The organism is Streptomyces sp. NPDC029836, assembly GCF_055574495.1.
In genome coordinates, this window is record NZ_JBVHZI010000002.1 from 391,499 (window position 1) to 447,800 (window position 56,302).

At 72.2% G+C, this 56,302-nt stretch carries 51 protein-coding genes (2 of these 51 cut by a window edge); 25 read left to right on the top strand and 26 right to left on the bottom strand.

The genetic code is table 11. From position 1 onward, the window contains the following. A protein-coding gene (locus ACZ4XJ_RS07585) for a hypothetical protein (protein WP_468495608.1) crosses the window boundary here: on the top strand, positions 1 to 910 show its 3' portion. It extends 569 nt beyond the left edge of the window; the window shows 910 of its 1,479 coding nt (coding positions 570-1,479); its start codon lies off the left edge, out of view; its stop codon occupies positions 908 to 910. Between the two features lie 103 nt (positions 911 to 1,013). On the opposite strand, the gene erpA is transcribed toward ACZ4XJ_RS07585, so the two are convergent. Beyond that, positions 1,014 to 1,370, bottom strand: coding sequence for an iron-sulfur cluster insertion protein ErpA (erpA, locus tag ACZ4XJ_RS07590; RefSeq protein ID WP_008738845.1), 357 nt, complete (start codon positions 1,368 to 1,370; stop codon positions 1,014 to 1,016). A 324-nt stretch (positions 1,371 to 1,694) separates the two neighbouring features. Between erpA and nadA the strand changes: the two genes are divergently transcribed. Beyond that, positions 1,695 to 2,882: a quinolinate synthase NadA gene (gene nadA / locus ACZ4XJ_RS07595; protein WP_362879773.1), complete on the top strand. Its 1,188-nt coding sequence runs from the start codon at positions 1,695 to 1,697 to the stop codon at positions 2,880 to 2,882. A gap of 215 nt (positions 2,883 to 3,097) precedes the next feature. Here the strand turns inward: nadA and ACZ4XJ_RS07600 are convergent, their stop codons facing one another. The 3 genes from ACZ4XJ_RS07600 to ACZ4XJ_RS07610 form a co-directional block, all read right to left on the bottom strand. Continuing rightward, positions 3,098 to 6,229: an efflux RND transporter permease subunit gene (locus ACZ4XJ_RS07600; RefSeq protein ID WP_468495609.1), complete on the bottom strand. Its 3,132-nt coding sequence runs from the start codon at positions 6,227 to 6,229 to the stop codon at positions 3,098 to 3,100. Positions 6,230 to 6,408: 179 nt separating this feature from the next. Next, positions 6,409 to 7,128 (bottom strand): response regulator transcription factor, encoded by a 720-nt coding sequence (locus ACZ4XJ_RS07605; RefSeq protein ID WP_362877263.1) that lies wholly within the window; start codon positions 7,126 to 7,128, stop codon positions 6,409 to 6,411. 66 nt (positions 7,129 to 7,194) lie between these two features. Continuing rightward, a complete protein-coding gene (locus ACZ4XJ_RS07610; RefSeq protein WP_468495610.1) occupies positions 7,195 to 8,016 on the bottom strand; it encodes an adenosylcobinamide-GDP ribazoletransferase in 822 nt (273 codons plus the stop codon). 85 nt (positions 8,017 to 8,101) lie between these two features. Between ACZ4XJ_RS07610 and ACZ4XJ_RS07615 the strand changes: the two genes are divergently transcribed. Next, complete coding sequence (locus tag ACZ4XJ_RS07615; RefSeq protein WP_362877261.1) at positions 8,102 to 8,875, top strand: hypothetical protein; 774 nt, start codon at positions 8,102 to 8,104, stop codon at positions 8,873 to 8,875. A gap of 105 nt (positions 8,876 to 8,980) precedes the next feature. Here the strand turns inward: ACZ4XJ_RS07615 and pspAA are convergent, their stop codons facing one another. Then, complete coding sequence (gene pspAA, locus ACZ4XJ_RS07620) at positions 8,981 to 9,259, bottom strand: PspA-associated protein PspAA (protein ID WP_362877260.1); 279 nt, start codon at positions 9,257 to 9,259, stop codon at positions 8,981 to 8,983. Positions 9,260 to 9,272: 13 nt separating this feature from the next. Next, on the bottom strand, positions 9,273 to 10,067 hold the full coding sequence (locus ACZ4XJ_RS07625) for a PspA/IM30 family protein (RefSeq protein ID WP_362877259.1): 795 nt from the start codon (positions 10,065 to 10,067) through the stop codon (positions 9,273 to 9,275). 283 nt (positions 10,068 to 10,350) lie between these two features. Between ACZ4XJ_RS07625 and ACZ4XJ_RS07630 the strand changes: the two genes are divergently transcribed. Next, complete coding sequence (locus ACZ4XJ_RS07630; protein WP_384000788.1) at positions 10,351 to 10,959, top strand: DUF3043 domain-containing protein; 609 nt, start codon at positions 10,351 to 10,353, stop codon at positions 10,957 to 10,959. A 92-nt stretch (positions 10,960 to 11,051) separates the two neighbouring features. Then, entirely contained in the window at positions 11,052 to 11,786 is a 735-nt protein-coding gene (locus ACZ4XJ_RS07635; RefSeq protein WP_362877274.1) for a class I SAM-dependent methyltransferase, read from the top strand. A 59-nt stretch (positions 11,787 to 11,845) separates the two neighbouring features. On the opposite strand, the gene ACZ4XJ_RS07640 is transcribed toward ACZ4XJ_RS07635, so the two are convergent. Continuing rightward, complete coding sequence (locus tag ACZ4XJ_RS07640; protein WP_362877257.1) at positions 11,846 to 12,058, bottom strand: hypothetical protein; 213 nt, start codon at positions 12,056 to 12,058, stop codon at positions 11,846 to 11,848. A 94-nt stretch (positions 12,059 to 12,152) separates the two neighbouring features. Here ACZ4XJ_RS07640 and ACZ4XJ_RS07645 point away from each other — a divergent pair, with 94 nt between their 5' ends. The 5 genes from ACZ4XJ_RS07645 to ACZ4XJ_RS07665 all read left to right on the top strand — a co-directional run bounded on the left by ACZ4XJ_RS07645 (position 12,153) and on the right by ACZ4XJ_RS07665 (position 18,467). Continuing rightward, the gene (locus ACZ4XJ_RS07645) at positions 12,153 to 13,358 is read left to right on the top strand and encodes a bifunctional adenosylcobinamide kinase/adenosylcobinamide-phosphate guanylyltransferase (RefSeq protein WP_362877256.1); all 1,206 of its coding nucleotides are present in this window, start codon (positions 12,153 to 12,155) and stop codon (positions 13,356 to 13,358) included. A gap of 106 nt (positions 13,359 to 13,464) precedes the next feature. Next, on the top strand, positions 13,465 to 14,529 hold the full coding sequence (cobT, locus tag ACZ4XJ_RS07650; protein WP_468495611.1) for a nicotinate-nucleotide--dimethylbenzimidazole phosphoribosyltransferase: 1,065 nt from the start codon (positions 13,465 to 13,467) through the stop codon (positions 14,527 to 14,529). Positions 14,530 to 14,609: 80 nt separating this feature from the next. Further along, positions 14,610 to 16,493 (top strand): phosphatidylglycerol lysyltransferase domain-containing protein, encoded by a 1,884-nt coding sequence (locus ACZ4XJ_RS07655; RefSeq protein ID WP_362877254.1) that lies wholly within the window; start codon positions 14,610 to 14,612, stop codon positions 16,491 to 16,493. After that, the gene (locus ACZ4XJ_RS07660; RefSeq protein WP_468495612.1) at positions 16,490 to 17,212 is read left to right on the top strand and encodes a hypothetical protein; all 723 of its coding nucleotides are present in this window, start codon (positions 16,490 to 16,492) and stop codon (positions 17,210 to 17,212) included. Before ACZ4XJ_RS07655 ends, ACZ4XJ_RS07660 begins: the two co-directional genes overlap by 4 nt. A gap of 37 nt (positions 17,213 to 17,249) precedes the next feature. After that, positions 17,250 to 18,467 (top strand): sensor histidine kinase, encoded by a 1,218-nt coding sequence (locus ACZ4XJ_RS07665; protein WP_362877252.1) that lies wholly within the window; start codon positions 17,250 to 17,252, stop codon positions 18,465 to 18,467. An 85-nt stretch (positions 18,468 to 18,552) separates the two neighbouring features. Here ACZ4XJ_RS07665 and ACZ4XJ_RS07670 read toward each other — a convergent pair whose 3' ends face one another. The 5 genes from ACZ4XJ_RS07670 to ACZ4XJ_RS07690 all read right to left on the bottom strand — a co-directional run bounded on the left by ACZ4XJ_RS07670 (position 18,553) and on the right by ACZ4XJ_RS07690 (position 25,318). Continuing rightward, positions 18,553 to 19,359: an endo alpha-1,4 polygalactosaminidase gene (locus tag ACZ4XJ_RS07670; protein WP_468495613.1), complete on the bottom strand. Its 807-nt coding sequence runs from the start codon at positions 19,357 to 19,359 to the stop codon at positions 18,553 to 18,555. Further along, positions 19,356 to 20,006, bottom strand: a complete 651-nt coding sequence (locus tag ACZ4XJ_RS07675; RefSeq protein WP_362877273.1) for a spherulation-specific family 4 protein — start codon at positions 20,004 to 20,006, stop codon at positions 19,356 to 19,358. The genes ACZ4XJ_RS07670 and ACZ4XJ_RS07675 overlap by 4 nt, the downstream gene beginning before the upstream one ends. Positions 20,007 to 20,068: 62 nt before the next feature. Further along, positions 20,069 to 21,664 (bottom strand): hypothetical protein, encoded by a 1,596-nt coding sequence (locus ACZ4XJ_RS07680; RefSeq protein WP_468495614.1) that lies wholly within the window; start codon positions 21,662 to 21,664, stop codon positions 20,069 to 20,071. Continuing rightward, entirely contained in the window at positions 21,661 to 23,175 is a 1,515-nt protein-coding gene (pelF, locus tag ACZ4XJ_RS07685) for a GT4 family glycosyltransferase PelF (protein ID WP_468495615.1), read from the bottom strand. Before pelF ends, ACZ4XJ_RS07680 begins: the two co-directional genes overlap by 4 nt. Positions 23,176 to 23,287: 112 nt before the next feature. Further along, positions 23,288 to 25,318 carry a hypothetical protein gene (locus ACZ4XJ_RS07690; protein ID WP_468495616.1) on the bottom strand — a complete coding sequence of 677 codons (2,031 nt, stop codon included), beginning with the start codon at positions 25,316 to 25,318 and terminating at the stop codon, positions 23,288 to 23,290. A gap of 358 nt (positions 25,319 to 25,676) precedes the next feature. On the opposite strand from ACZ4XJ_RS07690, the gene ACZ4XJ_RS07695 reads away from it, so the two are divergent. From ACZ4XJ_RS07695 to ACZ4XJ_RS07720, 6 genes are all read left to right on the top strand, one after another. Next, the gene (locus ACZ4XJ_RS07695; RefSeq protein WP_362877247.1) at positions 25,677 to 27,206 is read left to right on the top strand and encodes a leucyl aminopeptidase; all 1,530 of its coding nucleotides are present in this window, start codon (positions 25,677 to 25,679) and stop codon (positions 27,204 to 27,206) included. A 310-nt stretch (positions 27,207 to 27,516) separates the two neighbouring features. Further along, on the top strand, positions 27,517 to 28,905 hold the full coding sequence (lpdA, locus tag ACZ4XJ_RS07700) for a dihydrolipoyl dehydrogenase (RefSeq protein ID WP_362877246.1): 1,389 nt from the start codon (positions 27,517 to 27,519) through the stop codon (positions 28,903 to 28,905). A gap of 54 nt (positions 28,906 to 28,959) precedes the next feature. Next, complete coding sequence (gene sucB, locus ACZ4XJ_RS07705) at positions 28,960 to 30,756, top strand: 2-oxoglutarate dehydrogenase, E2 component, dihydrolipoamide succinyltransferase (protein ID WP_468495617.1); 1,797 nt, start codon at positions 28,960 to 28,962, stop codon at positions 30,754 to 30,756. Positions 30,757 to 30,938: 182 nt separating this feature from the next. After that, the gene (locus tag ACZ4XJ_RS07710) at positions 30,939 to 31,562 is read left to right on the top strand and encodes a GntR family transcriptional regulator (protein ID WP_356883254.1); all 624 of its coding nucleotides are present in this window, start codon (positions 30,939 to 30,941) and stop codon (positions 31,560 to 31,562) included. A gap of 315 nt (positions 31,563 to 31,877) precedes the next feature. Then, positions 31,878 to 34,562 (top strand): pyruvate dehydrogenase (acetyl-transferring), homodimeric type, encoded by a 2,685-nt coding sequence (aceE, locus tag ACZ4XJ_RS07715; RefSeq protein WP_468495618.1) that lies wholly within the window; start codon positions 31,878 to 31,880, stop codon positions 34,560 to 34,562. A gap of 168 nt (positions 34,563 to 34,730) precedes the next feature. Further along, on the top strand, positions 34,731 to 35,249 hold the full coding sequence (locus ACZ4XJ_RS07720) for a DUF4240 domain-containing protein (RefSeq protein WP_362877243.1): 519 nt from the start codon (positions 34,731 to 34,733) through the stop codon (positions 35,247 to 35,249). A gap of 60 nt (positions 35,250 to 35,309) precedes the next feature. On the opposite strand, the gene ACZ4XJ_RS07725 is transcribed toward ACZ4XJ_RS07720, so the two are convergent. Further along, positions 35,310 to 36,080 (bottom strand): SDR family NAD(P)-dependent oxidoreductase, encoded by a 771-nt coding sequence (locus ACZ4XJ_RS07725; RefSeq protein WP_362877242.1) that lies wholly within the window; start codon positions 36,078 to 36,080, stop codon positions 35,310 to 35,312. Between the two features lie 86 nt (positions 36,081 to 36,166). Between ACZ4XJ_RS07725 and ACZ4XJ_RS07730 the strand changes: the two genes are divergently transcribed. Next, on the top strand, positions 36,167 to 36,838 hold the full coding sequence (locus ACZ4XJ_RS07730) for a TetR/AcrR family transcriptional regulator (protein ID WP_468495619.1): 672 nt from the start codon (positions 36,167 to 36,169) through the stop codon (positions 36,836 to 36,838). A 127-nt stretch (positions 36,839 to 36,965) separates the two neighbouring features. On the opposite strand, the gene ACZ4XJ_RS07735 is transcribed toward ACZ4XJ_RS07730, so the two are convergent. Next, the gene (locus ACZ4XJ_RS07735; protein WP_362877240.1) at positions 36,966 to 37,361 is read right to left on the bottom strand and encodes a hypothetical protein; all 396 of its coding nucleotides are present in this window, start codon (positions 37,359 to 37,361) and stop codon (positions 36,966 to 36,968) included. Between the two features lie 162 nt (positions 37,362 to 37,523). Continuing rightward, positions 37,524 to 38,933 carry a type I glutamate--ammonia ligase gene (gene glnA / locus ACZ4XJ_RS07740; RefSeq protein ID WP_326591219.1) on the bottom strand — a complete coding sequence of 470 codons (1,410 nt, stop codon included), beginning with the start codon at positions 38,931 to 38,933 and terminating at the stop codon, positions 37,524 to 37,526. Between the two features lie 185 nt (positions 38,934 to 39,118). Here glnA and ACZ4XJ_RS07745 point away from each other — a divergent pair, with 185 nt between their 5' ends. Beyond that, the gene (locus ACZ4XJ_RS07745) at positions 39,119 to 39,586 is read left to right on the top strand and encodes an RDD family protein (protein ID WP_362877239.1); all 468 of its coding nucleotides are present in this window, start codon (positions 39,119 to 39,121) and stop codon (positions 39,584 to 39,586) included. Positions 39,587 to 39,752: 166 nt separating this feature from the next. On the opposite strand, the gene ACZ4XJ_RS07750 is transcribed toward ACZ4XJ_RS07745, so the two are convergent. The 5 genes from ACZ4XJ_RS07750 to ACZ4XJ_RS07770 form a co-directional block, all read right to left on the bottom strand. Continuing rightward, entirely contained in the window at positions 39,753 to 40,451 is a 699-nt protein-coding gene (locus tag ACZ4XJ_RS07750; RefSeq protein WP_468495620.1) for a DUF4191 domain-containing protein, read from the bottom strand. 10 nt (positions 40,452 to 40,461) lie between these two features. Further along, complete coding sequence (locus ACZ4XJ_RS07755; protein WP_384004719.1) at positions 40,462 to 40,659, bottom strand: SCO2195 family GlnR-regulated protein; 198 nt, start codon at positions 40,657 to 40,659, stop codon at positions 40,462 to 40,464. A 420-nt stretch (positions 40,660 to 41,079) separates the two neighbouring features. Beyond that, entirely contained in the window at positions 41,080 to 42,033 is a 954-nt protein-coding gene (gene lipA, locus ACZ4XJ_RS07760) for a lipoyl synthase (RefSeq protein ID WP_362877236.1), read from the bottom strand. A gap of 110 nt (positions 42,034 to 42,143) precedes the next feature. Next, positions 42,144 to 42,941, bottom strand: a complete 798-nt coding sequence (lipB, locus tag ACZ4XJ_RS07765) for a lipoyl(octanoyl) transferase LipB (protein ID WP_362877235.1) — start codon at positions 42,939 to 42,941, stop codon at positions 42,144 to 42,146. Between the two features lie 171 nt (positions 42,942 to 43,112). After that, complete coding sequence (locus ACZ4XJ_RS07770; protein WP_468495621.1) at positions 43,113 to 43,409, bottom strand: hypothetical protein; 297 nt, start codon at positions 43,407 to 43,409, stop codon at positions 43,113 to 43,115. Between the two features lie 173 nt (positions 43,410 to 43,582). Here ACZ4XJ_RS07770 and ACZ4XJ_RS07775 point away from each other — a divergent pair, with 173 nt between their 5' ends. Beyond that, positions 43,583 to 45,022: a tetratricopeptide repeat protein gene (locus tag ACZ4XJ_RS07775; RefSeq protein ID WP_362877234.1), complete on the top strand. Its 1,440-nt coding sequence runs from the start codon at positions 43,583 to 43,585 to the stop codon at positions 45,020 to 45,022. Positions 45,023 to 45,160: 138 nt separating this feature from the next. Here the strand turns inward: ACZ4XJ_RS07775 and ACZ4XJ_RS07780 are convergent, their stop codons facing one another. The 3 genes from ACZ4XJ_RS07780 to ACZ4XJ_RS07790 all read right to left on the bottom strand — a co-directional run bounded on the left by ACZ4XJ_RS07780 (position 45,161) and on the right by ACZ4XJ_RS07790 (position 48,357). Beyond that, entirely contained in the window at positions 45,161 to 46,447 is a 1,287-nt protein-coding gene (locus tag ACZ4XJ_RS07780; RefSeq protein ID WP_362877233.1) for an NAD(P)/FAD-dependent oxidoreductase, read from the bottom strand. Positions 46,448 to 46,656: 209 nt separating this feature from the next. Further along, positions 46,657 to 47,547, bottom strand: coding sequence for a TIGR01777 family oxidoreductase (locus ACZ4XJ_RS07785; protein ID WP_468495622.1), 891 nt, complete (start codon positions 47,545 to 47,547; stop codon positions 46,657 to 46,659). 123 nt (positions 47,548 to 47,670) lie between these two features. Further along, positions 47,671 to 48,357: a VIT1/CCC1 transporter family protein gene (locus tag ACZ4XJ_RS07790; protein WP_362877231.1), complete on the bottom strand. Its 687-nt coding sequence runs from the start codon at positions 48,355 to 48,357 to the stop codon at positions 47,671 to 47,673. Between the two features lie 106 nt (positions 48,358 to 48,463). On the opposite strand from ACZ4XJ_RS07790, the gene ACZ4XJ_RS07795 reads away from it, so the two are divergent. Both ACZ4XJ_RS07795 and ACZ4XJ_RS07800 read left to right on the top strand, forming a co-directional pair. After that, on the top strand, positions 48,464 to 49,552 hold the full coding sequence (locus ACZ4XJ_RS07795; protein WP_468495935.1) for a PP2C family protein-serine/threonine phosphatase: 1,089 nt from the start codon (positions 48,464 to 48,466) through the stop codon (positions 49,550 to 49,552). 163 nt (positions 49,553 to 49,715) lie between these two features. After that, a complete protein-coding gene (locus tag ACZ4XJ_RS07800; protein ID WP_362877229.1) occupies positions 49,716 to 50,069 on the top strand; it encodes a hypothetical protein in 354 nt (117 codons plus the stop codon). Here ACZ4XJ_RS07800 and ACZ4XJ_RS07805 read toward each other — a convergent pair. Further along, positions 50,064 to 50,318 carry a hypothetical protein gene (locus ACZ4XJ_RS07805; protein ID WP_362877228.1) on the bottom strand — a complete coding sequence of 85 codons (255 nt, stop codon included), beginning with the start codon at positions 50,316 to 50,318 and terminating at the stop codon, positions 50,064 to 50,066. The genes ACZ4XJ_RS07800 and ACZ4XJ_RS07805 overlap by 6 nt on opposite strands. A 107-nt stretch (positions 50,319 to 50,425) precedes the next feature. On the opposite strand from ACZ4XJ_RS07805, the gene ACZ4XJ_RS07810 reads away from it, so the two are divergent. Next, positions 50,426 to 50,797, top strand: a complete 372-nt coding sequence (locus ACZ4XJ_RS07810; RefSeq protein ID WP_468495623.1) for an ArsC/Spx/MgsR family protein — start codon at positions 50,426 to 50,428, stop codon at positions 50,795 to 50,797. A gap of 1,156 nt (positions 50,798 to 51,953) precedes the next feature. Here the strand turns inward: ACZ4XJ_RS07810 and ACZ4XJ_RS07815 are convergent. Further along, positions 51,954 to 52,829, bottom strand: coding sequence for a Gfo/Idh/MocA family protein (locus tag ACZ4XJ_RS07815; protein ID WP_468495936.1), 876 nt, complete (start codon positions 52,827 to 52,829; stop codon positions 51,954 to 51,956). 278 nt (positions 52,830 to 53,107) lie between these two features. On the opposite strand from ACZ4XJ_RS07815, the gene glnII reads away from it, so the two are divergent. From glnII to ACZ4XJ_RS07830, 3 genes are all read left to right on the top strand, one after another. Beyond that, the gene (gene glnII, locus ACZ4XJ_RS07820) at positions 53,108 to 54,127 is read left to right on the top strand and encodes a glutamine synthetase (RefSeq protein ID WP_362877226.1); all 1,020 of its coding nucleotides are present in this window, start codon (positions 53,108 to 53,110) and stop codon (positions 54,125 to 54,127) included. A 117-nt stretch (positions 54,128 to 54,244) separates the two neighbouring features. Further along, positions 54,245 to 55,186 (top strand): DUF6891 domain-containing protein, encoded by a 942-nt coding sequence (locus ACZ4XJ_RS07825; protein ID WP_468495624.1) that lies wholly within the window; start codon positions 54,245 to 54,247, stop codon positions 55,184 to 55,186. A gap of 349 nt (positions 55,187 to 55,535) precedes the next feature. Further along, complete coding sequence (locus ACZ4XJ_RS07830) at positions 55,536 to 56,120, top strand: winged helix-turn-helix domain-containing protein (RefSeq protein ID WP_362877224.1); 585 nt, start codon at positions 55,536 to 55,538, stop codon at positions 56,118 to 56,120. A 178-nt stretch (positions 56,121 to 56,298) separates the two neighbouring features. On the opposite strand, the gene ACZ4XJ_RS07835 is transcribed toward ACZ4XJ_RS07830, so the two are convergent. Continuing rightward, positions 56,299 to 56,302, bottom strand: the end of a protein-coding gene (locus tag ACZ4XJ_RS07835) for a PepSY-associated TM helix domain-containing protein (protein WP_468495625.1). The gene runs 1,442 nt beyond the window's last position; the window shows 4 of its 1,446 coding nt (coding positions 1,443-1,446); its start codon lies beyond the right edge, outside the window; the stop codon is at positions 56,299 to 56,301.

Consider the following 56,302-nt stretch of genomic DNA (forward strand, 5'->3'; position numbering starts at 1 on the left):
GACCCTGCCGCGGGGCGGGGCGGACTCCCCCGTCGCGCCGGGTGGCGGAGCGGGCACGCCGGTGTCCGAGGAGGCGGCCAGGGCCGCCGCGGCGCCGGTGCTCGCGTCCGCGGGTCAGGGTGACGCCAAGGTGGACGCCCGGCTCGTCCAGGGCGCGGTCCGGGTGGTGAGCGCCGACCCGGTGGTGGGCGGCCTGGCCACCCAGGGCTGGTCCAGCAAGGTGAGCGTGGGCGCGGACTCCCGCGTGGTGGCCGGCAGCGGTGAGCTGAAGGCCCCGGTCCGGTCCGGGGAGCGGCCCGTGGTCGGCGCCGTCGAGGCACTGGCGCGGCTCAACGCCCGCAACACCGGCGACGGCACGGGACCGAACCCGAGCGGCTGCGCGACCTCGGTCCCGCTGACCCCGGACACGCCCGTGGGGGCCACGGACACGGTGCCGTGCAACCCGGAGCCGCGTCCGATGAAGCCGCCGCGGACGGAGTCCGTACGGGGAGCCGTGCTCGGCCTGGCGCCGGGGACGGTCGACGGCGGCCGGGGCCTGGTGCCGGCCTGGCTGTTCGAGGTGGCGGGCAAGGCCGGCGGAGCGGGCCACACCGTGGTGGAGCCGGCCGCCGCCGAGGGCGGCGGGACCCCGGTGCCCCCGCAGGGTCGTACCGTGCCCGGGTTCTCGTACGCCGAGGCCGACCGGAAGCTGACCGTGAACTTCTGGGGCGGGGCGTGCAGCACCTACGCCGTGGAGGCGCGGGAGGAGGGCACCTCGGTGCTGGTGAAGATCACCGACACCCCGAACAAGCCGGGCGGAGCCTGCATCATGATCGCGCAGGAGATGTCCGAGACGGTGACGCTCAAGCAGCCGCTCGGCGACCGCAAGGTGGTCGACGCGACGACGGGCAAACCGCTCCCCCGCCAGTAACGGATCCGGAAGAACGCGCAAGGGCCCGGGTCCCGGTCGGATGCGACCGGGACCCGGGCCCTCGTCTGCTCTCGGCTCTACCGGCCGGGCCGGCGCGGCCGGACTAGCTGAACGAGTCGCCGCAGGCGCAGGAGCCGGTGGCGTTCGGGTTGTCGATGGTGAAGCCCTGCTTCTCGATGGTGTCGACGAAGTCGATGGAGGCACCGTGCAGGTACGGGGAGCTCATCCGGTCGGTGACGACCTTGACCCCGTCGAAGTCCTTGACGACGTCACCGTCGAGGGAACGCTCGTCGAAGAAGAGCTGGTAGCGCAGGCCGGAGCAGCCACCGGGCTGGACGGCGACGCGGAGCGCCAGGTCCTCGCGGCCTTCCTGCTCCAGCAGGGTCCTGACCTTCTCGGCGGCGGCGTCGGACAGGAGGATGCCGTCGCTCACAGTGGTCTTGTCGTCCTGTACGGACATCTGCATTCACTCCCGAAGTGGGCGGCTCCCCGCCGGAGGCTGGGGAAACGTCGGACTCTTGCCGTCGGTGGCAACCAGCGGGACCACGGATTCATTCCGGGTCCTGCCTTCTTGTCCCAGACATTCATGCTCGCACACCCACGCGGGCGGGTGGGCGGAGCCGGCCGACCGGGCCGGCGGCGGGACGGCCCCGGCGGCGAATGCGTCACATCGACACTATCGGCATCGTCAAAGTGACATGAAGCGGTTATGATAGATAACGTCAAATAGACGAGAAGTCGTACGAAGTTGCCGACCGAAGTTCCCCGTCGCAGAACAGAAAGGGTGCGTGTCGTGACCACCGCCCAGCCCTTGGACGTCCAGCCGACGCCTCTTGCCCTGCTGCTGCTCGGCCGCGAGGCCGACCCCAAGAGCGAGCGCGGGGTGGAGTGCCCCGGCGACCTGCCCTCCCCGTCGGACCCGAACCTCGTGGCGCGCGCCCGCGCGGCCAAGGAGAAGCTCGGGGACAAGGTGTTCATCCTCGGCCACCACTACCAGCGTGACGAGGTCATCGAGTTCGCCGACGTCACCGGCGACTCCTTCAAGCTGGCCAAGGACGCCGCCGCCAAGCCGGAGGCCGAGTACATCGTCTTCTGCGGCGTCCACTTCATGGCCGAGTCGGCCGACATCCTGACCTCCGACGACCAGAAGGTCGTCCTGCCGGACCTCGCGGCGGGCTGTTCGATGGCCGACATGGCCACCGCCGAGCAGGTCGCGGAGTGCTGGGACGTCCTGACGGACGCGGGCATCGCCGATGTCACCGTCCCCGTCTCGTACATGAACTCGTCCGCCGACATCAAGGCGTTCACCGGCAAGCACGGCGGCACGATCTGCACGTCGTCCAACGCGAAGAAGGCCCTGGACTGGGCGTTCGAGCAGGGTGAGAAGATCCTCTTCCTGCCGGACCAGCACCTCGGCCGCAACACCGCCGTCCGCGACATGGGCATGTCCCTCGACGACTGCGTGCTCTACAACCCGCACAAGCCGAACGGCGGCCTGACCGTCCAGCAGCTGCGCGACGCCAAGATGATCCTGTGGCGCGGTCACTGCTCGGTGCACGGCCGGTTCTCGGTGGACTCCGTCAACGACGTGCGCGCCCGCATCCCCGGCGTGAACGTCCTGGTGCACCCCGAGTGCAAGCACGAGGTCGTGGCGGCGGCGGACTACGTCGGGTCGACCGAGTACATCATCAAGGCGCTGGAGGCGGCCCCGGCCGGCTCCAAGTGGGCCATCGGGACCGAGCTGAACCTGGTCCGCCGCCTGGCGAATCGTTTCGCTGCGGAGGACAAGGAGGTCGTCTTCCTCGACAAGACGGTCTGCTTCTGCTCGACGATGAACCGCATCGACCTCCCCCACCTGGTGTGGACCCTGGAGTCCCTGGCCGAGGGCAACCTCGTCAACCGGATCCAGGTCGACAAGGAGACGGAGAGCTTCGCCAAGCTCGCCCTGGAGCGGATGCTGGCCCTGCCGTAGCGGCCGGGCCGCCGGCGCGGCGTACGCGAAAGGGGCGCCCCCGAGGGGGCGCCCCTTTCGCGTACGAACGGTGCGACGCGGGCCGCGCCGGGCCGGGCCCCAGCCGGCCCGTCCGGGGCCCGAGCCCCTCCCGGAGGCCCGGGACGCGGACCTGCGGGACGGGACGGGACGTAGGGCGGGTGGGACGGTGCGACGGGTGCGACGGGCCCTGCCGGTCAGACCTCGACCGGTTCGGCCGGGTCCTGGGTGTCGGCCTGCGCCGGGACGGGCGCCCGCCGGGCCGCCTTCTTCGCCCGGCGGCGCTCCTTGCGGAGCTCGACCATCGTGTAGAGGGTCGGCACCAGCAGCAGGGTCAACAGGGTGGAGCTGACCAGACCGCCGATGACCACCACCGCGAGCGGCTGCGAGATGAAGCCGCCCTCGCCGGTGACGCCGAGCGCCATCGGGAGCAGCGCGAAGATCGTCGCCAGGGCGGTCATCAGGATCGGGCGGAGCCGGTGACGGCCGCCCTCGACGACCGCCTCGACCACGCCGAGGCCCTGGGCGCGGTACTGGTTGACCAGGTCGATCAGGACGATCGCGTTGGTCACCACGATGCCGATGAGCATCAGCATGCCGATCATCGCCGGGACGCCCATGGGGGTGCCGGTGAGGATCAGCAGGCCGAGCGCGCCGGTGGCCGCGAAGGGGATCGAGACGAGCAGGATCAGCGGCTGGACCAGCGAGCGGAACGTCGCGACCAGCAGCATGAAGACGATCGCGATGGCCGCGAGCATGGCCAGGCCGAGCGAGCCGAAGGCCTCGTCCTGGTCCTCGGAGACGCCGCCGATGGAGGCCGAGGCCCCGGCGGGCAGGTCCAGCGCCTTGATCTTCGTCTGGAGGGTGGAGCTGACGGCGCCGGTGTTCTCGCCGACGGGCCGGGCGGTGATGGTGGCGGCGCGGGCGCCGTCGATCCGGGTCATCGCGACCGGGCCGGGCACGACCTTGACCTCGGCGATGTCACCGAGCTTGACCGGACCGACCTGGAGGGCCTGGAGCTCGGCCAGGGTGGTGGCCGGGTTGGCGGAGCGGATGACGATGTCCCGCTCGGTGTCGTCCAGTACGGCCTTGCCCGCCGGGTTGCCCCGGACGGCCTGCGCGACGACCGCGCCGAGCGTGGCCTGGTCCAGGCCCGCGTCGGCGGCCTTGGGCGTGGCGGTGACGGAGATGCGGGGCACCGACTGGGCCAGGTCGCTCTGGACGTCGGCGACGTCCTTGAGGGCCGCGACCTCGGTGCGGACCTGCTCGGCGGCCTTCGCCAGGGTGGCTCCGTCGCCGGCCTTGACGACCACGCTGAGGTTCTGGCTGCCGAAGCCGTCGCCGACGGCGATGCGGGTGCTGCCGATGCCGTCGAGCTTCGCCAGTCCGCCCTCGATGCGCTTCTTGACGGCGTCCGCGTCGCCGGAGTCCTTCAGCGTGACCTGGTACGAGGCCTGGTTGGAGCCCGTACCACCGCCGAAGGCGGCCATGAAGCCGGAGGAGCCGACGGTGACCTGGTAGCTCTTGACGCCGTCCACGGAGCCGAGCAGCTTCTCGATCTTGCGGCTGGACTCGTCGGCGGCGGACAGCGAGGTCCCGGGGGCCAGCTCCTGCTTGACCGTCAGGACGTCCTGCTCCCCCTGGTCGAAGAAGTTGGTCTTCAGCAGCGGGGTCATCCCGAACGTGCCGATCAGGACGACCACCGCGAGGGCCACACTGGTCAGCCGGCGCCGGGTGGCGAAGCCCAGGACCCGTACGTAGAGGCGCTGGAGGCGGCTGTTGGCCTCCTTCTCCTCGGCTTCGCGGCGGGCCTCGGCGGCGCTCTCGGCGTCCCCGGCGATCACGCCCTTCGGCGCGCTCAGGAACCAGTACGACAGGACCGGAACGACCGTCAGCGACACGAGCAGCGAAGCCAGCAGGGCCGCGGTGACGGTGAGGGAGAAGGAGCCGAAGAGTTCGCCGATCATGCCGCCGGTCAGGCCGATGGGCAGGAAGACGGCGACGGTGGTGAGCGTGGAGGAGGTGACTGCGCCGGCCACCTCCTTGACCGCGGTGAGGATCGCCGCCTCGCGCTCCTCGCCGTAGCCGAGGTGGCGCTTGATGTTCTCCAGGACCACGATCGAGTCGTCGACGACCCGGCCGATGGCGATGGTGAGCGCGCCCAGCGTCAGCATGTTCAGCGACAGGTCGCGGGTCCAGAGCACGATGAGCGCGAGGACCACGGACAGCGGGATGGAGACCGCGGTGACCAGGGTGGAGCGCAGCGACGCGAGGAAGACCAGGATCACGATCACCGCGAAGACCAGGCCGAGCAGGCCCTCGGTGGTGAGGCTGGAGATGGACTTGGCGACGGCCGGGCCCTGGTCGCTGACCACGGTCAGGTCGGCGCCGGAGCCGAGGGTGGAACGCAGCTCGGGCAGCTTGTCCTTGACCGCGTCCGAGATGGCGACGGCGCTGCCGTCCTTGTCCATCGTCATGACGACGGCGAGGCTGGGCTTGCCGTTGGTGCGGGTGATGGAGGCGGCCGCGGCCGGCTCCTGCTTCACGGCGGCGACGTCACCGAGGCGGACGGCGGGCTTCCCGGGGCCGGGGCTCAGCCGCAGGTCCTCGACCTGGGCGAGCGAGGTGTAGCCGGCGCCGACGCGGACGGTGCGGTTCTTGCCCTCCTCGTCGAAGGAACCGGCGGGGACGGCGGCGCCGCCCGCCTGGAGGCCCTTGGCGAGGGAGGCGCCGTCGAGGCCGGCGGCCGCGAGCTTGGCGTTGTCGGGGGTGACGGTGACCTGGAGGTCCCGGACGCCGTCGACGCTGACCTGGCCGACGCCGTCGATGTCCTCCAGGACGGGGAGGACGGAGCGCTCCAGCTGGTCGGCGAGCGCCTGCTGGTCCTTGTCGGAGGTGACGGCGAGGATCACGGTCGGGATGTCCTCGGTGGAACCGGCGACCACCTGCGGGTCCACCTCGGCGGGCAGCCGCACGCGGGCCCGGTTGACGGCCTGCTGGACGTCGGCGACGAGCTGCTTGGTGCCGCTGTCGCCGTAGTCGAAGGTGGCCCGGATGAGGGCGTTGCCCTCGCTCGCGGTGGAGGTGATGCCGGTGATGCCGTCGACGCCCTTGAGGGTGGCCTCGATCGGCTCGACGACCTGCTTCTCGACGACGTCCGGCGAGGCGCCCTGGTACGGCGCGAGCACGGACACCATGGGCAGTTCGATGGAGGGCAGCAGCTGCTGCTTGAGCTGAGGGATGGCTATGGCGCCGAAGACGAGCGCGACGATCGACACGAGGCCGACCAGCGCTCTCTGGGCCAGGCTGAATCGGGACAGCCAGGACATGGGTGGGATCTCTCTGCAGTGACGTATACGAGGGCATGCCGTCGGGCACACGCGAGGCAACGCCAGACTTCCGTACGCGCGGGCGCGGTTGCGTCGCCCCCAGGTCCCGTCCTTATGCGCGGCATACCGCACCCGCAGTAGTCCGTCCTACTGCGCGGCCCGGCGGATCACCCCGGGGATCAGTCGGAGCGGGGCCGCACCAGACCCGATTCGTACGCCACGACCACCAGTTGGGCCCGGTCCCGGGCGCCGAGCTTGGCCATGGCCCGGTTGACGTGGGTCTTGACGGTCAGCGGGCTGACCTCCAGGCGGGCGGCGATGCCGTCGTTGGACAGGCCCGCGGCGACGTGGACGAGGACCTCGCGTTCGCGGCCGGTCAGGGCGGCGAGCCGTTCGGCGTGCGCGGAGCCGGCGGCGGGGGCCTCGGCGTGGCCGCCCTGGGCGAGGAAGCTGGCGATCAGGCCCTTGGTCGCGGCCGGGGACAACAGGGCCTCGCCGGCGGCGGCGACGCGGATGGCGTTGAGCAGCTCGTCGGGCTCGGCACCCTTGCCGAGGAAGCCGGAGGCGCCGGCGCGCAGGGCGGCGGCGACGTACTCGTCGACCTCGAAGGTGGTCAGCATGACGACGCGGACCCCGGCGAGGTCCGGGTCCGCGCTGATCATGCGGGTGGCGGCGAGGCCGTCGGTGCCGGGCATCCGGATGTCCATCAGGACGACGTCGGCCCGCCGTTCGCGGGCGAGGGCGTACGCCTGGGCGCCGTCGGAGGCCTCCCCGACGACGAGCATGTCGGGTTCGGAGTCGACGAGCACCTTGAACGCGCTGCGCAGCAGCGCCTGGTCGTCGGCGAGCAGCACCCTGATGGGGCCGCCGTCCTGGGTCTGCTCCACGCTCTCGTCCACGCCCCGAACGTACACGGCCGCGCCGCGTGACCGGCGGGACGGGTGCGGGGCGGGTACGGGACGGGGTCAGCCCAGGGCGAGGAGGACGAGCGCGGTGGTGGCGGCGACCTCGCAGACGGCTCCGAACACGTCGCCGGTGACGCCGCCGAAGCGGCGCACGCAGCGGCGCAGCAGCAACTCGGCGGCGGCCAGGGCGGCCAGGACCGAAGCGGCGTACTGGAGGGCCGTGGGCAGGCCCAGCGGGAGGGCGGCCAGGGCGGCGGCGGCCGTGACCAGGCCGGCCACGGCCAGGGCGGCGCGGCACGGGACGACGCCCGCGACGGCCGCGCCGAGTCCTCCGGGGCGGGCGGCGGGAACCCCCGCGCGGGAGGCGAGGGTCATCGCGAGCCGGGCGGCGACGGCGGCGGCCACGCCGGCGAGCGCGCCCCGGACCCAGCTGTCGGCGTACACGTCGGCGAGGGCGGCCGTCTGCACGAGGAGGACGATCAACAGGGCGATGACCCCGAAGGGGCCGATGTCGGACTGCTTCATGATCCGCAGGGCGGCGTCGGCGGGCTTGGCGCTGCCGAGTCCGTCGGCGGTGTCGGCCAGGCCGTCGAGGTGCAGGCCCCGGGTCAGCGCGGCCGGTACGGCGACGGTGACCGCGGCGGCGAGCAGCGGGCCGCCGCCGAGGAGGAGCAGGAGGACGCCGGGCACGGCGGCGAGCAGGCCCACGGCGAGCCCGGCGACGGGCGCGCAGGCCATGCCGGTACGGGCGGCCGGCCGGTCCCAGCGGGTGATGCGCGCGGGCAGCACGGTCAGCGTGCCGAACGCGAAGCGGAGCCCGTCGGGCAGGGAGGCGCGCTCGCCGGGCGGCACGGGGGGCGGATCGTCGAACGAATCTTTCATCGGCGGGAACGCTACCCGCTCGCGCCGGGCGGTAAATTGCGTATTACGTGCCAAATCGGGAGCCGCTACACAGAGAGCTGGTGCGATGGGTCACTGGTGGTACCGCAACATCGTCGAACCGGGGAAGCTCCCGCTGTTGCTCGCCCTGCTGTCCTTCGTGACCTCGTTCCTCGTCACCCGGGTGATCACGCGGCTGATCCGCGCGGGCCGGGGGCCCTTCAAGAACATCACCCCGGGCGGGGTCCACGTCCACCACGTGGTGCCGGGCGTGATCCTCGTGATCATCGGCGGGTTCGGTGCGGTCGGCAGCGGTCGGCACGGCTTCGGGGCGGCCTTGTCGGCGGTGCTCTTCGGACTCGGCGCCGGCCTGGTGCTGGACGAGTTCGCGCTGATCCTGCACCTCGACGACGTGTACTGGAGCGAGCAGGGCCGCAAGAGCGTGGAGGTCGTGGTGGTCACGGCGGCGCTGGTGGCCCTGGTGCTGGGCGGTTTCCTGCCCTTCGGGGTCAACGAGCTGACCGCGGACGAACGGCAGAACCGCGGGCTCGTGGTCATGAACACCGCCACGAACTTCTTCCTCACCCTGATCGCCCTGTGGAAGGGCAAGGCACGCACCGCGATCTTCGGCCTGGTGGTGCCCTTCGTCGCGCTGATCGGCGCGGTACGCCTGGCCCGGCCCGGTTCCCCGTACGCCAAGCGGTTCTACGTGAACCGCCCGCGCGCCCGGGCCAAGGCGGGGCTGCGCGCCTTCCACCACGACCGCCGGTGGGCGCACCCGCGCCGCCGGTTCGAGAACTTCATCGGCGGGACCCCGGACCCGGAGCGGACGGCCCTGGAGAAACCGGAGCCGCCGCGGTGACCGGGACCGGACGGCCGGACGCGATGGGCCCGCCCCCGACGGGGGCGGGCCCATCGCACGTCGGTTTCCCGGTCCGCGGCCGATCGGGAGCGGTCGGGTGCGCGGTCAGCCCGGGATCAGGCCGTCGTCGCGCAGCATGGACCTGACCTCGTCCAGCGTGGCGCCCGGTCCGGGCAGGATCAGCTCGGACGGCTCCAGCGCGTCGTCCGGGAGCGGCTCGCCGAGGCGCCGGACGGCTTCCAGCAGGGCGCCCAGCGTCCGCCGGAAGCCCTCCTCGTCGCCGCGCTCCATCTCGGCGAGCAGTTCGTCGTCCAGCGCGTTGAGCTCGGTGAAGTGGCTGTCGGCCATCTCCACCTGGCCTTCCCCCATGATGCGGACAATCATGACGGGCCCCGTCCTACTGCTTGTCGAACCGGTGCTGGGTCGGCGACGGCCGGCCCTCGCCGGGGGCGCCGCCCTCGATCGCCTGCTGCTGGGCCGACGGGCCGCCCGCCAGCTCGGCCTTCATGCGCTGGAGCTCCAGCTCGACGTCGGTGCCGCCGGAGAGGCGGTCCAGTTCGGCCTGGATGTCGTCCTTGGAGCCCAGTCCGCTGCGGTCGTCGAGCGCGCCGGACGCCAGCAGCTCGTCGATCGCCCCGGCCCGGGCCTGGAGCTGGGCGGTCTTGTCCTCGGCCCGCTGGATCGCGAGGCCGACGTCGCTCATCTCCTCGGAGATGCCGGAGAAGGACTCGGCGATCCGGGTCTGCGCCTGGGCCGCGGTGTAGGTGGCCTTGATGGTCTCCTTCTTGGTGCGGAAGGCGTCCACCTTGGCCTGCAGCCGCTGGGCGGCGAGGGTCAGCTTCTCCTCCTCGCCCTGGAGGGTCTGGTGCTGCACCTCCAGGTCGCTGACCTGCTGCTGGAGCGAGGCCCGGCGGGACAGCGCCTCGCGGGCGAGGTCCTCACGGCCGAGGGCGAGGGCCTTGCGGCCCTGGTCCTCCAGCTTGGCGGACTGCCCCTGGAGCTGGTTCAGCTGCAGTTCCAGGCGCTTGCGGGAGGTCGCCACGTCGGCGACGCCGCGGCGCACCTTCTGCAACAGTTCCAACTGCTTCTGGTACGAGTAGTCAAGGGTCTCGCGCGGGTCCTCGGCCCGGTCAAGGGCCTTGTTCGCCTTCGCGCGGAAGATCATCCCCATACGCTTCATGACACCGCTCATGGGCTTCGCGCGCCCCCTTCTGACGGACTTCGCTCAAGGTCACCGACAGGACCCACAGTACGGGCCCTGTCTCCATTACCGCACTGATCGAGTACGGATGCGCTCCTCCTCCAGGACGACTACGCCCGCACCGTGTCAGGCGTAAGGAGTAGGTGATCCCCGAGAACCCCGGATGCTCCGGGGATACCCGGGAGTGCCCACGGGGAACCGCTACTGGGAAGACGCCCGCCGTTGCCGGATCGTTCCCCGCCGGGGTGGGGTGCGTGCCCTGGACCACGTAGGCTTGGGTTTTGTGTTTGGTAGCCGCTCCTCCAAGGAAGAGAAGGCCGCCGCCACCGACAAGGTGAGCGCCGACCTCTCGCAGCCCCGTAACCCGCAGGCCCCGAAGGGCCGCCCGACGCCGAAGCGTGCTGTGGCCCAGTCGCAGCGCAAGGCCGTGGTGGCCTCGACCGGCAACCGCAAGGAGGACGCCAAGCGAGCCCGTGAGCGCCGTCGCGTGGAGATGGCCAAGCAGCGCGAGGCGCTGGCCAGTGGCGACGAGCGCTACCTGCCCGTCCGCGACAAGGGCCCCGTACGCCGGTACGTCCGCGACTTCGTGGACTCCCGCTTCTCCGTCGCCGAGATGTTCCTGCCGCTCGCGGTGATCATCCTGGTGCTGAGCATGGTCCGGGTGCCGTCGATCCAGAACATCGCCCTGATGCTGTGGCTCGGCGTGATCGTCCTGATCATCATCGACTCCATCGGCCTCGTGATCCGGCTCCGCAAGGCGCTCAACGAGCGCTTCGCGGACGAGCCCCGTCGCGGCGCCGTCGCGTACGGCCTGATGCGCACCCTCCAGATGCGCCGGCTGCGCCTGCCGAAGCCCCAGGTCAAGCGCGGGGAACGGCCCTGACCGCAGGGACGCCCCCGGCGCCCGGCCGGGCCGGGACCCCGGGGGACGGCTTCGCCGGCGGCTCCCGGCTATGGCTCGAAGGTCTCGGCGGACTGCGCAACGCCGTCCGTCAGGAACTCGTCGGCCGGCAGGTCGAGGAACAGATCACGCACCGCTTCCCGGTCGGGCAGCGGCTGCGGGTCCTCGACGTCGGCATGGGGCAGGGCACCCAGGCGCTGCGCCTGGCGCGCGCCGGGCACAAGGTCACCGGCCTGGAACAGGACCCGGAGATGCTGGAGGTCGCGCGGGCGGCCCTGGCCGCGGAACCCGCCGGGATCCGTGACCGGGTCCGGCTGCTGGAGGGTGACGGTCGGGAGACCGGCGCCCACTTCGGGCCGGGCAGCTTCGACGTGGTGCTCTGCCACGGGGTGCTGATGTACGTGGCCGAACCCGACGCCATGCTGGCCGGGCTCGCCCGCATGCTGGCCCCGGGCGGCCTGCTGTCCCTGCTCGTGCGCAACGGCGACGCCCTCGCCATGCGTCCGGGCCAGGCCGGTGACTGGACGGCCGCGCTGGCCGCCTTCGACACCGTCGACTACACGAACCGGCTCGGCCTCCACGTACGGGCCGACCGGCTGGCCGGCCTGACGGCGACCCTGTCCGGGATCGGGGCGCCCCTGCACACCTGGTACGGGGTGCGGGTCTTCACCGACGGCACCGAGGCCGGGAACGCACTGCCCCGCGACGAGGAACTGGAGCGGCTGCTGGCCGCCGAGGAACGCGCCGGGCGGACCGACCCGTACCGCGCGGTCGCGGCGCTGCTGCACCTGTGCGGGGTCCGCGGCTGACGCCACCCCGGAGCGTCCGCCCCGGCCCTCGGGCCGGGGACGGACGACCTGTTGCCGGATCAGGCGTCGAGAGCCGCTCGCAGGCTCATCGTGTACAGCTCGGTGCCGGCGTCGTCGGACAGCTTCACCTGCTCGGTACCGCCCTCCAGCAGGTCCTTCCAGTACTCACCGATCCAGGACTCCGCGTCCCCCTGCGTGGTGAACTCCTCCGGTGTCACCGCCGGAGTGGTCTCGGTGCCCTCGGCCGTCTCGAACCGCCACGTCCACGCCATGTCCGCCTCCGCTGCTCGTCCGCTCTTGCACGTTGAGTGTGCCCGCAGAGTAACCGGGCGCGCAGCAGTCCCGAGGACGCGGGAGGATCTCCGTGTGGAACTCACTCTGCTCGGCACCGGTACACCCGAAGGACTGCCCCGCCCCGGCTGTCCCTGCGCCGCCTGCGCGGTCTCCGTGGGCACCCGGTCCCGCGCGGCGACCGCCGTGCTCGTGGACGGGGCGCTGCTCCTCGACCTGACCCCCGGGGCCGTGCTGGCCGGGGCCCGGGCGGGCCATTCGCTGGCCGGCGTACGGCAGGTGCTGCTCACCCATCCGCACGACGGGCCGCCCGTCGAGCTGCCGCCGGGGCTGCCTGCGGCCGGGCGGGTCCCGGACGGGCGTGAGGTCACGGTGATCAGCGGGCACCGGGTGCGGGCGGTCCCGATGGACGCGCCGGGCACCGGCTACGACGTCACCGGCCCCGACGGCAGCCGGCTGCTGTACCTGCCGCCGGGCGGGGCGCCGGCCGGGACCAACGGGACGACGGCGCGGCGGGCGTACGACATGGTGCTGGCCGACGTGACGGGCCGGCCCGAGGCGCTGGCGCGGCTGCGGGCGAGCGGGGCGATCGGCCCGGCCACCGACGTGATCGCCGTGCACCTGGACCACGACACCCCGCCGGGGCGGGAACTGGAGCGCCGCTGCGCGGCCGCCGGAGCGCGGGTCGTGCCGGACGGCACCACGGTGGTGGTCGGCGACTACCACGAGGGGCCGTACGTGCCGCGCCGGACCCTCGTGCTGGGCGGCGCCCGCTCGGGCAAGTCCTACGAGGCGGAGCGGCGACTGGCCGGCTACCCGGAGGTGGTCTACGTGGCCACGGGCGGCACCCGCGCCGGTGACTCGGAGTGGGCCCAGCGGGTCGGTCTGCACCGGGAGCGGCGGCCGGCGAGCTGGCGGACGACGGAGACCTGCGAACTGGTACCGCTGCTGGAGGCGCCCGGGCCGGCCCTGCTGATCGACTGCCTCGCGCTGTGGCTGACCGACGCGATGGACCGGGTCGGGGCCTGGGACGACGCGGTGTGGGCGACCGACGGGCGGCAGCGGCTGCGCGAGCGGGTCGCCGACCTGGTGGCGGCCGTCCGCGCGACGCGTCGCCCGGTGGTGCTGGTCAGCAACGAGGTGGGTTCGGGGGTGGTCCCGGCGACCGCGTCGGGGCGCCGGTTCCGGGACGAGCTGGGGCGGCTGAACAACGCGGTGGCCGGCGAGTGCGAGCACGTCCTGCTGGTCGTCGCGGGACAGGTTGCGGTGCTCAAGGAGTAGCGCGGGGCCCCCGGTCCCGACCCGGGCCGAACCGGCCCCGGACGGGCCCGTCGACCCCGCGCGCGGGGGGCTTGGGCAGGGCCTCACCGGCTGTACGCTCTGGCAGATGACCACGCTGAATCTCGACGACTTCTCCGATCTGATCGAGCGCCCCGACGGGGGCGTCCGGCGTGACGCCGAGGATCGCCGTGAGCGCCTGGTGGTGCCGCCCGGCGCCCTGGGCCGGCTCGACGAACTCGCCGAGTGGCTGGCCGCGGCGCAGGGCCGGGTCCCGGTCCGGCCCCTGGAGCGGCCGCGCGTGGTGCTGTTCGCCGCCGACCACGGCATCGCCGCCGAGGGCGTCTCCGCCCGGCCCGCCGGCAGCGCCCACGCACTGGTCCGCTCCGTCCTCGACGGGAACAGCCCGGTGGCCATCCTGGCCGACCGGTTCGGCGCCGGCGTACGGATCGTCGACGCGGGTCTGGACTGCGATCCCGAACTGCTGCCCGAGGACGTCGTGCGCCACCGCGTCCGGCGCGGCAGCGGTCGGATCGACCGCGAGGACGCCCTGACGATCGAGGAGGCGCGGGCCGCCCTGGCACTCGGCATCCGCATCGCCGACGAGGAGGCCGACTCCGGTACGGACCTGGTCGTCCTCGGGGACCTGAGCGTGGGCGGCACCACGGTGGCCGCCACCCTCGTCGCCGCGCTCTGCGGCACGGACGCCTCCGTGGTCACCGGCCGCGGCGGGGTCGCGATCGACGACCTGACCTGGATGCGCAAGTGCGCCGCGATCCGGGACGCGCTGCGCCGGGCCCGTCCGGTCCTCGGCGACCAGGTGGCCCTGTTGGCGACGGTCGGCGGCGCGGACGTCGCCGCGATCACCGGGTTCCTCCTCCAGTGCGCGGTGCGCCGTACGCCCGTCATCCTTGACGGTGTCGTCTCGGCTGCGTGCGGACTGGTCGCCCAACGCGCCGCGTTCCGCGCTCCGGACTGGTGGTTGGCGGGTCAGGCCGGTGGCGAACCGGGCCAGGCGAAGGCGCTCGATCGGATGGCACTCAACCCCGTGCTCGACCACGGCGTCACAGTGGGAGAAGGAACCGGGGCATTGCTGGCGCTCCCCCTGGTCCAGGCGGCAGCCGCACTCGCGGCGGACCTCCCGGAGCGGGCCGTGGAAGCGCCGGTGGACTGAGGCGACGGGCACCGCGGACCTGACCGGTCCGCGGCGCCCGCGACGCCTGTGGACTGCGATGCCCCATATCATCGCTTTTCATGGGAGAGGTCCGCTTGACCAGCGCAGAGACCGACCGGAGCCTCGATCAGGCGGCCGGCAAGGGTGCCGACGGCAGGAAGGATTCCGGCGGCGACCCCGCCGGAAGGCCGGAGACCCGCAGGGGGACCCCCCGCTCGCGGCGCGCCGCGGGCTTCGCGGTCTGGTACCTGCGGGCCGTCACCTTCATCAACTTCCTCAGCGCGGTGTGGCTGTCGCTGGGCCAGGACCTGCGGCGGCACAACACCGCCGACTTCTACACCCCGTACCTGCTCACCGCCGGCTTCGCCTCCGGACTCTTCTCGCTGCTGCTCGCGGTCACCATGGGCCGCCGCAAGCGGGCCGCCTGGATCCTCAACCTCGTCGTCAGCGGACTGCTGCTGCTGGCCTTCGCGGTCGCCGCCCTCGCCCCCTGCTCCGGTGGCGAACTCGACTTCTGCTACCCGGAGTTCCGCGACCACGCACAGAACTGGGTCTCGCTCGCCCTGACCGCCGCCTTCGTCGGCGCCCTGCTGCTGGGCCGCCACGAGTTCTACGCCAAGGGCGACCGCTCGAACCCGAAGCTGGCGACCGCGGTCGGCGCCGTCGGCCTGCTCGTCACCTCGCTGATCGCCGCCCTCCTCGTCGGCGCGACCAACTCCGACGCCGACCGGGCCGACGCGACGTTCCTGGCCCGCTGGCGGTACGGCGTGATGCGGCTGATCACCCTGGCGCCCGACGACAAGGCGTACAACGCGATCACCACGCCCGGCTGGGTCGACGTCTTCATCAACGTGATGTCGATGTTGCTGCTGCTCGCCGTGCTCTTCGCCGCGTTCCGCTCGCGCCGGGCCGTCGACGCGCTCACCGCCGAGGACGAGGAACGGCTGCGGGCGCTGCTCGCCAAGCAGGGCGACCGCGACTCCCTCGGCTACTTCGCGCTGCGCCGCGAGAAGTCCGTCATCTGGTCCCCCACCGGGAAGGCCGCCGTCACCTACCGGGTCGTCGGCGGGGTCTCGCTGGCCTCCGGCGACCCCATCGGCGACCCCGAGGCCTGGCCCGGGGCGATCGAACCGTGGCTGGCGCAGGCCCGCGAGCACGGCTGGGTGCCGGCCGTGATGGGCGCGAGCGAGGAGGCCGGGCAGATCTACGCCCGACACGGCCTGGACGCCCTGGAACTCGGCGACGAAGCCATCGTGGAGACCGCCGAGTTCACCCTGGACGGCCGGGCCATGCGCACCGTCCGCCAGGCCTACAACCGGGTCAAGCGGGCCGGGTACACCGTCCGGATCCGGCGGCACCGCGACATCCCGGCCGCCGAGATGAAGGTCCTGCTGGAGCGGGCCGACGACTGGCGCGACGGCGCGACCGAGCGCGGCTTCTCCATGGCACTGGGCCGGCTGGGCGACCCGGACGACGGCCAGTGCGTGATGTTGGAGTGCACCGACGGGAACGGCGACCTGCGCGCCGTGCTGTCCTTCGTGCCGTGGGGACCCAAGGGGCTCTCCCTCGACCTGATGCGCCGTGACCGCGATTCCGAGAACGGTCTGATGGAGTTCATGGTCATCGAACTCCTGGAACGCTCCAAGGAGATCGGCGTCACCCAGGTCTCGCTGAACTTCGCGATGTTCCGTTCCGTCTTCGAGCGGGGGTCCAGGCTCGGCGCGGGTCCGGTGCTGCGCATGTGGCGTTCGCTGCTGAGCTTCTTCTCCCGCTGGTGGCAGATCGAGTCCCTCTACCGGGCCAACGCCAAATACCGGCCGATCTGGGAACCGCGGTTCATGCTCTTCGAGAAGAGTTCCGACCTGCTGCGGATCGGCATCGCGGCGGGTCGGGCCGAGGGCTTCCTGGAGGCACCCGGCCTGCCGAAGTGGCTGCATCGCAGACATCTGGAGACGATGAGGTGACAGCACGGACGACGGGCCCCCTGCGACGCTTCGCCCACCGCGAGTGGGGTCCCCTGTTCGGGACCGTCCGGGACGCGCTCGTACGGGACGGGTGGCGGGCCGTCCCGATGACGATCGGCGCGGTGTGCCTGACGTCCGTCTTCCAGATCGTGCAGAACACCTCCTGGGGCTTCCAACCGGTCCAGGACCTCGGCTCGGTCAAAGCCGCCGATCCGTTGTGGTTGGCGCTGCTGCGCACCCCGCTGTCGCTGTGCGTGCCGGCGCTGGACCTGCCCGTGTGGGGGGCGCTCGCCCAGATCCTGCTGGTCTTCGGGATCTCGGAGATCTGCGTCGGCTGGTGGCGGACCCTGCTCATCGGGTACGTCGCCACCCTCGCCGGCACCACGTACGCCCGGATCGGCCTCTCGCTGGGCTCCGACCACCCCCTCGGCCTGCCGGAGTCCGACCGGATCGTCAACGACACCGGGCCCTCCGCGGCCGTCGTCGGCCTCGCGATCCACGTGTGCTGGCGCTACCGGGCCTACCTCACCGGGGCCCTGGTGGTCGTCGTGATGATCGGCGAGGTGGTCTTCAAGAACAACCTCGCGGGCAAGGAGCACCTGGCGGCCATCGCCGCCGTCATGGCGCTCTGCGCGGTCCGGGCCCAGTGGGGTCCCGCCCGCTCCCGGGCCCCGCTCGGCCGGCGGCCCCCGCCGCCGCCTCCGCCGCGGCCCGCCTGACCGGCGCGGGCCGCGCGGCAGCCCGTACCGTGTCCGGGTGAGCACAGACCCCGGGCCGTTCGCCCGTACCCGGCAGTGGCTGCGGATCCATCCGCTGGCCACCGACGCCGCTCTCGCGGTCGGGGCGTTCGCGGCGATGGTCGTCGGATCCTTCGCCGACCCGCACGGACCGCACGGGCCCACCTTCGGGACGCGCGCCCCGGAGCCGTTCTCCCTGCTGCTGATGCTGCTCGGCGCGGCGACCCTGGTGGAGCGGCGCAGACGGCCGCGCGCCGTGCTCGCCGTCACCTGCGGGCTGTCGCTGCTGGAACTGACGACCGGCGAACCGCGGGCGCCCGTCGTGATGTGCGCGGTGATTGCCCTGTTCACGGTGGCGTCCCGCACCGACCGGCCCACGACCTGGCGGATAGGGCTGCTCACCATGGCCGGACTGACGGGCGTGGCCATGCTGGCCGGCCCGCTGCCCTGGTACGCGCAGGAGAACCTCGGCATCTTCGCCTGGACCGGGATGGCCGCGGCGGCCGGTGACGCGGTCCGCAGCCGCCGGGCCTTCGTCGACGCGATACGCGAACGCGCCGAACGGGCCGAACGCACCCGCGAGGAGGAGGCCCGGCGCCGGGTCGCGGAGGAACGGCTGCGCATCGCCCGGGACCTGCACGACGTGGTCGCCCACCACATCGCCCTGGTCAACGTGCAGGCGGGCGTCGCGGCGCACGTCATGGACCGGCGCCCGGACCAGGCCAAGGAGGCCCTCGCGCACGTACGGGAGGCCAGCCGTTCCGCGCTGAACGAGCTGCGGGCCACCGTCGGCCTGCTGCGGCAGTCCGGCGACCCGGAGGCCCCGACGGAGCCGGCGCCCGGACTGGCCGTACTGGACGGGCTGCTGGACACCTTCCGCAACGCCGGCCTGCCGGTGGAGGTGTTCGTGGAGCTGGGACGGGAGCGGACGGCGCTGCCCTCGCCCGTGGACCTGACGGCCTACCGGGTCATCCAGGAGGCGCTGACCAACGTCCGCAAGCACGCCGGTCCGGGGGCCCGGGCCGAGGTGAGCGTGGTGCGGGTCGGCGCCTCGGTGGAGGTCACCGTGCTCGACGACGGGGGCGACGGGGCCGACCCGTCGCCGGAGCCGATCGATCCGCACGGCGGGCACGGCCTGCTCGGCATGCGCGAACGGGCCGTCGCCCTGGGCGGATCCTGCTTCGCCGGCCCCCGCTTCGGCGGCGGCTACCGCGTCCACGCGATCCTCCCCGCCTGACCGAGCCGGCCGGCCCCGACCGACCGGATCCGACCGACCGGATCCGACCGACCGGCCCCGACCGACCGGATCCGACAGTGACGGCCTAACAGGCCTTGCGCCAAGCCCCCAGTTCGTACTTCTTCTCCAGGGAGCTGAGCTTCAGCTCCCTGGAGCGGGCGCAGAACCGGTCCGCGGGCAGCTCGTACTCGACGTGGAACACGGCCTTGCCCGCCGCGATGAACGGGGTCAGCCGCTCGCACTCGCGGTACTCGGCGCACTGCTCGTTGACCGCGAAGTCGAACACGTCGACCAGCTGCGGGATCTGGTCGAGGTCGTTCTTCAGGCCGACCGACAGCCCCCGGTCGTGCGCGAGGCGGGCGATCAGCCGGTTGTAGGCGAGCTGGTGGTCGGCCGTGAGCGGGAACCCGGAGGCGTTGTCGTAGCCGTCCATGTTGTCGGGTTCCACCGCGTCGAAGCCCTTGTCCCGGCACATGTCGAACCGGGCCGCCATGAGCGGTTCGAGCGCGTCGAGCCGGCGGATGTCGAGCCAGCGTTCGCCCTTCCACCCGTTGCCCTTGCCGAGCAGCGACTTCGGGAAGTCGCCCGCGTCGGGCCGGAAGTCCTCCCAGGCGCCGGTGGACAGGTAGCAGATGGTGCGGCGGCCGTCCTTGCGCAGCCCGGCGACCTGCTCCTTGGTGGTGGTGAACCCGTCCACGTCGTAGACCGGCACGTCGATCGAGGTGTCGAGCCCGCCGCTCAGCTGCCACTGCCAGCCGATGCCCGGCGCGGGCTTCCAGCGCTCCCCCGGCGCCGGCTCCGGGGCCGGCGCCGGGTCCTCGTCGTCCGGCTCGGAGGAGCAGGCCGTGAGCAGCAGCAGCGCCGTGACCACGAGGGCGGCGAAACGCTTCATCCGGCCGCCTCCACGGCGTACGGGAGGGTCCCCCACGGGTGCGCGCCCGTACCGGGGACCGCGCAGTGCACCCCCGCCCGGCGCTGCGCCGCGAGTTCGGCGGCGGGCGCGTCCGGGGGGACGGCGTACACGAGGTGGCAGAAGCGCTGCGCGGGGTGGTCGGCAGTCCAGGACGGGGCGGTGGCCTCGTCCCGGTAGGCGTCCCAGGGCCCCTCGAAGGTGACGAGCAGGTCGGCCAGCCCGGCGTAGCCGGGGTGCGGGTGGACGCCGTGGTTCAGGACGAGCGTACGGGCGCCGGCCGCCCGGGCGGCGACGGCGAGGCGCGTGTAGTGCGGCAGGAGTTCCGGCCCGGCGGCGGCCTGGTCGAGGAAGGCCCCGTCGGTGTCGTACCAGTCGCGGTGTCGGAGCAGGTCCTGGACGACGGCCCCGTGCGGGCGCCGCCCGTAGTCGGTGTCGGCGTACCCGAGGACGGCGACGCCGGCGTCGCGGAGGCGTTCGGCGACGGCGGCGAACCGCTCGTCACGGGCCGCGCCCGGGCCGCTGTCGGGGTTGAGCACCACCGAGTGCAGCCGGCCCGCGGAGCGGATCAGCCGCTCCCAGGCGTCGGGACGGTCGGCGGGGTGCTCGTAGAGGGGCACCAGGAGCATGGGGTCCTTCTTCTCGTACGGTCGGCCCTTCGCGTCGGAGTCGAAGGGGTCGCGGGAGTCGCTCACCGGTGGGCCGTCGCCCGGCCGAGGAGCAGGCAGACGAGGACGGTCAGCGTCGCGGCCGCCGTCGCGGCGACCGCCACCTGCACCAGCCGGGGTTGGCCGACCCCCACCAGCAGGGCCAGGCTCTGGGCGACGGCCGCCGAGGCGCAGACCACGGCGGCGGGTCGGACCGCCCCGAAGGACTGCAGGAGCAGCCCGGTCCACATCACGGCGCCGAGGAGGAGCAGGGTCGCGACGCGCAACCCGGTGAGGCCGGGGGCGTCGGGCCACAGCAGGGTGCCGGTGACGCCGAGCACCAGCAGCACCGCCAGGTACGTGGCCAGGCACCGGGCCAGGGTGGTCAGCATCCGGTGCCGGAAGGCGCGGGGCGAACGGGCCGCCCGCAGCCCCGCGAGGCTGCCGCTGCGGAACCGGTGCAGGAGCCATTCGGCGGGGCCCATGCTGAGGGTGAGGGCGACCGCCGAGGGTGCGGCGACCGCCTCGGCGGGCCCCCCGGCGAGGACCTCCCCGAGCGCGGCGTACAGCACGAGCAGGCCGGTGCCGAGGCCGAACACCCCGTACGGGACGGAGTCCCCGATGCGGGGTCCGCGCCGGCTGTGCTCCTCCTCGGCGCCGCGCAGCATCTGCCAGCGCACCGGGCCGCGTTCGCCCGGGCGGTGCCGGGTCCAGCCCCGGACCCGGCGGGCGGCGGACCGCAGCCCGGCCGCCAGCGGCAGTTCCCGTACGGCGAGGGTGCAGGCGGCCAGCAGGGACACGACGAGCAGGGTGACCCGCACCGGGACGGGCAGGTCGACGAAGAGGGCCAGCAGCGCCCCGGCGGCCATCGGGGCGAGCGCGGCGAGCAGCACCCGCTCCCGGCCGAGGACCAGCAGGACGGTGGCGGCCCCCACGTACAGGGCCTGCCCGGCGGCGAAGGCGTACGAGAACGGCGGCCCGCCGGGCACCGCGAGCGCGGCGGCGGTGCCCAGCAGGGACCCGACGGGGGCCCCGACGAGGAGGGTCCGCCCGGCGGCGGCCCGGTCGCCGAGGCCCAGCCAGGAGTAGGCCCGGTGGGACAGGGTCTGGTCCCAGACCCAGCCGATGAGGGCCCCGGCGAGCAGGGTCAGGGTGCCGGCGGGCAGACCGAGCCGGTCCTGCGGGCCGTCCAGGAGCGGCGCCCCGAGGAGGTACGCCAGGCCGGGCAGGGCGAAGATCACCCCGCGCAGCAGGCAGGCGGTGAGGGACACCTTCCAGGGGTCGGTGACGCGGTCCGGCTCCGGGAAGGAGCGCGGCACCCGGGCGTACAGCTCCTCGGCGAGACCGAAGGAGTCGTGCCGGCCGTAGGTGAGCCGGATGTACTCGTCGGTCATGCCGTCGGATTCGAGGATCGCGGCGATCTCGTCGGGGTGGACGGCCGCCGAGATGAACGGGTCGAGCCGCTCGGCGAGTTCGTCCATCGGGTCGGCGGCGGGCGCCTCCCGGCGCGGCCTGGGGATCGCCGGCAGGGCGCCGTCCACGCCGGGCGGCCACTGCGCGCCGCGACGGCCCGGGGAGCCGGGACCGGGCCCCCGGGCCCCTTCGGACCCGGGGGGCTTGAGCCAGAGGGAGCCGCTCACCACAGGCTCCCGTCGGCCGCGAGTTCCTTGTACCAGGGGTCGGCGAGCCGCTGCGTCCAGGTGTCGCCCTCGTGCACGGGCAGGACGGGCTGGCCGGCGAGTTCCCGGTAGATGTGCCGGAAGCCGTCCACGGACTGGTGGAGGGTGAACTTCTCCACGACCCGCTTGCGGGACATCCGGCCCAGTTCGAGGCGGCGGGCGTCGTCGCGCAGCAGCGCGAGGGTGGCCCGGGCCATGGTCTCCGGTTCCCGGGGCGGGACGACGAGCCCGGTGTCGCCGACGGCCTCGCGCACGCCCCCGACGTCGGTGGAGACCGTGGTGCGGCCGCAGGACATGGCCTCGATGATGCTGAAGGGGAAGCCCTCGCTGATGCTGGACAGCATCACGATGCTGCCCGCGGCGTAGGCCTTGGCGACCTGCTCGATGCGGCCCTCGTAGGTGATGCCGTCGCTCACGCCGAGTTCGACGCCGAGCTTCTCCAGCCGGATCCGGTACTCCTCGCAGCCCGCCGGGACCGGGCCGAAGAGGCGCAGCCGCAGGGCGGGCAGCTCCTCGCGCATGAACGCGTAGGCGCGGATGAGGGTTTCCAGGTCCTTGATGGGGTCGATCCGCCCGCACCAGCTGAGCGTGGGCACCTCGGGCTCGCGGCCGGCCTCGGGGAAGGCGTGCGGGTCGACCCCGTTGTAGACGGTGCGGATCCGCTCGGAGTCGGCGCCCCCGCGCTCCTCCCAGCGACGGTTGTACTGGTTGCACGGGGTGATCAGGTCGGCCTGCCGGTAGCCCTCGGTGTTCAGCTCGCGGTAGAAGCCGAGCATGAGGGCCTTGACGGGCCAGCGCTGCGCCGCGGTGCGGTAGCCGAGGTAGCGCTCGCGCAGGTAGATCCCGTGCTCGGTGAGCAGGAAGGGCACCTTGTCGAGGCGTTTGGCGGCGAGGGCGGGGAGCGTCGCGAGGCCGCTGCTGACGGCGTGCGCGACGCTGTCGGGCGGGATCCGTACGGACAGCGGGCGCAGGGCGTGTTCGAGCAGGTCGGTGGCGGTGAGCGCGTCGTGGATGGTGGGCTCGGCCTCGGCGGTGACGAGTCCGGGCCGGGTCCAGGCGTTCATCAGCAGGCGCAGCACCGATTCGGAGCGCAGGGCCGGCGCGAGCCGTCCGGCCCGGGCCAGTTCGGCCATCTCGCCCAGCGCCTCGGAGAACCCGCCGTGGGCGGGGTCGATCAGGGAGAGCAGGAAGTTCTCGTACGTCTCGGTGAAACGGCGGTGGGCCCTGCCGCGCAGGGTGGACCGCCGGGTCCTGGGCGGGGCCGGACCCCAGAGCGGGACGGCCGTGTGCCGGTAGACGTTGCGCGGAAGTTCCCAGGTGACCGGCTCGCGTCCGGAGCCGGTGAGGGCTATGACGTTGAAGTCCACCTCCGGCATGCCGCGGACCAGTTGGTCGCACCAGGTGCTGACGCCCCCGTGAACGTGTGGATAGGTGCCTTCGGTGAGCATGGTGACATGACGCCCATGGCTCATGCGGTGTGTCCCCCCAGGACGCTAAGGGGCCGGCGCCCGTGGGATTCGCGGTGCGCCGGCGCTAGGTTGAACTGTTGGTGGCTTGCTCGGGCCGGACGGTACGGCCCGTAGGTCAGAGGAGCCTGAGCGTGACCGCCGACTGGAGCAGCTCGGGAGCCGTCCAGGTCGAACGGGTGCCGGCGTACGCGGTGCCGAAGTCCGCGGTGCCGAGCAGCAGCTGCTTCTTCGTGCCGTTGGGCGCGGTCACCGGGGCGACGACGCCGGAGGGCGCCTTGACGGTGACGTCCTTGCCGATGCGGTACGCGGTGACCTTGTTCTCGGCCAGGGCCTTGTCCCAGGCCGCGCGCCGACCGAGCTCGACGCCGGTGTCCTTCATGCTCTGGTTCACGAGGGGGGCGCTGGGCGCGTACAGCGCCCGGTAGGTGTCCAGGACCCGGTTGACCACGGGGTACAGGGTCCGGTCCTCGGCCAGGTTGGACTGGTGGACGTAGTGCGGCCGCGGGTCGTTGGCGAGCACGTGCCGCATCGCGATGCGGGCCTCCTGCGGGACGATGTGGTCCAGGAAGCCGGTGGTGACGTCCAGCGGGGCCGGCAGGCAGGTCGAGGTGCCCGGGTTGTCCTCGCAGGCACCGCTGCCGCCGTCGGCCCGGCTGGTGTAGATCCAGTTGTACTCGTCGGCCATCTCCGCGTTGGTGCCCGTGTTGTAGTACACGTTCATCGGGTGCCGCGGGACCGTCAGGGCGGCGCCGACCGCCCGCTGCGCCGGTTCGCGGGAGTTGTCGCTGCCGGCCCACTTCACGCCGTTGTCCGCGAGCGCGCCGGCCAGGTTGGGATTGTCCTGGGGCTGCTGCGGGGCGGTCTTGAGACCGGAGTGCTCGCCGGTGACGAGTTCGGTGCGGTCGGTCGTGATGCCCTTGGAGGCCGCCCAGTTGTTGTTGTCGCGGATCTGCGCGGAGATCTCCGCCCGGCTCATCCAGTTGATGGCGCCCTGGGCGTTCTTCGTGCAGGTCCACGGGACGGTGGTGACGTCCTGCACGCAGCCGAGGAACGGGTGCGAGTAGGTGTGGTTCATCCAGCGGTACTTGGCCCGGTCCGCGACCAGTTGCGCCGTCATCGCGTCGACGCCGCCGTTCTCCGCCTTCCACTCCTCGCCGGCGCCCGCGTTGAAGAGCATGTCCAGCTTGAAGTTCTTGGACGTCTGCCACTGCGCCGCGTACTGCGCGTCGGCGGCGGTCATCCGGATCGTGCTCTCCTGGCCCTCGCCACCCGCGCAGGCGTAGTCGCCGGGCGTGCAGTTGAGGTCCTGGTTCCAGCGGGCGTCGGGCGCGAACACGTCGTCGACGTGGACGGCGAAGTACTGGCGGCTCTGCCCGAGGTGGACCCCCTGCGTCAGCCATTCGACGATGCCCCGGGCCAACAGCCGGTACTGCTGCTGGTGCTGGTTGTAGCCGAAGGTGACGACCAGCTCGCTGCGCCCGTCGTGGGTGTACTCACCGACGAGCGAGGCCCGGCCGGTGCCGCCGGGGACGGGGGCGTCGAGCAGGCTGGTGTAACCGGCCCTCGGCTTGCCCATGAACCCGTAGCTCTCCAGGATGAGCGACGAGTTGTCCTCGAACTCGACCTGCCCGCCGAGGTACCCGAAGGGCCCCGCCTTGCCCGCCGCGGTGACCGTGGCCTGCGTGCCGTCGAGTTGGCCGCCGTAGCCGCCGTTGTCGGTGTACTCCAGGCCCACGCCCGGGTGGGCCCAGGTGTAGGCGTCGACCTGACGGATCCCGTACGTCGTCTCGTACGAGGCGAGCGCGGCCGCTTCGGTCGAACCCGTCCCGAACGGGTTCTCGTTCGGGAGCACGACCCCCTGGTACTTGGCCCGCGGCCGCCCGTCCACGGTGTCGCTGAGGAACGCGGCGTTGATGACCGGCCGGCTCGCGCTGCCCAGGTCGACCCGGGTGTACGGCACTCCGGTGTCGCGGAGTTCCGCGGTGATCGCCTCGACCGAGCTGCCGCCGTCGTCGACGACCAGCACCTTCAGGTCGACGCGCGGTGTCACGGCCGCCTCGGCGGTCGCGGCGGGTACTGCCACGGACATCAGGGCCGCTGCCGCCATCGCTGCGGCAACCCTGTTCATCCGGTTCTTGTTGACCATTTCGGCCTTTCCCCCCGCAGGCGTCCCTCGGCTCGGCCCTGTGGGGTTGGCCGGGCCCGGAAGGCTCTGTGGAAAATCATGCAAAGGAACCCCGCGTCCCCTTGCGAGAGTGGGCCGAGTCTCTCGGACCTCGTCAGGTCTAAAGGGCAAACCTGGAACAGAGGCCACAGATGGGTGAACCTGACGCCGTCCTGATCGAACAACTTGCCAAACCTTCGAGTGACGTACGGACGAGTGGCTGCGCGTAGGCTCATTTCCGGCGGCCGTCGGGCCCGGAATACGATCGCTGCGGAGCGGCCGGCGACCCCGACGCGACCACAGCGCCCACATACACAAACGGAAGCGAGACTTCACCACCGTGACTGCTCTGACTCTCAGCACTGCCGGCGCGTCGACGCTGCGCGCCGACGCCCTCGTGGTCGGCGTGGCGAAGGGCCCCAAGGGCCCCGTCGTGGCCGCCGGCGCCGAGGCCGTGGACAAGGCGTTCGACGGAAAGCTCGCCGCCGTGCTCGACGCGCTCGGTGCCTCCGGCGCCGAAGGCGAGACCACCAAGCTGCCCGCCCCGGCCGGCCTGAAGGTCCCGGTCGTGCTGGCGGTCGGCCTGGGCCCCGTGCCCGAGCAGGACGAGTCCTTCGACGAGGAGGCCCTGCGCCGCGCCGCCGGCGCCGCCGCCCGCGCGCTGCACGGGGCCAAGAAGGCCGCCTTCGCCCTGCCCCTGGACGACGCCTCCGCCGTCACCGCCGTCGCCGAGGGCGCGCTGCTGGGCGCGTACGCCTTCACCGTCTACCAGGGCGGCGAGAAGAAGGGCGCCAAGAACTCCGGCCCCAAGCAGCCCCTCACCGAGGTGACGCTGCTGGGCGCCAAGCCCCGCGACAAGGAGCACAAGGCCGCGGCCGAGCGTGCCTCCGTCGTGGCGACCGAGGTCAACATCGCCCGTGACCTGATCAACACCCCGCCGAACGACCTCACCCCCGAGGCCTTCGCCGCCGTCGCGTCCGCGACCGCGAAGGAGAACGGCATCAAGGTCCAGGTCCTGGACGAGAAGGCCCTCGTCAAGGGCGGCTACGGCGGCATCATGGGCGTCGGCAAGGGCTCCGAGAACCCGCCGCGCCTGGTCAAGCTGTCCTACACCCACCCCAAGGCGGAGAAGACCCTCGCCTACGTCGGCAAGGGCATCACCTACGACTCGGGCGGTATCTCCCTGAAGCCGGCCGGCCACAACGAGACGATGAAGTGCGACATGGCCGGCGCCGCCGCCGTGTTCGCCGCCGTCGTCGCGGCCGCGAAGCTGGGCCTCCAGGTCAACGTGACCGGCTGGCTCGCCCTGGCCGAGAACATGCCGTCGGGCTCCGCCACCAAGCCCGGCGACGTGCTGCGCATGTACAGCGGCAAGACCGTCGAGGTCCTCAACACGGACGCCGAGGGCCGGCTGGTCCTGGGCGACGCGCTGACCAGGGCCTCCGAGGAGAACCCGGACGCGATCGTCGACGTCGCCACCCTGACCGGCGCCATGGTGCTGGCCCTGGGCGACCGCACCTTCGGCATCATGGCCAACGACGACGCCTTCCGCACCTCGATCCACGAGATCGCCGAGGAGGTCGGCGAGGCCTCCTGGCCGATGCCGCTCCCCGAGGACCTGCGCAAGACCATGGACTCCCCCACCGCCGACATCGCGAACATGGGCGTCCGGATGGGCGGCGGCCTGGTCGCCGGCCTCTTCCTCCAGGAGTTCGTCGGCGAGGGCATCACCTGGGCCCACCTCGACATCGCGGGCCCCGCCTTCCACGAGGGCGCCCCGTACGGCTACACCCCCAAGGGCGGCACCGGCTCCGCCGTGCGCACCCTGGTGCGGCTGGCCGAGCGCACCGCCACCGGGGACCTGGGCTGACGTCCGATCCCCGGGACCCGTTCCACCGGGTGCAGCGCGCCCCGGGACCCCGCCGAGGGGCCCGGGGCGCGTTCGCTCTGGAAGAAACGTCGAGGATCAGTAGGTTTCTACGCATGGGTAACCGTTACTTCGGGCGGAACGACGGTCCACCGCGGGGGCCCGGCGTCCCGCGTTCCCCCGACAAATGCGAAGATGGGTTCTCGGCAGGACAGGGCCCCCACCACAGGGCCGAAGAAACAAGCGGCCGAATACCAGCCGCCGCCCGGTCACTGAGGACCGGTGCCCGGCGCACATGCATGGAGGACGTGACGTGGCGAACGACGCCAGCACCGTTTTCGACCTGGTGATCCTCGGCGGTGGCAGTGGCGGTTACGCCGCGGCGCTCCGCGCATCCCAGCTGGGTCTCGACGTTGCGCTGATCGAGAAGAACAAGCTCGGCGGCACCTGCCTGCACAACGGCTGCATCCCCACGAAGGCTCTGCTGCACGCCGGTGAGATCGCGGACCAGGCGCGCGAAGCCGGACAGTTCGGTGTCAAGGCCTCTTTCGAGGGCATCGACATCGCCGGAGTGCACAAGTACAAGGACGATGTCATCTCCGGCCTGTACAAGGGCCTGCAGGGGCTGGTCGCCTCCCGCAAGGTGACCTACATCGAGGGTGAGGGTCGCCTCTCCTCCCCGACTTCCGTCGACGTCAACGGGCAGCGGATCCAGGGCCGCCACGTGCTCCTGGCGACCGGCTCCGTGCCGAAGTCCCTGCCGGGTCTCGACATCGACGGCAACCGCGTCATCTCCTCGGACCACGCGCTGGTCCTGGACCGCGTGCCCGAGTCCGCGATCATCCTGGGCGGCGGCGTCATCGGCGTCGAGTTCGCCTCGGCGTGGAAGTCCTTCGGCACCGACGTCACCGTCATCGAGGGCCTCAAGCACCTCGTCCCGGTCGAGGACGAGAACAGCTCGAAGATCCTTGAGCGTGCCTTCCGCAAGCGCGGCATCAAGTTCAACCTCGGCACCTTCTTCGAGAAGGCCGAGTACACCGAGTCGGGCGTCCGCGTGACGCTCGCCGACGGGAAGACCTTCGAGGCCGAGGTGCTGCTGGTCGCCATCGGTCGCGGTCCGGTCTCGCAGGGCCTGGGCTACGAGGAGCAGGGCGTCGCGATGGACCGCGGCTACGTCCTGGTCGACGAGTACATGCAGACCAACGTGCCGACCATCTCCGCCGTCGGTGACCTCGTCCCGACCCTCCAGCTCGCGCACGTCGGTTTCGCCGAGGGCATCCTCGTCGCGGAGCGTCTGGCCGGCCTCAAGGCCGTGCCGATCGACTACGACGGTGTCCCGCGCGTGACGTACTGCCACCCCGAGGTCGCGTCCGTCGGCATCACCGAGGCCAAGGCCAAGGAGATCTACGGTGCGGACAAGGTCGTGGCCCTGAAGTACAACCTGGCGGGCAACGGCAAGAGCAAGATCCTCAAGACCGCGGGTGAGATCAAGCTCGTCCAGGTCAAGGACGGTGCCGTGGTCGGCGTCCACATGGTCGGTGACCGCATGGGCGAGCAGGTCGGCGAAGCTCAGCTGATCTACAACTGGGAAGCCCTGCCGGCCGAGGTCGCGCAGCTCATCCACGCCCACCCGACCCAGAACGAAGCGCTCGGCGAGGCCCACCTGGCCCTGGCCGGCAAGCCGCTTCACGCACACGACTGATCGTTCGCGGGCGCGACGACCACTTCCGCACTTTCGTTAGGAGCAACTGAAACCATGTCGGTTTCCGTAACCCTTCCGGCGCTCGGTGAGAGCGTCACCGAGGGCACTGTCACCCGCTGGCTGAAGGCCGAGGGCGAGCGCGTCGAGGCCGACGAGCCGTTGCTCGAGGTCTCGACCGACAAGGTCGACACCGAGATCCCGTCGCCCGTCTCCGGCATCCTGGCCTCCATCAAGGTCGCCGAGGACGAGACCGTCGAGGTCGGCGCCGAGCTGGCCGTCATCGACGACGGGTCCGGCGACGCGGCCCCGGCCGCGGCTCCGGCCGCCACCGAGGCACCGGCTGCCGAGGCTCCCGCCGCCGAGGCCCCCGCCGCTGAGGCGCCGGCCGCCGAGGCCCCTGAGGCTCCGGCCGCCGAGGCTCCGGCCGCCGAGGCCCCCGCGGCTCCGGCCGCGTCCGGCACCGATGTCGTCCTGCCCGCGCTGGGCGAGTCCGTCACCGAGGGCACCGTCACCCGGTGGCTCAAGGAGGTCGGCGAGTCCGTCGAGGCCGACGAGCCGCTGCTCGAGGTCTCCACGGACAAGGTCGACACCGAGATCCCCGCCCCCGTCTCCGGCACCCTGCTGGAGATCCTGGTGGCCGAGGACGAGACCGCCGAGGTCGGCGCCCGTCTGGCCGTCATCGGCGCCGCCGGTGCCGCCCCGGCGGCCGCCCCGGCACCCGCCGCCCCGGCTCCGGCAGCCGCTCCGGCTCCGGCCGCCCCGGCTGCTCCGGCTCCGGCTGCTCCGGCTCCCGCCGCTCCGGCTCCGGTTGCCGCTCCGGCCGCCGCCGCCCCGGTCGCGGCTCCGGCCGCCGCTCCGGCGCCCGTGGCCGCCGCGGCCCCGGCCGCTCCCGCCGCCCCGGCTCCGGCCGGCGACGAGGGCGCGTACGTGACCCCGCTGGTGCGCAAGCTCGCCTCGGAGTCCGGCGTCGACCTGTCCACGGTTTCGGGCACCGGTGTCGGTGGCCGCATCCGCAAGCAGGACGTCATCGCCGCCGCCGAGGCCGCGAAGGCCGCTGCCGCCGCTCCGGCTGCTGCGACTGCCGGGGGCGCTGCTCCCGCCGCCAAGGCTCCGGCCGCCGCGGTGTCCGAGCTGCGCGGTCAGACCGTCAAGATGACCCGCATGCGCAAGGTCATCGGCGACAACATGATGAAGGCCCTGCACTCGCAGGCGCAGCTCAGCTCCGTGGTCGAGGTGGACATCACCAAGATCATGAAGCTGCGCGAGAAGGCCAAGGCCGGCTTCCTGTCCCGCGAGGGCGTCAAGCTGTCCCCGATGCCGTTCTTCGTCAAGGCCGCGGCCCAGGCGCTGAAGGCCCACGCGGTCGTCAACGCCCGGATCAACGAGGACGAGGGCACCATCACCTACTTCGACTCGGAGAACATCGGCATCGCCGTGGACTCCGAGAAGGGCCTGATGACCCCGGTCATCAAGGGTGCCGGTGACCTCAACCTGGCGGGCATCTCCAAGGCGACCGCCGATCTGGCCGGCAAGGTCCGCGGCAACAAGATCACGCCGGACGAGCTGTCGGGCGCGACCTTCACCATCAGCAACACCGGCTCCCGCGGCGCGCTGTTCGACACGGTGATCGTGCCCCCGAACCAGGTCGCCATCCTGGGCATCGGTGCCACGGTCAAGCGCCCGGTGGTCATCGAGACCGCCGAGGGCACCAACATCGGCATCCGCGACATGACGTACCTGACCCTGTCCTACGACCACCGTCTGGTGGACGGCGCGGACGCGGCCCGGTACCTCTCGGCCGTCAAGGCGATCCTTGAGGCCGGCGAGTTCGAGGTCGAGCTCGGCCTCTGAGGTCCCCGGACCCGAAACGCCGTTTACGAGGCCCCCGCCCGGATTCGTCCGGACGGGGGCTTCGGCGTTGTAACGAGCCTCACGATGCGTCACTCGCACGGAACGCATCGCAGCAGGCCACGCCGCCGTATTGTCTACGGCATCAGGCCCCGCGTGCCCCCACAGGAGATGAAGAGCCGATGATCACCCCACCCGTCGTGCACTCGCTGCGCGAGCAGATCCGCGAGCACATCGTGGAGGGGATCGTCAGCGGCCGCTGGAAGCCCGGCGAGCGGATCGTGGAGCGCCGCATCGCCGTCGAGCTGGAGGTCAGCCAGACGCCGGTGCGCGAGGCCCTGCGCGAGCTGGAGACGCTCCGGCTCATCGAGTCGGCCCCGAACAAGGGCGTGCGCGTACGGAACCTGTCCGCGGCCGACCTGGAGGAGATCTACCCCGTACGGGCCGGGCTGGAGCAGATCGCCGCCGAGTTGGCGGCGCCCCGGCTGGCGGCCGACTGCACGGCCCTGGAGCCGCACGTGGCGGCCCTGTGGGAGGCCGACCGCACCGAGGACGGCACCGCGCAGGTGCGGCACACCGTGGGCTTCCACCGGGAAATGGTGCGGGCCGCCGGGAACAGCGTGCTGCTCCACACCTGGGAGTCGTTGGGCATCGAGGTGTTCACGGCCCTGTCCATCAGGTGGCTGGGGACGGTCCAGAAGTCCTATGCCGAGGAGCACGAGGCCCTCGTGGCGGCTTTTCGGTCCCAGGATCCGGACATCGGATTGCTCGTGAAGCGGCACGTTCTGGGCTGCGCCCCGCGCGCCTGAACACCTCTCGCCGGACCGGCCCGGGCCCTTCCCGGGCCTTCGGCAAAACGGCCTTTGACCTGCGGTTTCGAGTGAATCTCCAGGAGCCTTCCGGCGCCCTGTCGTGCACTCCAGCCACGGGCACGCCGTGCCTCGATCGCTGGCACCGGGTGCCGACTTTCGCCGGAGTGACATTTATTTGTCACTTTTATTTGATCGATCATCGATCAGCGCTTTACAGTCAACGCGGACCCCACCGGGTCCAACGACCCTGTCCTGCCCGTCAGGGTTCTTTTCACCACCACCTCTCCTTTGTCCGGAAGGCGGCGCACACCGATGTCCGACCCCGTAGGAAAGCTTCCGAGCGAGCTCGACCAGCTCCCGGACCGCGACACCGAGGAGACCGCCGAATGGGCGGCCTCACTCGACGCCGTCGCCAAGGCCGCCGGTACGCGCCGCGCCGAATACCTGCTCCGCCGTACGCTCCAGCACGCCGAGGCCGCCGGCCTCGCCCTGCCGAAGCTGTTGGAGACGGACTACGTCAACACCATCCCCACCTCCGCGGAGCCCGAGTTCCCCGGTGACCTGGAGATGGAAGCCAGGATCACCGCGTGGAACCGCTGGAACGCGGCGGCCATGGTGACCCGCGGCTCCAAGTACGGCGTCGGCGGCCACATCGCCACCTTCGCCTCCGCCGCGTGGCTGTACGAGACCGGCTTCCAGCACTTCTTCCGCGGGAAGGAGGCCGACGGATCGGGCGACCAGCTCTACATCCAGGGCCACGCCTCCCCCGGCATCTACGCCCGCGCCTTCCTCGACGGACGCGTGTCCGAGCAGCAGCTCGACAACTTCCGCCAGGAGTCCGGCGGCAACGGCCTGCCGTCCTACCCGCACCCGCGGCGCCTGCCGTGGCTGTGGGAGTTCCCCACGGTCTCCATGGGCCTCGGCCCGCTGTCGGCGATCTACCAGGCGCGCTTCAACCGCTACCTGCAGAACCGCAGCATCAAGGACACCGCCAACTCGCACGTCTGGGCCTTCCTGGGCGACGGCGAGATGGACGAGCCCGAGTCGACCGCCGCCCTGGCCCTGGCCTCCCGCGAGCAGCTCGACAACCTGACCTTCGTCATCAACTGCAACCTGCAGCGCCTCGACGGTCCGGTCCGCGCGAACTTCCGCGTCGTCCAGGAGCTGGAAGCCCAGTTCCGCGGCGCCGGCTGGAACGTCATCAAGTCGCTGTGGGGCTCCGCCTGGGACGAGCTGTTCCAGCTCGACACCACGGGCGCCCTGGTGCGCCGCCTGCGCGAGGTGCCCGACGCGCAGTTCCAGACGTACGCGACCCGCGACGTGGCCTACATCCGCCAGCACTTCTTCGGCGCCAACGCCGAGCTCGTGCAGCTGGCCGGCGTGCTGTCCGACGCGAAGATCGCGGAGTGCTTCCACAGCTCCCGCGGCGGCCACGAGCCCCGCAAGGTCTACGCCGCGTACAAGGCCGCCCTGGAGCACAAGGGCGCGCCGACGGTCATCCTCGCGCAGACCGTCAAGGGCTACACGCTGGGTGCCGGGTTCGAGTCGAAGAACGCGAACCACCAGATGAAGAAGCTGACGATCGACGAGTTCAAGGACATGCGCGACCTCCTTGGCCTCCCGATCCCGGACAGCGCCTTCGCCGACGGTGTCGTGCCCTACGGCCACCCGGGCGCGAACAGCCCCGAGGTCCAGTACCTGAACGAGCGCCGCTCCGCGCTCGGCGGTCCGGCCCCGGCCCGCAACGTCAAGCACGTCGCCCTGCCGGCTCCGGCCGACCGGTCCTTCGCCCCGCTGCTCAAGGGCTCCGGCAAGCAGGAGATGGCCACCACCATGGCCTTCGTCCGGCTCGTCAAGGACCTGATGCGGGACAAGGAGACCGGCAAGCGTTGGGTGCCGATCGTCCCCGACGAGGCCCGTACCTTCGGTATGGAGTCCCTGTTCCCGTCGGCCGGCATCTACTCGCCGCTGGGCCAGACGTACGAGCCGGTCGACCGTGACCAGCTCATGTACTACAAAGAAGCCAAGGACGGCCAGATCCTCAACGAGGGGATCACCGAGGCCGGCGCCATGGCCGACTTCATCGCCGCCTGCACGTCGTACGCGACGCACGGCGAGCCGATGATCCCCTTCTACATCTTCTACTCGATGTTCGGCTGGCAGCGCACCGCCGACCAGATGTGGCAGCTCGCCGACCAGCTCGGCAAGGGCTTCATCGTCGGCGCCACCGCCGGTCGCACCACGCTGACCGGTGAGGGCCTCCAGCACGCGGACGGCCACTCGCACCTGATCGCGTCCACGAACCCGGCGTCGCTGAACTACGACCCGGCCTTCGCGTACGAGATCGCGGTGATCGTCAAGGACGGTCTGCGCCGGATGTACGGCGAGAAGCCGGAAGACGTCTTCTACTACCTGACGGTCTACAACGAGCCGAAGGTGCAGCCCGCGATGCCCGAGGGCGTCGAGGAAGGCATCCTCAAGGGTCTGTACCGCTTCAACACGGCGGCCGACCTGGCGGAGGCGGCCCCGGCCGCCGACGCGCCGAAGGTCCAGCTGATGGCCTCCGGTACGGCGATCCACTGGGTGCTGGAGGCGCAGAAGCTCCTCGCCGCCGAGTGGAACGTGGCCGCCGACGTCTGGTCCGCCACCTCCTGGGGCGAGCTGCGCCGCGAGGCGCTGGAGTGCGACGAGGCGCTGCTGCGCGGCGAGCTGCGCACGCCGTACGTGACCCGCGCGCTGGAGGGCGTCACGAGCCCGGTGCTCGCCGTCTCCGACTGGATGCGTCAGGTCCCGGACCAGATCAGCCAGTGGGTGGAGCAGGACTGGACCTCGCTGGGTACGGACGGCTTCGGTCTGTCCGACACCCGTGAGGGTGCCCGCCGCCACTTCGGTGTTGACGCGCAGTCGATCGTGGTGGCCGCGCTGGCCCAGCTCGCCCGCCGCGGCGAGGTCCCGGCGTCCTCCGTCAAGGAGGCCCGGGAGCGCTACGGCCTGTAGGCCGCGACGCACCGCACGACCCGCCCGCGAGGCGGCCCGCCCAGGAGGGGACGGGCCGCCTCGCGGCGTTTTCGGGGCGCCCCACTGGGCCGGCCGGGGGGCGGGCACCGGCCTTTGGCCGTATGAGCGGTGGCGGCGCGGGGGTGGACCCGTGATGCTGGAGCGGTGATGGACGAGACGGAGTTCTGGGAGATCGTCGACCGTACCCGCGAGGCCGCCGAGGGCGACCCGGAGGAACACGCCGAGCTGCTCGTCGAGCGGCTGGCGATGCTCGACCCGGACTCCGTGCTGGACTTCGCGCGGCACTTCGAGTCGCGCTACAACCGCGCGTACACGTGGGACCTGTGGGGCGCGGCCTGGGTGTTGTTGGACGGGGCGAGCGACGACGCCTTCGACTACTTCCGGTGTTGGCTGATCGGCCAGGGCCGGGAGGTCTTCGAGGGCGGGGTGCACGACCCGGACCACCTGGCGGAGCTGCTGGGCGAGTTCGACGAGGAGATCGACGGGGACGGCGAGGAACTCGGGTACGCGGCCGACGAGGCGTACGAGCAGCTGACCGGCGCGGTGGCCCCGGACCTCGGGGTGCCGCTCCAACCTGCCGAGCCGGAGGGCACCGCGCTGGACTTCGAGGACGAAGCCGTGCTCGCGGAGCGCTTCCCCCGGCTCTGGGACCGGTTCCGGGGCTGATCCCGCGGCCGGTCCCCCGGCCCGGGCGTCGGGGTGCTCGCGACCGGGCCGGCGGAGTGCCTAGTAGTGTGTGCCGCCGTCGATGCGGATCTCGGTGCCGGTGATGAACGAGCCGTCCTCGGAGCCCAACATGGCGACGACCCCGGCCACCGTCTGCGGGCCGGCGAAGCCCTGGCCGAGGGCCGGGGCGAGCTTGGTGAACAGGCTCCAGTCGGTGTCCTCGGGCAGGCCGGGGCCATTCCCGGTGGTCATGCCGCTCTCGATCGAGCCCGGTGCGACGGAGACGAAGCGCAGGCCCTGCTTGCTGTACTCGGCGGCCAGGGCGTGGGTCATGGACTGGATGCCGCCCTTGCTGGCCGCGTAGGCGGACATGTAGGGGTGGGCGAAGGACGCCGAGGTCGAACTGAAGTTCACGACGACCGGCTGCTCGCCCGCGAGGAGCGCGGGGAGCGACTCGCGGATCATCAGGAAGGTGCCGGTCAGGTTGACCGCGATGACCTCGTTCCAGAAGTCGAGGGTGGTCTGATGGGTGTGCGCGGAGCGCAGGATGCCCGCCGCGTTGACCAGCACGTCGAGCCCGGTGAGGGCGTCGACGGCGTCGGCGACGCCCGCCTTGACGGCGGCCTCGTCGGATATGTCCAGTACGGCGGTGCTGAGCCGGCCGGCGTGGCCGTCGGCAGCGGCCCGGTCGGCCGTGATGGTGAGCCCGGCTTCGTTGACGTCCACGGCGTGTACGCGGCCGCCTTCGGCGAGGATGCGGTGGACGGTGGCCTGGCCGATGCCCGACCCGCCGCCGGTGATGAGGACGCGACGTGCTTCGTAACGGTTCATGGGGCCCAGCGTAGCCACTGACTGGCACGTTTTGCCAGACTGTCAATGCATGTAATCGCCCTCGTGTCGGACGGTAGGCTTCGGCTGTGAGATCTCCTCGTCCGTACTCCCCCCAGAGCGGTCCCGGGACCCAGTCGCTGACCGAGCGCCGCAAAGCCGCCACCCAGCTCGACATCGCCCGCGCGGCCTGCGAACTGTTCGCCGAACACGGCCCCGACGGCACCACCGCCGAAGACATCGCCCACCGCGCGGGTGTCGCGCTGCGCACGTTCTACCGCTATTTCCGCAACAAGCAGGAAGCCGTGGCCCCGCTGCTCGCGGGCGGCGGCGACGCGTGGCGCGCCCTGCTCGCGGAGGAGGACCCGGGGACCCCGCTGGAGGAAGCCCTGGCGCGGGCGATAACCCGATCCCTCAGCGACTCCCAGGCCGTCGAGGAGGGGCTGGAGGTGACCCGCGGGCTGCTGCGCGCCGCCGCGGGCGACGAGGCCCTGCGCGCGGTCTGGTACCGGGTGAACCAGGATTCCGAGGAGCGCCTGGTCCCGGTGATCGCCCGACTCGTCGGGCCGGGGGCCGAGCCCCTGCCCGTACGCCTGCTGGCGGCGGCCGCCACCGACGCGATCCGCATCTCGCTGGAGCTGTGGTCGGCCACCGATGCCCCCGTGTCGGGACCCGGCTCCCCCGCCGAACTGGCGGTCCGCTGCCTGCACGACCTGACCGGCGCGATGCCGCTGCTGCGGGGGCCGGTGGACGAGCGCTAGCGGGCTCCGGCGACCCGCCGGGGCGGGCGGGGCGGAGCCGTCACCCGAGGACCCGCCGGAACGCGGGAGGCCTCCGGAGGCCCGATGGCCACCCGGAGGCCCGTCGCACGTCGTGCAGTGGTCGGCGCTAGTCGTTGTGGCGGTACCCGCCGCCCCAGCCGTCGTTCCAGCCGCCGTGGTGATCGCCGTCGTCGTAGTAGTAGCCGCGATCTCCGTCCCCGCCCCCGCCGTAGTAGTGGGGGTTCCAGTTGCCGCGCCAGTTCGCGTCGTAGTGGTTCGAGTTGTGGTAGCGGTCGTTGTCGCGCCAGTCCGGCTCGTACCAACCGCCCACGCCCTGCCCGCAGTACCGGCTGTCCCAGTTGCGGTCGCAGCAGTCGTCGTAACGCGAGTCGCACCAGCCTCCGCCGCCGCCTCCACCTCCCCCACCCCCGGTGACCGCGGCCGAGGCGCTGCCGACGGGCAGGAGGCCCATGGTGAGCCCCGCGGCTCCTGCGACGACTGTGGCGATGATCCTGCGGCGCATCTTCATGCACCTCCGAACGTGTCTCGCTCATCCGACTTTCAGGCCATTTCAACCCTCACCCGCCCCGACCGACCTGTCAAAACAGAAAGGCCCCCCGCCGCGCTCCGTGGAGTGCGGCGGGGGGCCTCCCATCAGGCAGGACCGCTGTTTCGAGGCTACGACCTAGAGGTCGAAGTACAGCTCGAACTCGTGCGGGTGCGGACGCTGCGCGATCGGGGCGATCTCGTGCGTGCGCTTGTAGTCGATCCAGGTCTCGATGAGGTCGGGGGTGAAGACACCGCCGGCCAGGAGGTACTCGTGGTCGGCCTCCAGGGCCTTGAGGACGTCCTCGAGGCTGGTCGGGACCTGCGGGACGCTCGCGTGCTCGTCGGGCGAGAGCTCGTAGAGGTCCTTGTCGATCGGCTCCATCGGCTCGATCTTGTTCTTGACGCCGTCGAGGCCCGCGAGCAGCAGCGCCGCGAAGGCGAGGTACGGGTTGGACGACGGGTCCGGGGCACGGAACTCGACGCGCTTGGCCTTGGGGTTCGAGCCCGTGATCGGGATGCGCATCGCGGCGGAACGGTTGCGCTGCGAGTACACCATGTTGACCGGCGCCTCGAAGCCCGGGACCAGGCGGTGGTAGGAGTTCACCGTCGGGTTCGTGAAGGCCAGCAGCGACGGGGCGTGCTTGAGGATGCCGCCGATGTAGTAGCGGGCGGTGTCCGACAGGCCCGCGTAGCCGGCCTCGTCGTAGAACAGCGGGTCGCCGTTCGCCCACAGCGACTGGTGCACGTGCATGCCCGAGCCGTTGTCACCGAAGATCGGCTTCGGCATGAAGGTCGCGGTCTTGCCGTTGCGCCAGGCGACGTTCTTCACGATGTACTTGAAGAGCATCAGGTCGTCGGCCGCGGCGAGCAGCGTGTTGAACTTGTAGTTGATCTCGGCCTGGCCACCGGTGCCGACCTCGTGGTGCTGACGCTCGACCTGGAGACCCTGGGCGTCCAGTTCGAGGGAGATCTCGGCGCGCAGGTCGGCGAAGTGGTCGACAGGGGCTACGGGGAAGTAACCACCCTTGTAGCGGACCTTGTAACCACGGTTGTTCTCCTCGGAACCGGTGTTCCAGGCGCCGGCCTCGGAGTCGATGTGGTAGAAGCTCTCGTTCGCGGTGGTCGCGAAGCGCACGCTGTCGAACACGTAGAACTCGGCCTCGGGGCCGAAGTACGCGGTGTCGGCGATGCCGGTGGAGGCGAGGTACGCCTCGGCCTTCTTCGCGATGTTGCGCGGGTCACGGCTGTAGGCCTCGCCCGTGATCGGGTCGTGGATGAAGAAGTTGATGTTGAGCGTCTTGTCCTTGCGGAACGGGTCCAGACGCGCGGTGCTGATGTCGGCACGCAGCGCCATGTCGGACTCGTGGATCGCCTGGAAGCCGCGGATCGAGGAGCCGTCGAAGGCCAGCTCCTCGTTCGGGTCGAACGCCCGCCCCGGGATGGTGAAGTGCTGCATCACACCAGGCAGGTCGCAGAAGCGGACGTCGACGAACTTGACGTCGTTCTCCTCGATGTACTGCTTCACTTCGTCGGCGTTCTGGAACATCCAACTCCTCCTACTCCCGGCCCCGGGGCAGGGGCGGGTTTTATAGCTCGTGGTGCGTCAGTGCGGTGCCGCACGCTGACCCGACCATAAGCAGACGGGATTTCCCAAGCATGACCCATTTGTTTCGCACAAGTTAACCAGGGTCCCGTCGGAGGTCGATGGAGCACCACCGGTACCGTGGTCGAGTGGACAACAGGCAAGCAATCGGATCCTGGCTTTCCGGCCCCCGCGCGGCCGCCGAGGACATGGGCGTGGACTTCGGGTATCCCGGTCAGCAGCTCGGTCTGCCCCGGTCGGGGCCCGGCTCCGTGGCCCGCTTCGGCCGTCGGATCGGCGCGGTCGCCATCGACTGGGTCGGCTGCCAGCTCATCGCGTACGGGCTGATCACGGGCGGCGACCTGGCCGCCACGGGCAACTGGACGCTGGGGCTCTTCGTCGCCCTGACCATCCTGACCGTGGGCACCGTGGGCTTCACCCCCGGCAAGCGGATGCTTGGCCTCCGGGTCATCGGGCAGGACGGCAACCGCCTCGGCATCGTCCGCGTGGTGATCCGTACGCTGCTGCTGGCCCTGGTCATCCCGGCGCTGGTCTGGGACCGGGACGGGCGCGGCCTGCACGACCGGCTGGCCGGCGCGGTCCAGGTCCGCATCTAGCCGGGCCGGCGGGCACGCGCGGTACGCATTACGACGCAGGGGCGCCCCCGGGCGGATGGCTTCGGGGGCGCCCCTACGTCGTGGCGTCGTACGTACTGCGCGCTTCGCGCGTCGGGCCTCGGGCGTCGGGGCTCGTATACGGAAAGCGGATCGAGGCTCTAGGCCACTAGCGTCCGCGCGGCGGGCGAGCGGATCCGCCACGCCCCGGCATCGGACCCTTCGGCACCGGCATGTTGCTCATGAGGTCGCCCATGGCCCGGAGCTTGTCGTTGACCTGGGTGATCTGCGGGCCGGACAGGACGCGCGGCAGCTTCAGCAGCGTCGTACGGACCTTCTTGAGCGGCACCTCGCCCTCGCCGGTACCGACGATGAAGTCGTGCACCGGGACGTCGGGCATGATCCGGGCCAGCTTCTTCTTCTCGGCCGCGAGCAGGGTCTTCACCCGGTTCGGGTTGCCCTCGGCGATCAGGACCACGCCCGCCTTGCCGACGGCCCGGTGGACGATGTCCTGGTTCCGGTTCATCGCGACGGCCGGGGTGGTCGTCCAACCCCGTCCCACGTTGTCCAGTACGGCCGCGGCAGCGCCCGGCTGTCCCTCCATCTGCCCGAAGGCAGCGCGCTCGGCCCGTCGCCCGAAGATGATCGCCATCCCCAGGAACGCCACCAGGAAGCCCAGGATGCCCAGGTAGACCGGGTGACCGATCAGGAAGCCGATCACAAGAAAGACACCGAAGGTGACGATTCCCACGCCCGCGACGATCAGACCGACCTTCGGGTCGGCCTTGCGCGTCATCTTGTACGTCAGGGCGATCTGCTTCAGTCGCCCGGGGTTCGCAGCAGTCTCTGCGTTTGACTTCCTCGCCATGAGGCGAAGTTTACGTGGCCCGCGGGGTCCGGGTCGCCGCGGCCTCGATTACGTGCTCGGTTTCGACCCGGTCCTTGGCCCTGCGACGGTCTTCCAGAACCGCCGTCCAGGCGTTGCGGCGGGCACCGCTCATGAGCAGCGACTCGATGCCGCGGAAGGCCTCGGTCACGGACGGGATGGCGATGGCGCGTACGGGCGCGGCCTGCATGATGTCGGTCCCTCTCTCGGAGCTCGCATCGATGGGCGTGTGCGGTGCGTGGACCCAGCGTCACTGACTGGTGTTACCAGGGCATGACCGGCCGGTCAAACGTGATGAAATATTGACGCGGCCCCCAGGCTCTCCCGATAAGAGCCTAGGGGCCGCTTCGACACGGTGTTACCGCTTGGTAGGCGTTTGTGAACGAATTCACATCCACCTGAGAGCCTACGCTCCGGCTCGGCTGCGCTTCACGAAACGTCGGTCGAGCTCCGCCACGCCACCGCTACGGCCGCGCGCCCGCCCTCGTACCTCGGACGAACCCGCAACCTACGCTCCGGCTCGGCTGCGCTTCACGAGACCCCGGTCGAGCTCCGCCTCGCCACCGCTACGGCCGCGCGCCCGCCCTCGTACCTCGGACGAACCCACAACCTACGCTCCGGCTCGGCTGCGCTTCTCCATCGCCTGCGTGTAGAGGCGGCCCGCACGGTACGACGAGCGGACCAGGGGGCCCGACATCACGCCGGAGAAGCCGATGTCCTCGGCCTCCTTCGCCAGCTCCACGAACTCCGCAGGCTTCACCCAGCGCTCGACGGGGTGGTGCCTCGGCGAGGGCCGCAGGTACTGGGTGATGGTGATGAGCTCGCAGCCGGCCGCGTGCAGGTCGCGCAGTGCCTCGCTGACCTCCTCGCGCTCCTCGCCCATGCCGAGGATCAGGTTCGACTTGGTGATCAGGCCGTACTCGCGGGCCTTGGTGATCACGTCGAGGGAGCGCTCGTAGCGGAAGCCGGGGCGGATCCGCTTGAAGATGCGGGGCACCGTCTCGACGTTGTGCGCGAAGACCTCGGGGCGGGAGGCGAAGACCTCCTCCAGCAGCTCCGGCACCGCGTTGAAGTCCGGCGCGAGCAGCTCGACCTTGGTGTGACCGCTCTCGCGGTGCGCCGTCTGCTGGTGGATCTGGCGGACCGTCTCCGCGTACAGCCACGCGCCGCCGTCGGGCAGGTCGTCGCGGGCGACACCGGTGATGGTGGCGTAGTTCAGGTCCATGGTGACCACGGACTCGCCGACGCGGCGCGGCTCGTCCCGGTCCAGGGCCTCGGGCTTGCCCGTGTCGATCTGGCAGAAGTCACAGCGCCGGGTGCACTGGTCGCCACCGATGAGGAAGGTGGCCTCGCGGTCCTCCCAGCATTCGTAGATGTTCGGACAGCCGGCTTCCTGGCACACCGTGTGCAGTCCTTCGCCCTTCACGAGGGCCTGCATCTTGGTGTACTCGGGGCCCATCTTCGCCCGGGTCTTGATCCACTCGGGCTTGCGCTCGATGGGGGTCTGGGCGTTGCGGACTTCGAGGCGCAGCATCTTGCGTCCGTCGGGTGCGACTGCGGACACGACCGGCTCCCTGTGACTTCGATTCTTCGGCGCCCACCAGGGTACGCCCGTAATTTCATACGCTCTTACGTCGGCCAACCTGGGGGCCGCCGGACGCATTCCCGGGGGCGTCAGCCCACGGCCGGCTCGATCTCGCGGGGCCGCAGCTCGGCCTGCTCCAGGACGTCCTTCAGGTGTCGCTCCACGACGGGCAGCACGTCGGCGATGGTGATCTCGCGGCCCAGTTCGTACGAGAGCGAGGTCACACCGGCGTCCCGGATGCCACAGGGGATGATCCGGTCGAACCAGGTGCTGTCGGGGTTCACGTTGATCGCGAAGCCGTGCATCGTGACGCCCTTGGCGACGCGGATGCCGATCGCGGCGAGCTTGCGGTCCTCGCGGCGCTGGCCGGCGTTGGAGGGGGCGTACTCGGGGCCGTTCAGCCGGGCGTCGAACTCCTCGTCGTGCAGACGGGGGTCGAACTCCAGGGACAGCCCACCGATCTTCGGGCGCTCCTCGACGGGGTCGCCGAGCACCCACACCCCGGAGCGGCCCTCGATCCGGGTGGTCTCCAGGCCGAACTCGGCCGCAGTGCGGATCAAGGCGTCCTCCAGCCGACGGACGTGAGCCACCACGTCCACCGGACGGGGCAGCTTCATGATCGGGTAGCCGACCAGTTGGCCCGGCCCGTGCCAGGTGATCTTGCCACCACGGTCCACGTCGATGACGGGCGTCCCGTCCAAGGGGCGCTCGCTCGGATCGGTGCGCCGGCCGGCGGTGTACACCGGCTGGTGCTCCACCAGCAGGCAGGTGTCCTCGATCTCGTCCGCGAAGCGGGCGGCGTGGACGCGTCGCTGCTCGTCCCAGGCCTCGGTGTACTCGACCGATTCCGGCCCGAAGCCCAGATGGACAAACCGAAGCTCAGTCACCGCGGCGCCTCCTCGTTGAACCTGCTGTGCGCAGGTGAACCTGCTGTCTGCACGTACCGCACCCGGCCAAGGGTACGGCGACCCCCGCCGGCTCCTTCAGACCCCCGGTGCGCCGGGCCTCAGCCCCGAACCTCAGCGCCGGGCCTCAGCCCCGAACCTCAGCGCCGGGCCTCAGTGCCCCGGGCCGAGCAGGGTGCGGGCCTCCGGCGGCGGGCCCGGCGGTTGCGGGGTGCGTTTGCGGCCCTTGCGGGGCAGGTCCGGGTCCTCGTCGGCACGCGGCAGCCGGCGGTGGCCCTCGGAGTGGTCGTTGACCCAGCCGCACACCCCGCACGCGTACCGGCCGTCGAGCCCCGCGATGTAGGTGCCGCAGCGGCGGCACTCGGCCTCGGTGAGCTCGGGCGCGGGCAGCGGGGCCGTGGCTTCCGCGTACGCGTCGGAGTGGTGAGCCCCGTGGGGCCGGCGGGTCATGGGCCGCAGCGTACGCGGAGGTCCGCTCCCGGTCCGTAAAGGGCCCTACCCATTCTGCACACGATCGGATGAATGTGGGGCAGAGAGGGCGGTGGGGGCGGAGTTCGCCGCTACATTCACGCCGTTCACAGGGCCGGGACTCCGGTCCGTCACGTCAGGAAACCGTGGAGCAGATGACGGAACGACCTGCCCAGCGCGTCCCCAACCGGCAGCTCGCGGCGCTGATCGCGGAAGCCGGGTTCTCCAACGCCGGGCTTGCCCGCCGCGTCGACCAGCTCGGCCTGGAGCACGGTCTGGACCTGCGCTACGACAAGACCTCCGTGACCCGGTGGCTGCGCGGCCAGCAGCCCCGCGGCACCACCCCGGCGCTGATCGCGGAGGTTTTCACCCGGCGCCTCGGGCGCCGGTTGTCGGCGCAGGACCTGGGCCTCGACGCGTGCGCGCCCGTCTACGCCGGGCTGGAGTTCGCGGCCACCCCCGAAGAGGCCGTGGACATCGCGAGCGGGTTGTGGCGCAAGGACTCCGGATCGCACGCCGAGCTGCGCAAGATCGCCTTCACCCCGGCCGGCCTCGTGGTGCCCAGCCGGGACTGGCTCATCGGCCGGGCCGACGAACGGGTCGGACGCGGCGCGGACATGGCCGCCTCCCGCGTCCCCGCGCAGGGTCGCGCCTCGGTGCCAAGGCAACGGCAGGTCGACCGCGGGCCCGGGCAGCGGGTCACCGGCGGGGACATCGCGGCCCTGCGCTCGGTGAGCGAGCTGTTCCGCACCCTCGACCACGCCTACGGCGGCGGCCACGCCCGCCAAGCCCTGGTGCGCTACCTGGAGCACGAGGCCGAACCCATGCTCCGCGGCACCTACGGCGAGACCACCGGGCGGCGACTGTTCTCCGCCGCCGCCGACCTGACCCGGCTCGCGGGCTGGACCTCGTACGACATCGCCGCGCACGGCCTGGCCCAGCGGTACTTCGTCCAGGCGCTGCGCCTCGCGCAGGCCGCCGGGGACCGGCCGTACGGGTCCTACGTGCTGGTCACCATGAGCCGGCAGGCGGTCTACCTCGGGCACGGCCGCGAGGCCGTCCAGCTGGCCCGGGTCGCCCAGCAGGGCGTCGGCTCGGGGCCCCCGCCGGTGGTGCAGGCGCTGCTGCACGCCGCCGAGGCGCGGGGGCACGCGGTGCTCGGCGAGGTGCGCTCGGCGACGGCCTCCCTGGTCCGCGCCGAGCGGGCGCTGGGCGCGGGCCGGCCGGGGGACGACGTACCGCCGTGGGCCCGGTTCTTCGACGAGGCCCAGCTCGCCGACGAGTTCGGGCACTGCCACCGGGACCTCCAGCAGTACCGGGCCTGCGCCCAGCACGCGGAACGCTCCCTGCAACTGCGTTCGCCCGGCTACGCGCGGTCCCGGCTGTTCTGCCGGGTGGTGCTGGCCACGGCGCGGCTGGGGCTGGGCGAGCTGGACCAGGCGTGCGCGCTGGGCGCGGAGGCGGCGCAGCAGGCGATGGAGATGCGGTCGGTGCGCGCGGTGGAGTACGTACGGGACTTCGAGCGGCGGCTGGAGCCGTACCGGGACGCGTCGGCGGTGCGGACGTACCGGGACCGGGTGGCGGCGCTGTCGTAGGGGGCGCGTTGCCCTGGCCCGGGTGGTCGGGGCGGGCCGTGACGGTCCGGAGCGGGGTCGGGGCGGTCCGGGGCGGGGTCGGGCGTGTGGAAGGCCCGGCCCCCGTGGCTTGGGGGACCGGGCCTTGGCCGGGGGCGGTCAGGCCACCGCCGGAAGGGCTGGTTCCGGGGCGGCCGGGAGCGGGATGCCGAAGTCGCGGAGCAGGGCCGTGGCCGCCCGCCGGGCGGAGTGCAGGGCGCCCTGGACGGTGTTCGAGTCGCGGTGGTCCCCGCACACGTAGAGCCCCGCCAGAACCCGTACCGGGCGTCGCAGGTCGTACGGCGGGGGCATCGCGGGCACGGCCTCCGGGGTGTGGTGCACGGCGAGGAGGTCCCAGTCCCGGGTCGAGGTGTCGTAGAGCCGGGCCAACCGGGAAGCCACCGTCCGAGCGGGGGGCGGTGGGCCGTGCACGGTGGTGGTGACCAGGCCGCGGCCGGTCGGCGCCCGGCTCGGGTCGACCGCGCTCATCACGGTGGTGTGCGCGAGCGGCCACTTCGGGTCGGCGTCCAGGAGCAGCGAACCGTCCCAGGGCAGCGGCGCGGGGGTCGCGTGGTGGATGACGGTCACCTCGTGGAAGCGCGGCACCCGCAATCCCGGCAGCAGCTCGGCCGCGGCCCGGGCGCCCGTCGCGAGGACCACGGAGCGGCAGCGGAAGTCGCCGTGCTCCTCGGTGGTGACCAGGCTGGTCGCCACCGACCGGACCCGGACCCCGGTGCGGACCGTGCCCGGTGGCAGGGACTCGGCGAGCAGCCGCGGCAGGACCGCGGCCCCGCCCTCGGGCACGGCGAGCCGGCCGCGGACGAAGGTGCGCAGCGCGAGGTCGGCGACGCGGCTGGAGGTGGTGAGGTCCGGGTCGCGCAACAGGGTGGAGAGCAGGGGCCGCAGGACCCCGTTCACGGTGCGCGGTGGCAGGCCGCGGGAGCGCAGCGCGGTGAGCGCCGAGCGTTCCGGGCGGGCCAGCACCCGTTCCTCGGGCAGCGCTGCGAGCCGGCCGAGGGCGGCGCTGAGCCGGGCCTGGTCCAGGGATCCGCCGGCCAGCGCGCGGGCCGGGGTGAGCGCCCCGGCCCGCTGCTGCTTGCCGTCGACCCCGTGCACCAGGACCCCGGGGGCGAAGGGTCGCAGTGTGAGGCCCTCCAGACCGGGGGTGCGGGCCGGTTCGGTGTACGAGGTGTTGAGGAGCTGCCCGATCCGGTCGAGGCGGAACCCGTCGGCCGATTCGGTGGCCATCCGGCCTCCGGGATCGTCGGCGGTCTCCAGGACGGTGACCGTGACCCCCGCCGCGATCAGGTGGTGTGCGGCCGCGAGTCCTGAGACTCCGGCTCCTACGATGACGACGTCCGCGAGCTGTGCGGTGTGGTGTGCGGCGTGGTGCGTGCTGCTGAGCACGTGCCCCTCCCCGAGGTCGGCGCGGCTGTGTGGGGACCTCCTTCCCCCAACGGACTCCAGGAGAACCCGAGTTCGGTGGGGTATTGCGCACAACTTCGGTCGCATGACGGTCGCATACGGGTCACGAACGGTCGCACATGGGCACGGGGGGCGCCTTTGGGGTGCCGGGGGTTGGGGGATGGGGGATGGGGGTCGGGGGACGGCGGGGCTCAGGCCAGGGCTGCCCTGATGGAGTCGTCGATGCCCGGGTGGCGGAAGACGAAGCCCGACTCCAGCAGGCGGGCAGGGCGCACCCGCTGACTGCCGAGCACGTCCTCGGCGAACTCCCCGATCGCGATGCGCAGGGCCGGCGCGGGTACGGGGAACAGGGTCGGGCGGCGCAGCACGCGGCCCATGGCGGCGGTGATCTCACGGTTGGTCAGCGGCTCGGGCGCGGTCAGGTTCACCGGGCCGGAGAGGTCGGGGGTGTCGATCAGGTGCCGCAGGGCGGCGATCTCGTCGTGCATCGAGATGTACGACCAGTACTGGCGGCCGTTGCCGAGCCGACCGCCGATGCCCGCCTTGAAGACGGGGAACAGCTTCCCCCAGGCCCCGCCCTCGGCCGCGACCACCAGCCCGGTACGGGCGAACACGGTACGCACGCCGGCCTCGCGGGCCGGGGCGGCGGCCGCCTCCCACTCCACGCAGACGGACGGGAGGAAGCCGTGGCCCGCCGGTGCGGTCTCGTCCACGGGGCGGTCGCCGGTGTCGCCGTAGTAGCCGACGGCGGTGCCGCACACCAGGACCGGCGGAGGGCTGTCGAGGGCGGCCACGGCCTGGGCGATGGCGGCCGTGCCGAGGACGCGGCTGTCGCGGATCTGCCGCTTGTACGCCGCCGACCAGCGGCGGTCCCCGACGCCGGCCCCCGCCAGGTGCACGACGGCCCCGCACCCCACGAGCCCGGCGGGGTCGACGCGGCCGGCGGCGGGGTCCCACCGCGCCTCGTCCGGCCCGGCGGGCGCCCGCCGCACGAAGCGCACCACGTCGTGGCCGTCGGCGCGGAGTGACTGGACGAGGGCCTGCCCGATGAGTCCGGAGGATCCGGTGATGGCGATACGCATGCCCCCAGTCTGCCGTCGCCCTGGCCGGGCGGGGCGCCGCAACTCCCCGGGGCGGGGCGGGGGCTGCGTCCGGGGGCGCGGGTGGGGGCTGCGGGTGGGCGCGGGGCCGGTGCCGGGGTGGGGTCAGGTGGTGCCCAGCAGGGTGCCGGCCGCGTACGTGACGGCCATCGCGAGGGCGCCGCCCGTGACGTTGCGGAGCACCGCGCGGGGCACCGGCGCCCCGCCCAGCCGGGCGCTGACCACCCCGCACAGGGTGAGCGCGGCGAGAACGGCCGCCACCGTCACCGGTACCCGCGCCGACGCCCCCGGCAGGACGATCGCCAGCAGCGGCAGCAGCGCCCCCACCGTGAACGCCACCAGGCTGGCCACCGCCGCGTGCCACGGGTTCGCCAGTTCGCCCGGCTCGATCCCCAGCTCCACCCGCGCGTGCGCCCGCAACGCGTCGCGCTCCGTCAGCTGGACCGCCGCCTCCCGGGCCAGCTCCTGGCCCAGGCCCCGGGCGGCCAGCAGGTCGGTGAGTTCGTCCAGCTCCTCCTCCGGCTGCTGCGCCAGCTCCCGCCGCTCCACCTCCAGCGCGGCCCGTTCCGAGTCCCGCTGCGAGCTGACCGAGACGTACTCCCCCGCCGCCATCGACAGCGCGCCCGCCAGCAGCCCGGCCACCCCCGCCGTCAGGATCGCGGTCCGCGAGTTGGTGGCGCCGGCCACGCCCACGACCAGGCCCGCGGTGGAGATGATCCCGTCGTTGGCGCCGAGCACCCCCGCCCGCAGCCAGTTCAGGCGGGTACTGATGGCCGCGCTGGTATCCGTCACCGCTCCACTGTCCCGGGCGACGCCCAGGGGGGCCACCCGGCGTGCGCGGCCCGGTACCGCGTACCAGGGTGGAGGGGTGAGACGCGCTTGGGAGGATCCGGGCAGGCTGCACGGTGCCCCGCCGCCGCGCTGGGCCCGGTTCGCGCCCGCCGTGGCCCTGGTGGCACTGTGCTGCGCCCAGTGGCTGACGCCCGGCAACGTCGAGCTGGGCTACTTCCTGGCGGCCCTGCCCGCGGTGGCCGCCTTCTCCTACGGCGCCGCCGGCACGGCCGTCTTCGCCGCCCTGGTGCTCGCGCTGCTCGCCTTCCCCGACCTCGGCGTCGGGCACGCGCGGGGCTCGGACCTGGCCACGGTGGCCGTCGTCGGGCTGCTCAGCGTGGTCATCGCCTGGGTGCGCCACCGCCGGGACGCCCAGCTGGTCAGCGTCCGTACGGTCGCCGAGGCGGCCCAGCTGGCGGTGCTCCCGCCCGTACCGGAACGGGTGGGTCCGGTACGGTGCGCCGGTCTGTACCGGGCGGCCCAGCAGGGCACGCTGGTCGGCGGCGACCTGTTCGACGTACGGGCCGGCCCCTTCGGGGTGCGGGCGGTCGTGGGCGACGTCCAGGGCCACGGTCTGGCGGCCGTCGGGACGGTGGCGGCGCTGCTCGGTGCCTTCCGGGAGGCGGTGCTGGACGACCGGGAGCTGGTGGACGTCGCGTCGCGCCTCGACCGGCGGCTGGTCGCGGACGCCGCCGCTGAGGCGGTGGAGCATCCGGAGCTCTTCGCGACGGCCGTGCTGCTGGAGTTCCCGACCGGGCTGGACCTCGTACGGATCGTCTCGTGCGGGCATCCTCCGGTGCTGCTGCTCCGGGACTTCGTGGCCTCGGAGGTCACGGTGGAACCGGGCCCTCCGTTGGGTCTGGGACTGGCCGGCCCGGCGCTCCCCCCGGTGACCGAACTCCGGCTGGTGCCGGGCGACCGGCTGCTCGCGCACACCGACGGAGTGACGGAGGCGCGCGACGCCGGCGGCCGCTTCTATCCGCTGGCCAGCCGCGTTCCGGTGCTGGCGAGCGACCCGGCGGGCCTGGTCCGGGCGGTCTGGAAGGACCTGGCGTCCTTCACCGACGGCGGGCCGCACGATGACGTGGCCCTGCTGATGTTGTCGGTCGGGGCGGAGGGGCCGGTTCCGCGAGGCGGCGTGACCGGCCCGTACTGATCGGATGATCAGTTGGTAACAGTGCGGGCTACGGCCCGGTTTTCGTGTTTCGCTCGCAGCACGACGACAGCGAAGAACACGATGAGCGCGATGAGCGCGATGAGCGCGAGGCCGGCCGCGATGACCGCGGCGCGGGCCCCGCGCACGAGAGGACGAGGCCCCCATGCACGCACCGCGTCAGCACAGGAAGCGCTTGGCGGCGGTCGCCGCCGCGGCCACGGCGGCCGGGCTGCTCACCGGGGCGATGCTCCTGGGGTACGAGGCCGGCGACCACTCCGGGCCGTCCACGGACCGCAGCGGCGGAGCCTCCGCCGGCATGGCCCCCGCCGGCGTGCCCCCTACCGAGGCGCGGACGGGATCCATCCACTTCGTCGGCGGCGAGGGCGGCGACGAGGGCGGCGGCACGGTGGTCGGCGTACCGCTGGAGCGGGACGGGACCGCCCGGTCCGGCGGGTCCGGCGGGTCCGCCGACGCATCCGGCTTCGTCGGCGGACCGGACGTCATCGCGGCGTCATGAGACGTCGCGGATGAAGGAGCGCACCATCTTGCAGGTGAGGTTGGACGGGCGGTGGATGCCCACCCGCACCGCCATCGTCCGAATCTTGCGGTTGGTCGCGCGCTTGACGTCGTAGGTCCCGGTGTCGAGCAGGGATATCGCGAGCCGCATCGCCTTCAGACGGCGGTTGTGGCTCTCGTACCATTCGCGGGGCAGCCCCGCGGGCAGCGGCTTCTTCTTGGGCATCACAATGACAGCGGCAGCGGCCATCTACAGCCTCCCAAACGGTAGTTGGCTTCCTGTCGTTCTCCTTCGATTTTACCGGGGGGCACTGACAAAAGCCCCTGGCCAGACGGAGTCCAACTAGGCTGGCGGCCATGGAGATCTGGATCAATCCCGCCTGCTCGAAGTGCCGGAGCGCGCTGACCCTGCTGGACGCCGAAGGCGCCGATTACACGGTCCGCCGATACCTGGAGGACGTGCCGTCGCAGGACGAGATCCGCGCGGTGCTGGAACGCCTCGGCCTGGAGCCCTGGGACATCACCCGCACCTCCGACCCCCTGGCGAAGGAGACCGGCGTACGGGACCTCCCGCGCGAGGACACCGACACGGCCCGGCAGCGCTGGATCACCCACCTGGCGGCCCACCCGAAGCTGATCCAGCGCCCGATCATCACGGCCGAGGACGGCACGGCCGTCATCGCCCGCTCGGACGAAGCCGTCCGGGACGCCCTGTCCCGTAAGGGATAAGGGGTAGGGGGCGGGGAAGCCACCCAGGCGGTGCGGGGGCGGGGGCGGTTCTGAGCGGCGGGGTCGGGGGTGACGGAACCCCGTTGATCCGGATCAGGGCGGGTTTGGTGGTTTCCCGCCGGTCTCATCGTCTCTCCGCGTCGGGCCGGTCCCTCAAGGGCGCTCCCTTCGGTCGCGTCGCTACGCGATGGCCTACGGCCACCCTTGACCGACCGACCCGCCACGGAAAAACGAAGACCAGCGGGAACCCCCCAAAAGAACGGTCACGGGTCAGAGAGACGAGGAACGGGTCTCTCAGCGATGAGGCGAGGGACCAGGGGCTGGCCGGTTGGGCACACGGGCACGCCGGAGGGCCGGCGGCCGGGCCCCGGGCGCGGCCAAGAGCCCTACCCGCCCGCCAGGACGACCAGAGTGATCTGGAGTGCGGGTAGGCGGGGGCACGCGCCGGTTCGCCGTGGTTCGTCGCTCGGCTCAGCGACTGACCACCGGCCGTGGCTGGACATAAGCCGCACCAGCCCAGTCCATGGCCGAGGCCGTCTCAGCGTCCGCCGACCGCCCGTGGCCGGACCAAAGGCCACAGACCACAGAAATCAGATGGTGGGGACGGTGCGGACGGGCGCGGGCGCTCGCCGCCAACGGTTTCCACCGACGGTGTGGGCTGCTTATGTCCAGCCACGGACGGTCGTCGGACGCTGAGCCGAGCGACGAGACACGGCGAACCGGCGCGCGTCCCCGCCTACCCGCATTCCAGACTGCTCTGGTCGTTCTGATGGGCGGGTAGGGCCGTTGGCCGCGCCCGGGGCCTGACCAACGGCCCTCTGAGGCGCCCGTATGCCCCATCGGGCAGCGCCCGGTCCCTCGTCTCGTCACTGAGGGACCCGCTCCTGCCCTCTCTGACCCGTGACCGTTCTTTTGGGGGGTTCCCGCTGGTCTTCGGCTTTTCGTGGTGGGTCGGTCGGTCAAGGGTGGCCGAAGGCCATCGCGTAGCGACGCGACGACGAAGGAGGAGCGCCCTTGAGGGACCGGCCCGCCACGAAGAGACGATGAGACCGGCGGGAACCCCCCAAACCCTCCCTGATCCGGACCATGGGCACCCCGCAAACCGCCCCCACCCCCGCCCAGCAGAACCAGCCCGCCGCGCGGGGGCGGAGCCGCCTCACCCCTCCAGTTGCTGCTCCGCCAACGCCAGGATTTCCGTCAGGCGGGCGCCGAAGGTGGCTCCGCGGGGGTCCGGGGTGCCCGTGTGGGCGGCGGTGAGGAGGGCGTCCAGGGCGCGGCCGTAGGCGGCCGGGACGTCGCTCCAGTCGGGGAGGGCGAAGACGCCCTCGGTTCCGCGCAGTTCGAGCCCCACGCCGGCGGCGGCCTGGGGGGCGCTCAGGCTGAGTACGGCGATGCTGGCCGCGCCCGAGGTGTGGCGCAGGGTGAGTTGGACGACGTCGGCGGGGCCGCGCGCGGCGGTGACGGAGGTGACGTCGCCGAGGACGGGGATCAGGACGGACAGGGCGTGCGGGCCGACGTCCCACAGGCCGCCCTTGGACTTGCGCCAGGGCGAGTCGGCGTAGGCGCCGGGGGCGCCGTCGGGCGGGAAGACGGCGCCGAGCCAGTGCGCGGAGGCGGTGAACCAGCCGGTGCGCCCGGCCTGTTCGTCGACCCATCCGGCGGTGGGTTCGGCGAAGCGGAGGGTGAGGAAGACGACGGAGGCGACCTGGTGCCGGGCGACGGCGTCGGCGACGGCGCGGGCGTCCTCGACGGTCGTGGCGACGGGTTTGTCGAGCAGCAGGTGGCAGCCGGCGGCGGCCGCGCGGACGGCGAGGGGGGCCTGGACGTCCGGGGGGAGGGCGAAGGCCACCGCGTCGCAGTCGGCGAACAGGGCGTCGGGGTCTTCGTACACCTTCACGCCGAACTCCTCCGCGAGCTCGGCGGCCGCTTCGGGGCGCCGGCCCCAGATCCCGGCGAACTCGGAGCCCGGGTGGGCGGCGAGCGCGGGGGCGTGGGTGCGGCGGGCCCAGGGGCCGGTGCCGAGCAGGCCGATGCGGGGGCGGGGGGTGCCGGGGACCTGGTGGGGGGCGGGGCCGGGGGCTGCCTCGGGGGCGCCGTCGACGGGGTTCACATCGTACGAAATGCTCACGCGCCCAGTCTGCCGCACCCGGACGGGTGTGCGGTCGCCAACCCGCACGACCCGTGCGACCTGCGGTGTAAACCTCGGTAACACGGGGTTCACACGCGGGCAACGGAGGAGAAATCGCGGCGGGGGACGCTGCGGAGGACACCATGGCGATCCACAGCACCCGCAGAGTCAGGATGGGGCCCGTGAGCTACAAGGCTGAGTACATCTGGATCGACGGCACCGAGCCGACGGCGAAGCTTCGCTCCAAGACGAGGATCCTGACGGACGGCGAGGCGCTGCCGATCTGGGGCTTCGACGGGTCCAGCACGAACCAGGCGGAGGGCCACGCCTCGGACCGCGTGCTCCAGCCGGTGTTCTCCTGCCCGGACCCGATCCGCGGCGGCGACCACCTGCTCGTCCTGTGCGAGGTCATGAACATCGACATGACCCCCCACGTGTCGAACACCCGCGCGCTGCTGCGTCCGGTCGCGGAGGAGTTCGCCGACCAGGCGCCGATCTTCGGCATCGAGCAGGAGTACACGTTCTTCGACGGCGCCCGCCCGCTCGGTTTCCCGGTGAACGGCTTCCCGGCGGCGCAGGGCGGCTACTACTGCGGTGTCGGTTCGGACGAGATCTTCGGCCGGGACATCGTCGAGAAGCACCTCGACCACTGTCTGGCGGCGGGCCTGAGCATCTCCGGCATCAACGCCGAGGTCATGCCGGGCCAGTGGGAGTTCCAGGTGGGCCCGGTGGGTCCGCTGGAGGTCTCGGACCAGCTGTGGATCGCGCGGTGGCTGCTGTACCGCACCGCCGAGGACTTCAACGTGTCGGCGACGCTGAACCCGAAGCCGGTCAAGGGCGACTGGAACGGCGCGGGCGCGCACACCAACTTCTCCACGAAGGCGATGCGCGAGGACTACCGGGCGATCATCTCGGCGTGCGAGGCGCTCGGCGAGGGCTCGAAGCCGCTGGACCACGTCAAGAACTACGGCGCCGGCATCGACGAGCGTCTGACGGGGCTGCACGAGACGGCTCCGTGGAACGAGTTCAGCTACGGGGTCTCCGACCGCGGCGCCTCGGTGCGCATTCCGTGGCAGGTGGAGAAGGACGGCAAGGGTTACATCGAGGACCGCCGGCCGAACGCGAACGTCGACCCGTACGTGGTGACGCGGCTGATCACGGACACCTGCTGCACCGGGCTGAAGAAGGACGGCCTCGTCTGAGACCGGCCCCCGACGGCCGTGGCGCCCGTCCTCCCCCGCGGGAGGGCGGGCGCCGCGCTGTCGGAGGGGCCCGCCAGGGGCCCTCGCGCTGTCAGTGGGGCCCGTCAGGCTGGGCCCATGCTGCCCGTGAAGGTCCACACCGAACCCGCCGAGTCCTACGAACGGCCCGCCGCCCCCTGGCTCCGCGAGCTCGTGGAGCGCATCGGGGCGCCCGGGGACCGGTTCCTCGTGGTGAACCGGATCCCCGACGAACCCGACTCCTTCGTCCAGGTCTGGCACGAGGCGGGCGGTGACTACCAGGTGGAGCACCGGGCCGGCGCCCCGGACCGGCACTTCCAGGCCTTCGTGCCCACCGCGGCCGAGGTGGCGCGGATGATGCTCGGCTGGGCTCGGCAGGAGAAGGGCTGGGACCTCGGGCCGGCGTGGGAGCGGCTGGACTTCCCGGTGGAGGAGGCGCCGCTCCCGTTCGACGAGGCGGTCGAGGAGGAGCTGACGGGGCTCGTCCGGGAGCGGCTGCGGTGCGGCTACGACGACCGGGCGGCGCTGACCGAGTACGCCGGTTACGTCCTCGGGGGCCCGGACGGGAACGCGGGCCCGGGCGCGGGCGCGGGCGGGTCGCCGGTGTCCCCCGCGCAGGCCCGGCAGCTGGTGGACCGGCTGTGGCGGGAGCGGGTGGCCGAGCAGGCCGGCTGGGAGGGGGAGACCGATCCGGAGCGGCTGACCCGGGCGTTCGAGGCGCTCGACGCGCGCGGGATCACGGCGCGGGAGAACTTCGCCTGCTGCCGGAACTGCGGGCTCGCGGAGATCGGCGGAGAGGGCGCGCAGGACGCGCGGGGGTTCGTCTTCTTCCACTCGCAGTGCACCGAGGGTGCGGCGGCGGGCCACGATCTGTGGCTGTTGTACGGGGGGTTCGCGGCGGGGGACGAGCTGACGGCGTCCGTCGGCCGGGAGGTGGTCGCGGCGCTGGACGGGGTGGGGCTGCATTGGGTGTGGGACGGATCTGCCCAGGATGCGGTACGGGTGACCGGTGTGGACTGGCGGAAGCGGCTCGTCGGCTGACTGTTTGTCGGGATTGTGACGCCCTGACGAAACCTTGATCACGGAATATGAGATTCCGCTCCATCAGGTGAGATGGGGCCTGCCCCGGGCCCCGTACATCTGCTTCAATGTGGCCCATGGCCAGCCACCAGCACACCTCGACAGGTCGCAGAGACCTCGAACCGTTCTGGCCCTCCCGTCAGGATCACGATTTCGACCGGGTGTGTTGCCGCGCGAAGAACGCGCCGGCCCTCTAAAGCCTTCCGGGACCTCCCAAAGACCTGCCCGAGGCCTTCGGTCTGCGCGGTACGACAACGACGACGTACGTACGTCTCCTGCCGACCACTCCGCGTGAAAGAGCTGACCACTCATGACCAACACCCGTTCCCTCGTCTCCGGCACCTCCGCCGCGACCTCCGCTCCCCTGACGTTCCCGCCCAGTCCCCGCCACCGGCTGCGAGCCGTCGACCGGGACGAGGTGGCCCGCGTCGTGGACCTGCTCCCGCCCGGCGCCACTTGGCTGCCCGCGCCCCAGCACACCCTGCCGACGCTGCCCGGCAACCCCCCGATGGTCGGCTACCTGGTGCTCGTACCGGCCGACCAGCAGCCGCCGATCGCCTTCGCCCCGCGGTCCGTCCCGCTCCCCTCCGCCGCGGCCCCGACGACCACCGGGGACGAACTCGTACGGATCGACTCCGCGCAGCGCACCGCCGAGGTGGACGGTCAGGTCCTGGACCTGACCTACCTGGAGTTCGAGCTGCTCGCCCACCTCGTGGCACACCCCCACCGGGTGCACAGCCGGGACCAGCTGGTCACGACGGTGTGGGGTTACGGGCACGTCGGCGACGGCCGGACGGTCGACGTCCACATCGCCCGACTGCGCCGCAAGCTGGGCGCGGCACACCGCGGGACGATCCAGACGGTCCGCCGGGTGGGCTACAAGTACGCGCCCTGAGCGGTGTGTCGACCGGCGGCGGCGACCGGCCGTGACCCGCGCCCGCGCCCGTACGGCCGTGACCCGCGCCCGCGCCCGTACGGTCGCGGCCTGCCGGCCCCCGGCCGGCGCTCCGGAACGACGGTGGGCCCGCACTCTCCGGGGGGAGTGCGGGCCCGGCCGCGTGCGCGGTCGCGTACTAG

Bases quoted from the DNA above. Each gene is read 5' to 3' on its own strand.
- erpA (WP_008738845.1), bottom strand. From the start codon at position 1,370: ATGTCCGTACAGGACGACAAGACCACTGTGAGCGACGGCATCCTCCTG.
- ACZ4XJ_RS07600 (WP_468495609.1), bottom strand. From the start codon at position 6,229: ATGTCCTGGCTGTCCCGATTCAGCCTGGCCCAGAGAGCGCTGGTCGGC.
- ACZ4XJ_RS07610 (WP_468495610.1), bottom strand. From the start codon at position 8,016: ATGAAAGATTCGTTCGACGATCCGCCCCCCGTGCCGCCCGGCGAGCGC.
- ACZ4XJ_RS07615 (WP_362877261.1), top strand. From the start codon at position 8,102: ATGGGTCACTGGTGGTACCGCAACATCGTCGAACCGGGGAAGCTCCCG.
- pspAA (WP_362877260.1), bottom strand. From the start codon at position 9,259: ATGATTGTCCGCATCATGGGGGAAGGCCAGGTGGAGATGGCCGACAGC.
- ACZ4XJ_RS07625 (WP_362877259.1), bottom strand. From the start codon at position 10,067: ATGAGCGGTGTCATGAAGCGTATGGGGATGATCTTCCGCGCGAAGGCG.
- ACZ4XJ_RS07640 (WP_362877257.1), bottom strand. From the start codon at position 12,058: ATGGCGTGGACGTGGCGGTTCGAGACGGCCGAGGGCACCGAGACCACT.
- cobT (WP_468495611.1), top strand. From the start codon at position 13,465: ATGACCACGCTGAATCTCGACGACTTCTCCGATCTGATCGAGCGCCCC.
- ACZ4XJ_RS07655 (WP_362877254.1), top strand. From the start codon at position 14,610: ATGGGAGAGGTCCGCTTGACCAGCGCAGAGACCGACCGGAGCCTCGAT.
- ACZ4XJ_RS07670 (WP_468495613.1), bottom strand. From the start codon at position 19,359: ATGAAGCGTTTCGCCGCCCTCGTGGTCACGGCGCTGCTGCTGCTCACG.
- ACZ4XJ_RS07675 (WP_362877273.1), bottom strand. From the start codon at position 20,006: ATGCTCCTGGTGCCCCTCTACGAGCACCCCGCCGACCGTCCCGACGCC.
- pelF (WP_468495615.1), bottom strand. From the start codon at position 23,175: ATGAGCCATGGGCGTCATGTCACCATGCTCACCGAAGGCACCTATCCA.
- ACZ4XJ_RS07690 (WP_468495616.1), bottom strand. From the start codon at position 25,318: ATGGTCAACAAGAACCGGATGAACAGGGTTGCCGCAGCGATGGCGGCA.
- sucB (WP_468495617.1), top strand. From the start codon at position 28,960: ATGTCGGTTTCCGTAACCCTTCCGGCGCTCGGTGAGAGCGTCACCGAG.
- aceE (WP_468495618.1), top strand. From the start codon at position 31,878: ATGTCCGACCCCGTAGGAAAGCTTCCGAGCGAGCTCGACCAGCTCCCG.
- ACZ4XJ_RS07720 (WP_362877243.1), top strand. From the start codon at position 34,731: ATGGACGAGACGGAGTTCTGGGAGATCGTCGACCGTACCCGCGAGGCC.
- ACZ4XJ_RS07725 (WP_362877242.1), bottom strand. From the start codon at position 36,080: ATGAACCGTTACGAAGCACGTCGCGTCCTCATCACCGGCGGCGGGTCG.
- ACZ4XJ_RS07735 (WP_362877240.1), bottom strand. From the start codon at position 37,361: ATGCGCCGCAGGATCATCGCCACAGTCGTCGCAGGAGCCGCGGGGCTC.
- glnA (WP_326591219.1), bottom strand. From the start codon at position 38,933: ATGTTCCAGAACGCCGACGAAGTGAAGCAGTACATCGAGGAGAACGAC.
- ACZ4XJ_RS07750 (WP_468495620.1), bottom strand. From the start codon at position 40,451: ATGGCGAGGAAGTCAAACGCAGAGACTGCTGCGAACCCCGGGCGACTG.
- ACZ4XJ_RS07755 (WP_384004719.1), bottom strand. From the start codon at position 40,659: ATGCAGGCCGCGCCCGTACGCGCCATCGCCATCCCGTCCGTGACCGAG.
- ACZ4XJ_RS07770 (WP_468495621.1), bottom strand. From the start codon at position 43,409: ATGACCCGCCGGCCCCACGGGGCTCACCACTCCGACGCGTACGCGGAA.
- ACZ4XJ_RS07775 (WP_362877234.1), top strand. From the start codon at position 43,583: ATGACGGAACGACCTGCCCAGCGCGTCCCCAACCGGCAGCTCGCGGCG.
- ACZ4XJ_RS07785 (WP_468495622.1), bottom strand. From the start codon at position 47,547: ATGCGTATCGCCATCACCGGATCCTCCGGACTCATCGGGCAGGCCCTC.
- ACZ4XJ_RS07800 (WP_362877229.1), top strand. From the start codon at position 49,716: ATGCACGCACCGCGTCAGCACAGGAAGCGCTTGGCGGCGGTCGCCGCC.
- ACZ4XJ_RS07805 (WP_362877228.1), bottom strand. From the start codon at position 50,318: ATGGCCGCTGCCGCTGTCATTGTGATGCCCAAGAAGAAGCCGCTGCCC.
- ACZ4XJ_RS07810 (WP_468495623.1), top strand. From the start codon at position 50,426: ATGGAGATCTGGATCAATCCCGCCTGCTCGAAGTGCCGGAGCGCGCTG.
- ACZ4XJ_RS07825 (WP_468495624.1), top strand. From the start codon at position 54,245: ATGCTGCCCGTGAAGGTCCACACCGAACCCGCCGAGTCCTACGAACGG.
- ACZ4XJ_RS07830 (WP_362877224.1), top strand. From the start codon at position 55,536: ATGACCAACACCCGTTCCCTCGTCTCCGGCACCTCCGCCGCGACCTCC.